Consider the following 57671-nt stretch of genomic DNA (forward strand, 5'->3'; position numbering starts at 1 on the left):
GCGGTCCCGAGCGAGGTCGAGGCGATCGGGACGGCGGGCCGCGCGGAGCCGGCGGCGGTCGACCCAGCAGCGGCCGACCCGGAGGCGGACGACCTGGCAGCGGTCGACCCAGCAGTGGTCGTCCCGGAAGCGGCCGACCGGGCTCGGATCGTCGCGGACGCGACGACCAGGGCCGGGGTCGTGACAGCCGCACGGGCGCAGACCGCCCGGGTGGCCGTGACGCCCAGCGTGATCGCGACGGTCGTCCCTCTCGCGGAGGGGCGGACCGCGACGCACGGGAGAGCGGCCCTCGTCTCGTGCCCAAGCAGGGGCGCAGGCCCGAGCCGGCGATCGACGACGACGTCACCGGTGGCGAGCTCGACCGCTCCGTGCGCGGTCAGCTCCGCACCCTGAGCAAGGAGAACGCCGAAGGGGTGGCCCAGCACCTCGTCATGGTGGCCCGCCGCCTCGAGGAGGAGGACTACGTCGGAGCCCTCGCGCACGCCGAGACGGTCGTGCGTCGTGCCGGCCGGGTGCCCGCGGCTCGTGAGGCCCTCGGCTTCGTCGCGTACCGCTCCGGCGACTACGCCCGTGCGCTCACCGAGTTCCGCACGGTGCGCCGGCTCAGCGGGTCCTCCCACCTCCTGCCCCTCATGGTCGACTGCGAGCGTGGTCTCGGACGGCCCGAGCGAGCCCTGGAGCTGCTCCGCTCGCCAGAGGCTCGTGCGCTCGGACCCGAGGACCAGGTCGAGATGCTCATCATCGGCTCCGGCATCCGTCGCGACATGGGTGCGCCCCAGGCTGCGGTGCTCGCCCTCCAGGGCAAGCTCGCCGGACCGCCCCGCCCGTGGTCGGCCCGTCTCTACTACGCCTACGCCGACGCCCTGCTCGACGCGGGCCGTCGTGACGAGGCCCGCGAGTGGTTCGGCAAGGCAGCGGTCGCCGACGCCGACGGCGAGACCGACGCCGCGGAGCGCCTCGACGAGCTCGACGGCATCCAGGTCATCGAGGACGGCGGCGAGGTCGACGAGGACAGCTCGCCGGCATGACCGACGCGCGTCCCCTCGTCGAGCGGTACGACGCGCTCATCTGCGACCTCGACGGGGTGGTCTACAAGGGGGCGGTCGCCGTGCCGCACGCGGTGGACGTCCTCGAGTCGCTGCGCCAGCCGGTCGTCTACGCGACGAACAACGCCTCGCGCACACCGGCTGACGTCGCGGCGCACCTGCGGGAGCTCGGGCTCAGCGCTCTGGACGACGCCGTCGTCACGAGCTCCACCGCCGCCGCGGGAGTGCTGGCCGCAGAGCTCGACCCGGGAGCCCTGGTGCTCGCGGTCGGGGGTCCTGGGGTCTCGGACGCGCTGACCGCTGCCGGGCTCGTCCCCGTGGCGCCGTCGGCTCGCGCAGGACGTCACGTCGCCGCGGTCGTGCAGGGTTACGGTCCCGACGTCACGGCCGCGGACCTCGCCGAGGCTGCCTACGCGATCCAGGACGGCGCGCGCTGGGTCGCGACGAACGTCGACCGGACGCTGCCCACCGATCGCGGTGTCGCCCCGGGCAACGGCTCGCTCGTCGGTGCCGTCCGTCTGGCCGTCGACGTCGAGCCCGAGGTGATGGGCAAGCCCGCCGCCCCGATGTACACGATCGCTGCCCGGTCCCTCGAGATCTCGCCCGACCGGGTGCTCGCCGTCGGCGACCGGCTCGAGACAGATCTCGGCGGGGCCGTGGCTGCTGGTACGGCTGGTCTGCTCGTCCTCACCGGTGTCCACGGGTGGGCCGACGCCGCGGCAGCCGGGCCGTCCACCCGGCCGGACCACGTCGTCGAGGACCTGCGCGGCCTGCTCGAGCCCTACCCCTACGGACGCGTGGAGGACGGCCGGCACCACCGGGGCTCGGCGATGGCTGCCGTCCACGGCGGCGAGCTGCACGTCGAGGGCGACGGGGTCGACGCGCTCCGCGCCGCGCTCGACGCGATCTGGGCCGCTCGGGACGCAGGAGCGAGCGAGCAGTGGTGCCGGGACTCCATGGCCGAGCTCGTCGGTACCGCGGGGTAGCGTGATCGCACGACGTGCCCGCCCGGGTGCCGCGACCGACGAAGGAGATGACCGGTGGATCCCGCTCGACAGCTCGTACACCTCTCGCTGACGGTGGCGGACGGGGTGCTCTCCCGCACCCTCGACGTCGTCCGACTCGTCGACGGCCTGCTCGTCTCGGGCGCCCAGGCCAACGCCGCCTCGTCCCGGGAGCAGTCCGTGCGACGCTGGCCCGAAGAGGAGCAAGGCGACCTCGCGGGGGCGTCGGCCGCGTTGCGGACCCGCCGCGAGCCATCCTCTGCCGGTGCCGACGCGTCGGCTCGACCGGTCCGCACCCCGGCGCGCCGCGCCGCCACGACGACGAGCTCGAGCACCCCCCGGCGGGCTCGGGCGGCCGCGACCACCCCGGCGAAGACGACGACGCCGAAGACGACGACGCCGAAGACGACGACGGCGCCGAAGAAGAGCACGGCCCAGAAGAGCGCTGCGACGACGACGACCAGCCCGGCCACGTCGTCGAAGAAGAGCACCGCGAAGAAGAGCGCTGCGACGACGACGACCAGCCCGGCCACGTCGTCGAAGAAGAGCACCGCGAAGAAGAGCGCTGCGAAGACGACGACCAGCCCGGCCACGCCGTCGACGAAGAGCACCGCGACGAAGAGCTCTGCCACGAAGAGCACTGCGAAGAAGGCTCCGGCGTCGGCGACCACCCCGGCGAAGTCCACCGCCTCGAAGTCCACCGCCTCGAAGTCCACCGCCTCGAAGTCCACCGCCTCGAAGTCCACCGCCTCGAAGTCCACCCCGGCCAAGCGCTCCGCCTCGAAGGCGTCGGCGACGACGTCCACGGCGAACCGTCCCGCGAAGAAGGCTCCGGCGACCAAGGCCGCCTCGACGAAGGCCACCTCCACGAAGGCCTCGACGTCGACGGCCCCCACTACGAAGACCGGGGCGGGCGCGCCCCCTTCGTCCGCCGCGGCGACGGCCTCCTCCGCACCCAGCACCCCCAGCACCTCCACCCCCAGCACCTCCACCCCCAGCACCTCCACCCCCAGCACCTCCACGACCACGACCTCGTCGGCCGCCCCGTCGACGGGTGCCGACAGCCAGGCATGAGCTCGCACCCGGTCCCGGGGCCGCCGACGCCACGGCCGCCCGGCGTGCCGAGCCCGGCCGACGTCGCCCCGCCCGGCGAGGGAGACGCCGCCGTCGACGCGGCGCTGGCCGAGCTCGACGCCGCCGTCGACGCGGCGCTGGCCGAGCTCGACGCCGCCGACCCGGCCGATCTCGACGCGGTGCTCTCGAGCGCCGAGTCGGTGCTCGCGACCCTGCAGCACCGGCTGCGCGACATCGGTGACTGAGCCGACAAGCCCAGCCGACGCGCGGCTCGACGTCGCGCTCGTCGCCCGGGGGCTGGCCCGATCCCGCGGTCAGGCGGCCGATCTCGTCGCGCGCGGCGCCGTGACCGTCGCCGGTCGGCCCGCCACGAAGGTCTCCCTGCGGGTCCGCGCCGACGAGGAGATCCTCGTCGAGGGCGACGACGCCCGCCTCGTGAGCCGAGCCGCGCACAAGCTGCAGGGCGCCTTCACCACCTTCGGGCCGCAGGGCTGGCAGGTGACCTCGGCCCGCTGCCTCGACCTCGGGGCGTGCACCGGGGGCTTCACCCAGGTGCTCCTCGAGCAGGGTGCCACCGAGGTCCTCGCGCTCGACGTCGGGCACGACCAGCTCGACCCCGAGATCGCCGCGGACCCCCGGGTCGTCGACCTCAGCGGGACCACCGTGCGCGGCCTCGTCCCCGCGGACATCGACGGACGGGTCGACCGGGTCGTCGCCGATCTCAGCTTCATCTCCCTACGCCTGGCGCTGCCCGCCGTCCGTGACTGCCTCGACGGCGCGGGCGAGGCGATGCTCCTCGTCAAGCCGCAGTTCGAGGTCGGACGCGCCCGGCTCGGCAAGCACGGGGTCGTCACCGACCCGCGAGCACGGGCCGACGCCCTGCACGGCGTCCTCACCGACGCCGCGGAGCTCGGCCTGGGCGTCCTCGGCATCGCGCAGAGCCCGATCGCCGGGGGAGTGGGCAACGTCGAGTACCTGCTGTGGCTGAGCGCGCGGGCCGACGTCGGCATGCCGTGGCAGGCTCAGCTCGAGCAGGTCGCCGCCCTCACCGGCACCCGTACCCGCACCGACACGAAGGGAGCCCGATGAGCACGCGCCGCATCCTCCTCGTCGCCCACCCCGGCCGGCCGGAGGCGCTCGAGATCGCCGGCCAGGTCATCGACCGCCTGCGCGAGGCGGGCATCGAGGTGGCCCTGCCCACGGGAGAGCTCCTCGACGGACCCCTCGGCCGTGACCACGACGTCGTGCCCGCCGACGCCGACCAGCCCGGCGGCTGCGCGGCCGGGGTCGAGCTCGTCGTCGTCCTCGGCGGTGACGGCACGATCCTGCGCGGCGCCGAGATCGCCCGGGGGAGCGAGGCACCCCTGCTCGGCGTCAACCTCGGCCATGTCGGCTTCCTCGCCGAGGCCGAGCGCGACGACCTCGAGGCGACCGTCGAGCACATCGTGCGGCGCGCCTACACCGTCGAGGAGCGGATGGCCCTCGAGGTCACCGGGACCCTCGACGGCGAGCTGCTGTGCAGCAGCTGGGCGCTCAACGAGGTGACGGTCGAGAAGGCCTCGCGCGAGCGGATGCTCACCCTCACGGTCGAGATCGACGGCCGTCCGCTGTCGACGTGGGGCTGCGACGGCGTCGTCATGGCGACCCCCACGGGCTCGACCGCCTACGCCTTCAGCGCCGGCGGTCCGGTCGTGTGGCCAGGTGTCGAGGCCGTCCTCGTCGTGCCGATCAGCGCCCACGCCCTCTTCGCCCGGCCGCTCGTCCTCGCCCCGCAGGCCCACCTCGCCGTCGACCTCGTCGCCGGCACCGAGGGTCACGGGGTGCTGTGGTGCGACGGTCGTCGGGCCGTCGACCTGCCCCCGGGCGCTCGGGTCGAGGTGACCCGCTCCAGCGTGCCGGTGCGCCTCGCCCGCCTCACGAGCTCGCCCTTCACCGACCGGCTCGTCGCGAAGTTCGACCTCAGCGTCGCCGGCTGGCGAGGACGGCAGAGCGCGCAGTGATCGAGGAGATCCGCATCCGTGACCTCGGGGTCATCGAGGAGGCGACGGTCTCGCTCCATCCGGGGCTCACCGTGCTCACCGGTGAGACCGGGGCCGGCAAGACGATGCTCGTCTCGAGCATCGAGCTGCTCCTCGGCTCGCGCGCCGACGCGGCCCTCGTGCGCACCGGGGCGCAGGAGGCCGCGATCGACGCGGTCCTCGAGGTCGCTGACCCCGAGCTGGCGCGCGCCGCGGACGACGCCGGCGCCTCGGTCGAGGACGGCGAGCTCACCGTGAGCCGTGTCCTGCGCTCGACCGGACGCAGCCGGGCCTACGCCGGCGGGCGGACCGTGCCCGTCGGCACGCTCGGCGAGATCACCCAGGGCCTCGTCGCCCTGCACGGCCAGGCCGACCAGTGGCGGCTGCGCCAGAGCGCCCAGCACCGCGAGGTGCTCGACGCCTACGGCGGCGACCCGGTGCGGGAGGCAGCGGCCGCCTTCGCGAAGGCGCGGCGGGCCTGGGTCGACGCGCGCCGTGAGCTCGACGAGCTGACGACGAGCGAGCAGGCCCGGGCGCAGGAGCTCGACGCCCTCACCTACCAGCTCGAGCAGGTCGACGCCGTCGACCCCCGCCCGGGCGAGGACCTCGAGCTCCGCGCCGAGAGCGAGCGCCTGGCCCACGCCGACGACCTGCGTCTGGGCTCTGCCCGGGCCCATGCCGCCCTCGCCGACGGCGAGCTGCCGGAGCGACCCGACACCCTCGCCCTGCTCGCCACCGCGGAGCAGTCGCTCGGCCCGCTCGTCGACGCCGACCCCGGGCTGGCCCCCTTGCGCGACCGTCTCGTCGAGCTGCGCGCGCTCGTCGCCGACGTCGCCGCTGACCTCAGCTCCTACTCGGCCTCCATCGAGGTCGACCCCGCCCGGCTCGACGCCGTGCACACCCGCCGGGCCGCCCTCACCGAGCTCACCCGGCGCTACGGGGGCGACGTCGACGCAGTGCTCGCCCGTCGTGACCGCTCCCGCGCCCGCGTCCTCGAGCTGCAGCAGGCCGACGACCGTCTCGGTGGCATGGCCGAGCAGGTCGAGTCCGCGGCCGCCGAGGTCGCCCTCCGCGCTGCCCACCTCACCGCGGCCCGCACGGCCGCGGCCGAGCGGCTCGGCGCCCGCGTGCAGGAGGAGCTGCGCCGCCTCGGCATGCCCCAGGCGGTCGTCGAGGTCTCGGTGACGCCGACGACGGGCGACGGGCCGGACAGCGTCCCGGCCGCCGATCTCGAGCCGGGGGATCGGGTCGTCGTCGGCGCCCACGGCGTCGACGTCGTCGAGATCCGCCTCTCGGCCAACCCCGGCAGCCCGGCCCGCCCGGTCACCCAGGCCGCGTCGGGCGGAGAGCTCTCGCGGATCATGCTCGCCCTCGAGGTCGCCGTCGCCGACGCGGGCGCCAGCGTGCCCACCTTCGTCTTCGACGAGGTCGACGCCGGCGTCGGCGGCAAGGCCGGGATCGACGTCGGCGCCCGCCTGCAGGCCCTGGCCCGCAACGCCCAGGTGCTGGTCGTCACCCACCTCGCCCAGGTCGCCGCCCACGCCGACCGCCATCTCGTCGTGCGCAAGTCGACCGACGGCGAGGTGACGTCGAGCGACGTCAGCGAGGTGAGCGGCGAGGACCGCCTCGCCGAGCTCGCGCGGATGATGGGCGGGGCCGGCACCTCCGCCGGTCTGCGCCACGCCGAGGAGCTGCTCGACGCCTGCCGCCGTCCCGCAGGGTGAGGCCGCACACCCTCGCCCCGCGCGCGCGAGCCTGGACGGGCACGGTCCCCCTTCGTGGGACGATGCCCGGGATGACGCTGCGCCCGAACCGATCTCGCTCCCGTGACGTGGACCCCTCCGGTCTGCACGGCACGGTGCGGGTCGACCGCCGCACGAAGAACCTCACGAAGCGGCTGCGCCCCGGCGACATCGCCGTCATCGACCACGAGGACATCGACCGCGTGAGCGGCGAGGCCCTTGTCGCGTGCCGACCGGCAGCCGTCGTCAACGCCTCGCCGTCGATCACCGGGCGCTACCCGAACCTCGGTCCCCAGGTCATCGTCGACGCCGGCATCCCGCTGCTCGACGACGTCGGCAGCGACGTGCTCGACCAGGTGAGCGAGGGCGACGAGGGGCAGGTCGTCGACGGGGTGCTGCGCTGCGGCGACGTCGAGATCCCCGGAACGCTCCTCACGAGCAGCGGGGTGGCCGACGCGATGGTCGCCGCGCGCGCCGGCCTCACCACCCAGCTCGAGGCCTTCGCCGAGAACACGATGGAGTACATGCTCAAGGAGCGCGACCTCCTCTTCGACGGCGTCGGCATCCCCGACGTGCGCACGGACTTCACCGACCGGCACGCGCTCGTCGTCGTCCGCGGCTACCACTACAAGGAAGACCTGCAGGCGCTGCGCCACTACATCCGCGAGTACAAGCCGGTGCTCATCGGCGTCGACGGCGGCGCCGACGCGCTCCTCGAGCTCGGGCTGCGCCCCGACATGATCGTCGGCGACATGGACTCGGTCTCCGACGCGACGCTCACGTGCGGCGCCGAGGTCGTCGTCCACGCCTACCGCGACGGCCGCGCGCCCGGCGTCGAGCGGGTCGAGCAGCTCGGCGTCGAGGACTTCGTCGTCTTCCCCGCGACCGGCACGAGCGAGGACATCGCGATGCTCCTCGCCGACGACTGCGGGGCCAGCCTCATCGTGGCCGTCGGCACCCACGCCACCCTCGTCGAGTTCCTCGACAAGGGGCGGGCGGGGATGTCGAGCACCTTCCTCACCCGGCTGCGGGTGGGCGGCAAGCTCATCGACGCGAAGGGGGTGAGCCGGCTCTACCGGAGCAGGATCTCCGCCTGGTCGATCGTCGGGCTCGCACTCGTCGGGCTGCTCGCGGTGCTCGTCGCGATGTCCGCCACGCCCACCGGGCGTGCTCTGCTCCAGATCATCGGTGCCTGGTGGGACGACCTCTGGGCCGCACTCTCGGGGATCGTCACATGATCGACTTCCGCTACCACATGGTCTCGCTCGCGGCCGTGCTCATCGCGCTGTCCATGGGCGTCGTGCTCGGCGCCGGGCCGCTCAACGACGACATCGGCAACACCTTGACCAACGAGGTCACGCGGCTGCGCCAGGACAAGGACGACCTGCGTCGTCAGCTGACCCAGGAGCAGCGCACGGGGGAGGCCCAGGAGTCCTTCGGCGAGGAGGTCCTGCCCCAGCTCGTCTCCGGTGTGCTCGACGGCACGTCCGTCGCCGTCGTGCGCCTGCCCGAGTCCGACGACACCGAGGTCGCCGAGCTGCGCGAGACCCTCGAGCTCTCCGGGGCCAGCGTCGAGCCGACGGTCTCCGTCGCCGCCTCCTGGGTCGCCGGCGGAGAGGATGCCCAGGCCTCGCGAGAGCGCGCCGCCTCCGAGGCGCTCTCCGCGCTCGGGCGCAGCGACGCCGACGGCGCGGGGCTGGACGAGGCGCTCGGCGCCGTGCTCGGCGGTCGCGGCGAGGACGGGATGCCCGCACCGACCGACAGCCAGCGCACCGACGCCTTCGAGCGGCTCTCCGACGCCGGTCTCGTGAGCGGCGACGCCCCGACCTCGGCCGCCGACGTCGTCCTCGTCGTCGCCGGTCCGGTGGCGGGCGACCCCCAGGACTCCCCGGCCGACGCCGATCCAGCAGCCACCGCCTCGGCGACCCGGTGGGTCGAGCTCGCCGCAGCGCTCGACGCCCGATCCGCGGGGGCGGTCCTCACGTCCGGTCCGGTGACCTACGGCTCCGGCGACGCCTCGCCGGTCACCGTCGCACGCGCCGACAGCGGTCTCAGCGAGGGGCTGAGCACCGTCGACACCCCGGAGAGCGCCGTGGGTCGCGCCGACGTCGTCCTCGGCCTCGACGAGCAGACCCGCGGCGACGCGGGCCACTACGGCCTCGCCGACGACGCCAGCGCCGCCATCCCGGAGGCCCCGTGACCGACCTGCGCTCCCTGGCCCTGCCCGCCGGGGCGGCGGTGCTGGGGGTGCACGGGGTGCTGCACGCGGTCGAGCGCGGTCCGGCCCGAGTGCGACGCGCGCTCGGCCGCACGAACTTCGCGGGTGACCCGGTCACCCTGGCGCAGGGCCCCGCGTGGGTCGGCGGGGTCGCCCTCGGCGCCCTCCTCGCCGCCGACCCGGTGGCCGCGGCCGCCGTCGCCGTGCCCGGTGCGGTGGGCCTGGTCGACGACCTCGTGGGCGACCGCTCGACGAAGGGGATCCGAGGTCACCTCGGCGCGCTGCGGCGCGGCCGGGTCACGAGCGGTGCGGTCAAGGTCGCCGTCCTCGGCGCGACCGCCCTCGTCGTCGCGGTGGTCGAGCACGACCACGACGCCCCGCTCACCTCGCGGCTGCCGGCTCTCGTCGTCGACGCCGGCGTCGTCGCGGGCACCGCGAACCTCCTCAACCTCTTCGACCTGCGCCCCGGCCGGGCGCTCAAGGTCGCGGCGCTGATCGGGGCGCCGCTGCTCGTCGCCGCTCCGGGCCGTGCCCGGCCCGCCCTCGTCGCCGGTCTCGCCGCGACGGCCGCAGCGCTGCCGGGCGACCTCGCGGGTCGCTCGATGCTCGGTGACTGCGGCGCGAACGCCGCCGGCGCCCTCGTCGGCCAGGGTCTCGTGCGCTCGCTGCCGCTCGCCGGACGCGCCGGTGTGCTCGCCGCGGTGACAGCGCTCACCCTGGCCTCGGAGCGGGTGAGCTTCAGCCGGGTCATCGACCGCACGCCCGCGCTGCGGGCGCTCGACGCGTGGGGGCGCCCCACCCCTGCACCGGTCACACCGGTCACGCCGTGACCGAGGTGAGGACGGCCCCGGGGCTGCGGCGCACCGCCTCGCAGGTCGCCCTCGTCACCGTCGCCGCTCGCGTGGCCGGCCTGCTGCGCTGGGTGGCCTTCGCCCTGGCCGTCGGGGCCTCCGGCGTCGGCACCGTCTACCAGAGCGTCAACGCCGTGCCGAACCTCGTCTACGAGGTCGTCGCCGGGGGCGTCCTCGCCGCGGTCGTCGTGCCGCTCGTCGCCTCCGCCCGACGCACCGGTCGGGCCGACGAGGTCGGCTCGAGCCTGCTGACGCTCGCCGTCGTGCTGCTCCTGCCCGTCACGCTCGTCCTCGCGCTCGGCGCGCCGTGGCTGAGCAGGGTCCTGCTCGACGGGGTCGAGGCGCCCGGGGCCGCCGAGCTCGGCACCCGGCTGCTCGTCCTCTTCAGCCCCCAGGTCGTGCTCTACGGCATCGGCGTCGTCGTCGCCGGTGTGCTCCAGGCGCACGAGCGCCTCCTCGCCGCCGCGCTCGCGCCGCTGCTGTCCAGCCTCGTCGTCATCGGGACCTATCTCGCCTACGCCTGGGGTGTCGAGAGCACCCCGGCGGACACCGCGGTCCTGCCCACTGCCGGATGGCTGGTCCTCGGCATCGGGACGACCCTCGGCGTGGTCGCCCTGTCGCTGCCGCTGCTCGTCGTCGCCGCCCGCGCCGGGATCAGGCTGCGGCCGCGCTGGGCGCTCACCCCGCAGGACCGCACGCGGGCCCGCCAGCTCGCCGGTGCCGGGCTCGTCGGGCTCGTCGCCCAGCAGCTCGCCCTCCTCGCCGTCCTGCGCGTCGCGAACCGCTCGGGCGGTGACGGCACCTTCGTCGTGCACCAGTACGCGCAGACCGTCTACCTCCTGCCCTACGCCGTGCTCGCCGTGCCGGTCGCCACCACGGCCTTCGCCCGTCTCGCCGGCGACCCGGAGGGCGAGGGGGCGGCGCGCACGCTCAACCGCGCGCTGCGCGTCGTCCTCGCGCTGTCCGGGGCCGCCGCGGCCGCGCTCGTCGCCGGCGCCCCCGGGGTCGGCACGGTCTTCGGCATGCTCGACCGCAGCGCCGGCCGGGGCGAGCCGGGTCGCGCGCCGCTCGAGGCGATGCCCCAGGCCCTCGCGACGACCGCGGTCGGTCTCGTCGGCTTCAGCCTCGTCGCGCTCGCCCTGCGGGCCCTCCTCGTGCGCGGCAGCGCCCGGCGCGCCGGCTGGTCGGTCGCCGCCGGGTGGGCCGTGCTCGCCGTCGTGCCCGCGCTGTGGCTCAGCCGTGCCGACGGACCGGCCGAGACCCTCACCGTCATCGGCGCGTCGTCTGCCGTCGGGATGACCCTGTCGGCCGCGCTGCTCCTCCACGGGGTACGGCGGGCGTGGGGCGAGGAGAGCACGAGCGGCCTGCTGCGGCTGACCGGTGCCGTCGCCGCCGGTGTCGTGCTCGGCGGCGTGTGCGCGCTGGCGCTCGTGCGAGCGGACCTGACCGGCGCCGCCCAGGTCGGGGCCGCGGCGGGCCTGGGCGTCGTCTGCGCCGCCGTGTGCGCGGCGCTGGCCCTCGCGGTCGACCCCACGCTGCGCGAGGCCGTGAGGAGGCGCCCGTGAGCCGGGTCGTCCTCGTGCTCGGCCGCAGCGCCGGGGGCATCGGGGCGCACGTGCGCTCGTTCGCCGCCGAGCTCCTCGCCCTGGGCGACGACGTGCGGGTCGTGGCTCCCGAGAGCACCCACGCGGTCTTCGACCTGCCCGGTGCCGTGCCGTGGTGGCCCGGCCGGACGGGCGCGGGCCCCACCGTCCAGAGCACGACGGCCGTGCGCCGGCTGCTCTCAGGTGCCGACGCCGTCCATGCCCACGGCCACCAGGCGGGCGTCGTCGCGGCCGCACTGCTCGCGGGGGTCGGCCGTGCCAGGCCACGGCTGGCCACGAGCCTGCACAACGAGCTGCGGGGCGACCCGCGCTCCGCCCGGCACCGGCTCGGCACCCTGGCGGTGCGGACCGCTCTCTTGCGCGCCGACCTCGTCACCGGGGCGTCCACCGACCTCGTCGACCTCGCCGAGCAGCTCGGCGCCCGGCGTGCCGCGATCGACGAGGTGCCCTCGCCCCTCGTGCCGGGCCTCCTCGCCACCGACCGAGGGGAGTGGCGGGCGGCCCGTCGTGACGCTCTCCTGCGTGCCCACGGCCTGCCGACCGACCGGCCCGTCGTGCTCACCGTCGCCCGCGTCGCGCCGCAGAAGCGGCTCGAGGACGTCCTCGCCGTCGCCGACCTCGTCGCGCGCCGGTCCGGGGGTCGGGGAGGGTCCCCCTTCGTCGTCGTCGGCGGGGGCGACGACGACCTGCGCCGTCGCCTCGTGTCCACGGCCGGACCCGACGTCCACCTCCTCGGGCCGAGCGACTCCGTCGTCGGCTGGCTGCTCGCGGCCGACCTCTTCCTCCTCACGAGCGAGTGGGAGGCTCGGGCCCTCGTCGTGCAGGAGGCGATGGCGGCCGGTCTGCCCGTCGTCGCCACCCGCACCGGGGGGCTGCCCGGTCTCGTCGAGGGGGTCGGTGCGCTCGCCCCCGTCGGCGACGTCGACGCGCTCGCCGCCCGCGTCCGAGACCTGCTGCGAGACACGCAGGCCCGGCGTGAGGCCGGGGAGCGGGGACGCGAGCGGGCGCGCACGTGGCCGAGCACGCACGAGCGGGCGGCCCGCTGGCACACCTGGTACGAGGGCGGCCCGGACGTGCCGTAAGGTGGAAGCCCGTGGCGGCACTCACCAAGCACATCTTCGTGACCGGAGGCGTAGCCTCCTCCCTCGGCAAGGGTCTGACGGCGTCAAGCCTGGGACATCTGCTCCGCGCTCGCGGTCTGAGCGTGACGATGCAGAAGCTCGACCCCTACCTCAACGTGGACCCGGGGACGATGAACCCCTTCCAGCACGGCGAGGTCTTCGTCACCGAGGACGGTGCGGAGTGCGACCTCGACATCGGCCACTACGAGCGCTTCCTCGGCGTCGACCTGCTCGGCAGCGCGAACGTCACGACGGGGCAGGTCTACAACCGCGTCATCGCCCGTGAGCGTCGCGGCGAGTACCTCGGCGACACCGTGCAGGTCATCCCGCACATCACCAACGAGATCAAGGACCGGATGCGAGCCGCGGCAGCGGGCAGCCCGGGGATCTCCGACGTCGACGCGCCCGACATCATCATCACCGAGATCGGCGGCACCGTCGGCGACATCGAGTCGCTGCCCTTCCTCGAGGCCGCGCGCCAGGTGCGCCACGAGATCGGGCGTGACAACTCCTTCTTCCTCCACGTCTCGCTCGTGCCCTACCTCGCGCCGAGCGGCGAGCTGAAGACCAAGCCCACCCAGCACTCCGTCGCCGCGCTGCGCCAGGTCGGCGTCCAGCCGGACGCCCTCGTGCTGCGCGCCGACCGCGAGATCCCCGCCGACATCAAGCGCAAGATCTCGCTCATGTGCGACGTCGACACCGATGCCGTCGCCGCGTGCATCGACGCGCCGAGCATCTACGACATCCCGAAGGTCCTGCACGCGGAGCAGCTCGACACCTACGTCATCCGCCGGCTCAGCCTGCCCTTCAAGGACGTCGACTGGGCGTCGTGGGACCTGCTCCTGCGCCGCGTCCACGAGCCCGAGCACGAGGTCGAGGTCGCCCTCGTCGGCAAGTACGTCGACCTGCCCGACGCCTACCTGTCGGTGACCGAGGCGCTGCGCGCCGGCGGCTTCCACCACGACGCGCGGGTCTCGATCCGCTGGGTCGCCTCCGACACCTGCCAGACGCCGGCGGGTGCCCAGCAGGCGCTCGGCGGGGTCGACGCCGTCCTCGTGCCCGGCGGCTTCGGCGTGCGCGGCATCGAGGGCAAGCTCGGCGCACTGCGCTGGGCCCGCGAGCAGCAGGTGCCCACGCTCGGCATCTGCCTGGGCCTGCAGTGCATGGTCATCGAGTACGCCCGCGACGTCGCCGGCATCGAGGGCGCGAGCTCGACGGAGTTCGACCCCGGCACCCCGGCTCCCGTCGTGTCGACGATGGAGGAGCAGAAGAGCTTCGTCGAGGGCGCGGGCGACCTCGGCGGCACGATGCGCCTGGGCTCCTACCCGGCGCAGCTGCTCGAGGGCTCGGTCGCGGCGACCGCCTACGGCGCCACGTCGGTCACCGAGCGCCACCGTCACCGCTACGAGGTCAACAACGAGTACGTCGACCAGCTGACGCAGGCCGGTCTCGTCGTCAGCGGCACGCACCCCGAGCTCGGTCTCGTCGAGTTCGTCGAGCTGCCGACCTCGGTGCACCCGTACTACGTCGCGACCCAGGCGCACCCCGAGTTCAAGTCCCGTCCCGACGCCGCGCACCCGCTCTTCGCCGGGCTCGTCGGCGCCGCCGTCCAGGCGCAGCGCGATGCGCGGCTCGTCGAGGTCGAGCGCCCCCGTCGCGACGAGGACGCCGCCCGCGAGGACGACGCCGAGGTCACCCCCGCGTGAGCACGGACGGCGCGGGCCCCGGCCTGCACGACGAGCTCGTCACGCCCGACGTCCGGCGCAGCGAGGTGCTGCACGACGGCGCCGTGTGGGACGTGCGGGCCGACACCTTCGTCTACGAGGGCCAGGAGCTGACCCGGGAGGTCGTCGACCACCCGGGGGCGGTCGCCGTGCTCGCCGTGGACGACGACGACCAGGTCGTCCTCATCCGTCAGTACCGCCACCCCGTCGCCGCGCTGGACTGGGAGATCCCGGCCGGGCTGCTCGACGTCGCCGACGAGGACCCCGTCGTCGGCGCGCGCCGAGAGCTCGCCGAAGAGGTCGACCTCGTCGCCGACGAGTGGGCGGTGCTCACCGACCTGTGGACCTCGCCGGGCGGCATGAGCGAGGCGATCCGCATCTACCTCGCGCGCGGTCTGCGACCCGTGCCCGAGGCCGAGCGCTTCGAGCGCGAGCACGAAGAGGCCCACCTCGTCGTGCGCCGCGTCGACCTCGACGAGGTCCACGCCGCGGTCCTCGCCGGGACGGTGCACAACTCGACGCTCATGATCGCCGTCCTCGCGGCCCATGCGCAACGGGCCCAGGGCTGGAGCGGGCTGCGCCCGGCTGACAGCCCGTGGCCGGAGCACCCGGGCCGCCGATGACCCCGGCCGCGGACCAGGCCCAGGCCTGCCCGTGCGGGGCGGGCACCCCCTTCGCCGAGCACTGCGGGCCCGTCCTCGACGGCACGCCCGCGGCCACCGCCGAGGCCCTCATGCGGTCGCGCTACACCGCCTACGTCCTGCTGCAGCAGGGTGACCAGCGCGCTGCCGACCACCTGTGGCGGACCTGGCACCCGCGCACCCGGCCCGAGGTCGTCGAGCCCGGACCGGGTCTGCGCTGGGTCGGCCTCGAGGTGACGCAGACCCGGGCCGGCGGCCCGCAGGACGACCACGGGGTCGTCGCCTTCGTCGCCCGGTGGACGACCGGCGAGGGGGAGCACCGCCAGGACGGCGAGCTCGTCGAGCGCTCGGACTTCGCCCGCCGCGGCGGGCGATGGGTGTACGTCGGGGCGCTCGCGGAGCAGGCCTGACGGGCCCGTCGTCACGGGTCGTCTCGACTTTGTCCAAACCCGCCACGCGGAGGGGATCACCCGTCCTAGGCTGACGGCGTGGAGAAGGTCTCGACCGCGGGATACCTCGTCCTGGGTCTGATCGACCGACTGGGCGAGGCGACCCCCTATGACGTCAAGCAGGCGGCGCAGCACACGAATGCGTTCTTCGCCCTGCCGCACACGCAGATCTACGTGCAGTGCACGCGGCTCGTGTCCGTGGGCTACCTCGACGAGCAGCAGGAGGAGCACGGCCGCCGCCGCCGGCTGCTCACCGTGACGCCCGAGGGGCAGGCGGCGCTGCGCGACTGGGCGGACAGCGGCGTCGACACCCAGGTCGAGGCGCGCGACATCGCGCTGCTCAAGCTGTACTTCGAGGCCGACCCGGAGCGTCTGGCCCGCCAGCAGCTCACCGCCCACGAGGAGCTGCTCGCCCGGTACGAGGAGATCGCCGGCCAGGCCGAGGGGCTCGACCCCGGGCCGCGTCGCACGCTGCGCTTCGGGCTGGCCTTCGAGCGGATGCAGGTCGACTTCTGGAGCGGGCTCATCGCCGACGCGTGAGCACGCGCCAGGACTCGAGCGCGTCTACTGGTACGACACGAAGCGGGGGCGCGGCCGGACGTCGAGCATCGTCTGCCGCGGGGTGAAGGTCGGGGTGTCCTCGTCGATGAAGTTCTTCCACCCCAGCTCGACCCCGTCGGGCAGCTCGGCCCGCACGGCGTCCCACGTCTGCTGCTTGAGCTCGGGGGTGCCGTGCCCGTCGGCGTGCACGACGGTGACGAGCTCCGGGCGGTCGGTGCGCAGCTGGTCGCGGTCGCGCAGCATCTGCAGCTGGAACTGGTGGAGCATGAAGACCTTCTGCGGCAGGTCGTGCTCGCGCACGAGCTCGGCGAGCCAGTCGGCGACCTCCTCGACCTCGTCGACCTCGACGTGCCCGATCTGCTCGAGCGGCCGCTGCCCGGGCTCGAGGCGCCACTCGGGGTCGAGGGCGAGACCGACGTGCGGCTCGAGCAGGAGCTCCTCGTAGCGCTTCGCCTGGCTGAGGAAGTCGGCCCGCCCGCTCTGGAGGTCGAGCAGGACGTAGACCCCGTCGTCGTGGGCCGCGTCGACCCAGGGCCGGTAGGTCGACGGGTCGCCCTCGGAGGAGTAGTCGCCGTCGGCGCCGGGGGAGGAGTCGGCGATCGTCGCGATGATCTCGAAGGCCGGTAGGAAGGTGTCGCCCGTCGTCTGCGCGTACTCCTCGACGAGGTCGCTGACCCGCTCGACCGAGGCGTCGACGTCCTGCTCGCCGAGCAGCCCGAGGCCGGGCACACCGGGGTGGCCGTACAGCGCGATCATCCGGCGGTCGCCGCCGAGCGGCAGCACCCCGCCGGTCGGCAGCTCGGTGGCACGGGTCGCCATCGCCGCGGCGACGACGAGCGCGTCGCCACCGAGGTCGTCTCCCTCGCCGAGGACGACGAGGGGGGTGTCGTCGAGGCGGCGAAGGGAGGTCATGACCTCGTCCTCGCGCGGATCGTCGGCCGTGAGGACCTCGCTGTCCCCGTGCTGGCCGAGCACGGCGCGCACGGTGGCGAGCGCAGCGGCGTGGGCGGGCTCGTCGGGCGTCGTCACCACGACGCGCAGCGGGGCGTCACGGGTCACCGGGGGCAGGTCGTCGACGCCCTCCCGGGATGTCACGGCCGGCCCGAAGGGGGTCCCGCCCGCCTCCTCGTCCGGCGCACCCATCCGCAGGACCGACTCGACGCCGAGCCGGTCGAGCTCGGCCCCGAGGTCGGGGCCGTCGACGAGGCAGGGGACCCCGGCGGCGACCGCTGCCGCGGCTGCGTCGGTGACGGCCTGCTCCGGTGCGTCCGGGTGGAGGACGACGGCGGCGGGGGAGGAGTCGACGAGCGCCGCGGACACCGCGATCGCGCTCGCGGCCGCGTCGCCGGCGGCGACGACGGGCCACGTCGGGTCGGGGACGGGCACCGCTCCCGCGGCGGCCTCGTGGTCGGGCGAGCCACCGGGCAGGTCGACCGAGGTGCAGCCGGCGAGGCCGACAGCGCCGACCGCGCCGGCACCGGCGACCCAGCCGAGCACGGCTCGTCGGGTCGGCCGGGCGGACGGGGATGCGGTGTCGGGCCAGGTCACGGGCCCACGCTAACGATGCGGCCGGGGCCTGGCGTCGGCGCCCCGCCGCAGCGGGACGGCCCCGTGCGGTGGGCGGTCAGGCGTGGCCGAAAACCCCTTCGCGCTGTCCGTAGACTGGCCGGTGCTGCCCGCGACCGCGGTCAGGACCCTCCGCCTCGACAAGGACGACATGCTTCGCACCCACCAGGCCGGCACGCTGCGCGCCGAGCACACCGGGACCACCGTCACCCTCACCGGATGGGTGGCCCGGCGCCGCGATCACGGCGGCGTCGCCTTCGTCGACCTGCGCGACGCGAGCGGTGTCGTCCAGGTCGTCGCCCGTGACGAGGTGCTCACCGGCGCGGCGCACGGCCTGCGCGGCGAGTACTGCATCAAGGTCGTCGGCGAGGTCACCCCGCGCGAGCCCAAGGACGTCAACCCCGGCCTGCCGACCGGTGAGGTCGACGTCGTCGCGAGCACCATCGAGGTCCTCTCGGCCAGCGAGCCCCTGCCCTTCCAGATCGACGAGCGCGTCACCGTCGGCGAGGAGGCGCGCCTCAAGCACCGCTACCTCGACCTGCGCCGCCCTGGTGCGACCTCCGCCGGCGCCGGTCTGCGCCTGCGCAGCAAGGTCAACGCCGCGGCCCGCTCGGTCCTCGCCGAGCGCGACTTCGTCGAGATCGAGACCCCGACGCTCACCCGCTCCACGCCCGAGGGCGCCCGCGACTTCCTCGTCCCCGCGCGCCTCGCGCCCGGCGAGTGGTACGCGCTGCCGCAGAGCCCGCAGCTCTTCAAGCAGCTGCTCATGGTCGCCGGCATGGAGCGGTACTACCAGATCGCGCGCTGCTACCGCGACGAGGACTTCCGCGCCGACCGCCAGCCGGAGTTCACCCAGCTCGACATCGAGATGAGCTTCGTCGAGCAGGACGACGTCCTCGAGCTCGGCGAGGCCGTGGCGAAGGCGGTCTGGGCGACCATCGGGGTCGAGCTGAGCACCCCCTTCGCCCGGATGACCTACGCCGACGCGATGGCGCGCTACGGCAGCGACAAGCCCGACCTGCGCTTCGGCCAGGAGCTCACGGACTGCACCGAGTACTTCGCCGGCACGCCCTTCCGGGTCTTCCAGGCCGAGTACGTCGGCGCCGTCGTCATGCCCGGCGGCGCGAGCCAGCCTCGTCGTCAGTTCGACGCGTGGCAGGAGTGGGCCAAGCAGCGCGGCGCGAAGGGGCTGGCCTACGTCACCGTCGGCGAGGACGGCGAGCTCGGTGGTCCCGTCGCCAAGAACATCTCCGAGGAGGAGAAGGCCGGTCTCGCGGCGCACGTCGGTGCGGCCCCGGGCGACGCGATCTTCTTCGGCGCCGGTGCCCCGAAGAGCAGCCGCGCCCTGCTCGGCGCCGCCCGCGTCGAGATCGGCAAGCGCTGCGGACTCATCGACGAGTCGGCGTGGGCCTTCGTGTGGGTGCTCGACGCGCCCCTCTTCGAGCCCGCGAGCGAGGCCGTGGCCGCCGGTGACGTCGCCGTCGGCGGGGGTGCCTGGACCGCGGTCCACCACGCCTTCACCAGCCCGAAGGCGGAGTACCTCGACACCTTCGACACCAACCCCGGTGAGGCGCTCGCCTACGCCTACGACATGGTGTGCAACGGCAACGAGATCGGCGGCGGGTCCATCCGTATCCACCGCCGCGACGTCCAGGAGCGCGTCTTCTCCGTCATGGGCCTGGACGCGGAGTCGGCCCAGGAGAAGTTCGGCTTCCTCCTCGAGGCCTTCAAGTTCGGCGCCCCTCCGCACGGCGGCATCGCCTTCGGGTGGGACCGGATCTGCATGCTCCTCCTCGGCGCCGACTCGATCCGCGACGTCATCGCCTTCCCGAAGTCCGGCGGCGGCTACGACCCGCTGACCGACGCGCCCGCCCCGATCACCCCGGAGCAGCGCGCGGAGGCCGGCATCGACGCCACCCCCGAGAGCGACGAGGCGCCGCTCGGTGCGCCCGAGGTGTCGCCGACGCAGTCGTGATCTCGGTCATGCTGTGGGACTGCGACGGGGTCCTGCAGCACACAGCACGTGACTGGGGCGCCGCGCTCGCCGAGCGCGGCGGCCCCGGTCTGGCCCGCCGCGTCTTCGCGGCCGAGGGTCCGGCGCTGCGCGGGGAGACCACCCTCGCCGCCGCGCTCGAGGCCGCCCTCGTCGAGCACGAGGCCGCGATCGGGTCTCGGCCCGTCGTGGTGCCCGAGCTGCTCGCCATGTGGGAGAGCGTGGAGCTCGACCGGGACGCCGTCGAGGTGCTCCGGCAGGTGCGCTCGCTCGGGGTGAGCTGCCATCTCGCGACGAACCAGCAGGACCACCGCGTGCGCCACATGCGTGAGGTCATGGGGTACGACGCGCTCGTCGACGGCTCCTTCTACTCCTCGCTGCTCGGGGTGGCCAAGCCCGACCCGGTCTTCTTCGAGCGCGTGCTCGAGGTGCTCGGCGTGCCCGCCCAGGACGTCGGCTTCGTCGACGACGTCGTGACGAACGTCGAGGCGGCGGCCGCGCTCGGCATCCGCGCCGTGCACCACGACCCCGCGACCGGGGCCGCCGGGCTGCGACGCGACCTCGAGCCCCTCGTGCCGGGGCTGGTCGCGGTGGGAGCATGAGCCGGTGGAGATCGACCTCGACTTCTGGCGCCAGGCGTGGGTCGAGGGCCGCACGGCCTTCGACCAGCCGCGCCCGAACGACCTGCTCGTCGAGCACCTGCCGGCCCTCGGCCTCGCGCCGGGCTCGCGGGTCCTCGTGCCTCTGTGCGGTCGCAGCGTCGACCTCGACCACCTGCTCGCGGCCGGCCGCGAGGTCGTCGGCACCGAGCTGAGCGAGATCGCCGTCGACTCCTTCTTCGCCTCGCGCGGCCTCGAGCCACGGGTCGAGCAGGTGGGGGAGCGGCAGGTCTACGCGGCGCCCGGGATCACGATCTACCAGGGCGACCACTTCGAGCTCACGCCGCACGACGTCGAGGGCGTCGCCGCCGTCTACGACCGGGCCAGCCTCGTCGCGCTGCCCGAGACGCTGCGCGACCGGTACGCCGAGCACCTGCGCTCGGTGCTCCCCGCCCCGGTGCCGATGCTCGTCATCACCTTCGAGTACGACGAGGGCTCCTTCGAGGGCCCGCCGCTCAGCGTGCCCGTCGAGGAGGTCGAGCGGCTCTTCGGCGCGACCCACGACGTCGACGTCCTCGAGCGGGTCGACCTCGCCGCCCGGGGCGGCTCGTCCCGCCTCGTCGAGGCGGGGGTGCGCGGTGTCGAGGAGGTCGCGACCGCCCTTCGTCCACGGGGAGCCTGACGCGCGCGGGCCCGGCCACCGGGAGCGGTGACCGGGCCTCGTGCGAGTCGCGTCAGCGCGAGAGGAAGTCCACGAGGACGCTGTTGAGCTCGTCGGCGTGCGAGACGTTGATGCCGTGCGGCCCGCCGCTGATGACGTGCAGCTCGCTGTGCGGGATCGCCGCGTGGGTGCGGGCGCCCGAGCCCTCGAAGGGGACGGTGCCGTCGCCGTCGCCATGGACGACGAGGGTCGGCACCGTGACCTTGGGCAGGTCCTCGCGGAAGTCGCTGATGCCGAAGGACTGCATCGCCTCGAGCGCGGCGATCTTGTCGGCCTGCTGGCACAGGGCGATCGCCTCCTGGCGCTGCTCCTCGGTGACCTTGAGCTCGCCGTCGACCGAGAAGAAGTCGGTGGTGAACTCGTCGAAGAAGGCGTCCTTGTCAGCCGTGAGCGACGCGGTCATCTTCGCCGCCTCGGCGGGCTCGAGCGGCCCGTCGGGGTTGCCCGGGGTCTTCATCATCATCGGGGGCACCGCCGCCGCGAAGACGACGCTGCGCAGCCGCTCCTCGCCGTGGTTGGCGACGTAGCGGGCGACCTCGCCGCCGCCCATGGAGAAGCCGACGAGGGTGACGTCGCGCAGGTCGAGCTCGGCGAGCAGCGCGTCGAGGTCGCCGGCGAGCGTGTCGTAGTCGTATCCGGTCTTGGGCTTGTCGGACTGCCCGAAGCCGCGGCGGTCGTAGGTGATGACGCGGTACCCGGCCGAGGTCAGCGCGGGGACCTGCTCCGACCAGGAGGCGCCGGAGAGGGGCCAGCCGTGGATGAGGACGACGGGCCGGCCGGTGCCGCCGGTGTCCTCGACGTGCACGGAGACGTCGGGGCGGATCGTGCGCTTGTCGACGGTGATGTCGGGCATGCAGGTGCTCCTAGGGCAGAGGGTGCGGGGCGGTGCTCTGACGACGCTAGTTCGGCGCCGGCCTCGCCCCTGGATGGGTGAGGCCCCCTGTCCAGGGTCGCGTCTGCCCAGGTCAGGGCCTCGCGCCCGAGGTCCAGGCCGCGGTCTGCCCGTAGCCCAGATCGGTGTAGAGATGGCGCGCCACCGCGTTGTCGCTGTAGAGCTCGAGGGTGCACACGGGCGCCTCCGAGAGCCCGAGGCGGGTGAGCGCCCCGGTGAGCTCGCGACCCAGGCCTTGCCCGCGCGCGTCGGCCCGCACGACGATGCCGGTGAGGAGCGGGTGGCCGGCTCCGGTGTGCGCGCGGCACCCCGCGGCGAGCAGCTCGCCGGCGGCGTCGCGCACCCCGAGCCATCGCTGCCCGGGCCAGGCGAAGGGTCGGCCGTCGGTGCGTGGGTTCTCGCGCAGGATGAAGTCGGTGATCTCCGCGGCGTCCTCCTCGGGCAGGTCGACGACCCGCGCCCTCGGCGCCGGGGGCACCTCGGTGGTGACCATCCACTCCCACTGCACGAAGTCGCGGAGGTCGCCCCCGAGCGCGGCGACGACCGCCGCGGCCCGCTCGGTCTGGATCGTCACACCGGTGCAGCCCGTGCGGTCGAGCCACCGGCTCGTCGCCGGGTCGGTCATGACCTCGACGGCGAGCTCGTCGCAGCTCGCCACGAGGTTCATCGCCGTGCCGTGGGCGTGGGTCGGCCGCACGAAGGCTGCCGCCCACCCGGCCGGCGCACGCACCCCCTTCGCCTCCACGCGCGGGTCGGTGTCCCAGCGCACGTAGGGCAGGTCGTCGGTGAGCGCGAGCAGCTCGGACTTCGAGCCGATGTCCTGCACCCGGCTCACTCGGTGATCCCGACGCGCTCGTGCAGGCCCTTCATCCACCGCGGCGCCCACCAGTTCCACTCGCCGAGGACCGACATCGTCGCGGGCACGAGAAGCATGCGCACGAGCGTGGCGTCGATGACGATGGCCAGCACGAGGGCGACGCCGGTCTGCTTGACGGCGAGCACCTGCGCGAGGACGAAGCCGGAGAAGACGACGACCATGAGCAGCGCCGCGCTCGTGATGATGCGCCCGGAGCGCTGCAGGCCCAGTCGCACCGCCTCGTCCGTCGGGTGACCCTGCTCGTGCAGCTCGACGACGCGCGAGAGCAGGAAGACCTCGTAGTCCATCGACAGCCCGAAGCCGAAGGCGAGGGCGAGGATCGGGATCGAGGCCTCCACCCCGCCGGTCGAGGTGAAGCCGAGGACCCCTTCGAGATGGCCGTCCTGGAAGACCCACACGAGCGCGCCGAGCGAGGCGCCGAGGGAGACGACGTTCATGACGAGCGCCTTGAGCGGCACGACGAGCGAGCCGGTCATGAGGAAGAGGAGCAAGAAGGTCGCGAGCACCACGGTGAGGACCGCGTAGGGCGCCCGCTCGGCGATGACGTCGGTGAAGTCGTGCAGCCCCGAGGCCTGGCCGCCGATGTGCCCGGCGAAGGGGGGTCGCTGCTCGTGCAGGGCGTCGACGAGGTCGCGGCTCGCGTCGCCCAGCCCACCGTCGCCGGTGCGCAGCTCGACGACGCGCACCTGGGTGCCGGAGCCCTGCTCGCCGACGGTCTCGACGACCGGGTCGGTGACGAGACCGGGCAGCTCGCTCGCCGCCCCCTTCGCCCACCGGGTGACCTCCGACTCGGGGGCTGTCGTCACGTAGGTGACGTCGGCGCCGGCGAGGTCGGGGTAGTCCTCGCGGAAGGTCTCGAAGAAGGTCCGCTCGGGCGCCCCCTTCGGCAGCATCTCCGGGCCCGAGGAGGTGAGGTGCAGGCGCAGGGCCGGCAGGGCGAGGGTGACGAGGAGGGCGAGGACGACGGCGATGACCGCCCACGGCGCCCGCTGCACCCCGCTCGCCAGACGGGAGAAGACGCCCGCGTCGGGGGCCTGCTCGGTGCCGCGGCGCAGCAGACGGCGCGCGGAGAGCGCGCACAGCGCCGGGATGAGGCTGACCCCGACGAGCAGCGCGAGGACGACGATGGAGACGCCGGCGGCGCCCGACGCGCGCATGAAGACGACGGGGAAGAAGAGCAGCCCGGTGAGAGAGATCGCCACGGTGACCGCGGAGAAGATCACGGTCCGTCCGGCACGGTCGAGGGTGAGCCCGGTGATGTGGGCGACGTCGGCGGGCGTGAGGGTGTCGGCGGGGGCGCCGTCGAGGACCCCGCGCGCCTCCTCGCGGAAGCGCGAGACGACGAGCAGCCCGTAGTCGATGCACAGACCGAGGCCGAGGACGGTGACGATGTTGACGACAGTCGCGTCGAGGTCGATGACGTGGGCGAAGCCGAAGAGGGTGGCGAGCGCGCCGCCGATCGAGGCGACCGCGCCGAGGATCGGCAGCCCGGCGGCGAGGAAGCCGCCGAAGACGACGACCATGATCGCGAAGGAGACAGGCAGGGCCAGGCCCTCGCCGGTCTTCATGTCCGAGCCGACCTGGCCGATGATCGCGTCCACGAGGGCCTGGACGCTGCCGCGCTGGCTCTCGGTGGCCTGCGACGCGCTGACGACCTCGTCGAGCTGGGTGCTCACCTTCGCGCGGGCCGCCTCGAGCTCGGCGTCGCCGAGCGCGTCGTCGTAGGTGACGACCGTGGCGAAGCCGTCGGGGTCGTCGGCCGGGCCGGTGACGAAGGGGGCGGCCGCCGGGTCGCGCGGACCCTCCTCGAAGACGAAGGGGTTGACGACGGAGGCGACGCCGTCGACGTCGGCGATGGCCTGGACCGCGTCGGCGTTGCCGCGGGCCACGTCGCGGTCGGCGAGATCGGCGACGCCCTCGACGAGGAGGGTGTCGGTCGTGAAGCCGCCGCCGCCCGCGCTGTCGAGGAGGGCACTGGCCCGGTCGGCCTCGCCCGGGGCGACGATGTCGCCGGAGTGCAGCCGGTCGAAGAGCCCCTCGCCCGTCACCGCGCCGAGCGCGGTGGCGAAGGAGAGGACGACGAGGACCAGCCAGGTCGTCACGACCGCCCAGGGGCGGCGGCCGGTGAGGACGCCCCACCGGTAGAGCGCCGAGCGGCGGGTGGGGGTGCGCGTCACCGGGACATCGTGCCAGGTGGGCGGGGGTCGCCCGGCGCGGGTGGCTCGGAGGGGTGGCTCAGCGCGGGAGCCGGTCGAGGAAGTCGGTCTGTGCCGCGACGAGGCACTCGCGGGCGGCGTCGAGGTCGAGCCACTGCGCCGTGTCGACCTCGGGGAAGGACTGACGTCGACCGGAGCGGGGCGGCCACTCCATCTCGAAGGTCTCGCTCGCGACGAAGGCGAGCTCAGCGCCCGCCTCGACCGCCCAGACGTGCACCCGCTTGCCGCCGGACTGCCGGACCTCGCCGAGGTCGGTGCGGGGACCGGGCGGTGCGTCGACGCCCACCTCCTCGCGGAACTCGCGCTCGGCGGCGGCCAGCGGATCCTCGTCGGCGTCGTGCTCGCCCTTGACGACGCTCCAGGCACGCTCTCGACGGGTCCACAGCGGTCCGCCCATCCGGGCGACGAAGACGAGCGTGCGCTCGCCGTCGTGACGGTAGGGGAGGAGTCCGGCGCTCGTGCGGGGCATGCGGCGACGCTACGCCCGAGGTCCGACGACGCCAGGGCGAAGGGGGCGGCCCGCCAGGGTGGTCGGTGCCGGCGGATAGCCTGCGGGACGTGCCAGACGACCTCTTCGCCGCCGCCGCGGACGACACCGGTGGCCGCAGCGACCTGCGCGCCCCGCTCGCCGTGCGCATGCGGCCGCGCTCCATCGACGAGGTCCGCGGCCAGGCCGAGGTGCTGCGTCCCGGGTCCCCCCTTCGCCGTCTCATCGAGGGCGCGTCCGGGTCGGCCGGCCCCATCTCCGCGATCCTCTGGGGGCCTCCGGGGACGGGCAAGACGACCCTCGCCCACCTCGTCGCGACCGCCGCCGACCGCGACTTCGTCGAGCTGTCCGCGGTGACCGCGGGCGTCAAGGACGTCCGCAAGGTCATGGAGGACGCGGCGGTGTCGCGCTCCCTCTACGGGCGGGCGACGGTCCTCTTCCTCGACGAGATCCACCGATTCACCAAGGCGCAGCAGGACGCACTGCTGCCCGGCGTCGAGAACCGCGACGTCATCCTCGTCGCGGCGACGACGGAGAACCCGTCCTTCTCCGTCATCGCGCCGTTGCTCTCGCGCTCGATCCTCGTCACCCTGGAGTCGCTCACCCGCGAGGAGGTCGCCGAGGTGCTCGACTCCGCGGTGGCCGACGAGCGCGGGCTCGAGGGCGAGTACGTCCTCCAGGACGACGCCCGCGACCACCTCGTCGCCGTCGCCGGGGGCGACGCACGCCGCGCCCTGACGAGCCTCGAGGCCGCGGCCGGGGTGGCCCTCGACGACGCCGGGGTGCGCCTCGACACCTCCACCGCTCTGCCGATCACGCTCGCCCACGTCGAGCAGGCCGTTGCGCGAGCGGCGGTGCGCTACGACCGCACCGGCGACCAGCACTACGACGTCGCCTCTGCCTTCATCAAGTCGATGCGCGGATCCGACGTCGACGCCGCGCTGCACTACCTCGCACGCCAGCTCGAGGCCGGCGAGGACCCCCGGTTCATCGCGCGGCGGGTCGTCATCTCCGCGAGCGAGGACGTCGGTCTCGGCGACCCGACGGCGCTGCAGACCGCCGTCGCCGCGATGCACGCCGTCGCCCAGATCGGCATGCCCGAGGCGCGCATCATCCTCGCCCAGGCGGTCGTGCACAACGCCCTCGCGCCGAAGTCCAACGCCGCCTACACCGGCATCAACGAGGCGATCGCCGACGTGCGCGCCGGCAAGGTCGGCGCGGTCCCGCCGCACCTGCGGGGGAGCGGGTACACCCAGGCGTCGGACCGGGCGAAGGGGGCGAGCGGCGGCCAGAAGGTGGCCGGCTACGTCTACTCGCACGACGAGACCGACGGCGTCGCCACGCAGCAGTACCTGCCCGACGAGCTGCACGCCGAGCTCGCCGACCGCTCGTACTACCGGCCGACCGACCGGGGCTTCGAGGCCCGGCTGCAGGAGCGGTGGAGCTGGCTGCGCGGACGGCTGCGGGGGCGGTAGGGCCCCCAGGCGCCCGGCTCAGCCGTCGAGACGTGAGGTGCTGATCTCGCGGTGGCCGTCCTCGTCGTCGACGACGAGGGTGCGGCCCCCGAGCATCTCCGCCTGCACCACGGCACCGGCGAGCAGGGCGTCACGCGTGCCCTGCGGCGCGTCGGGCTCGTCTCGAGCAGGAGCACGGGCACGACGCCGTCGCGCACCGTGCCGAGGACGACGTGCCCCGCCCACCCGGCGTGCTCGTCGTCGGGCGCGGCCTGCAGCCACGCACCCAGCTCACCCTCCTGCCGAAGCCGGCGGGCGGCCGCCGCGTCGAGACCGGCCTCGGCGAGGTGGGCTCCGTCGGTGAGGCCGTCACCTGGCTCTGCGGTCGCATCGCCCATCCATGCGATCGTCACCGGCCCCTCTACCCCGGACTCGACCATCTGGGCCCACCGCTGGAGGACCTCGGGCGGGACCGCGGGGGAGTACTGAGGGACGGGCGAGATGTCGAGGTCGGTCGTCGGCCGAGGGGCGAGGTCGACGTGCGGCTCGGGCGGCAGCAGCTCGACCCGGTCGCCGTCCGGACGTCGGCGGGCGCGGGCGACGTAGCCCGTGTCGAGCTCTTCCATGAGCCAGTAGCGCGTATCGAGGGCCCACGCCTCTGGCCACCCGGGCTCCTCGACGCTCGTCTCAGGGGTCCACACCCCGTAGACCCCGTCATCAGCGGCCAGCCGGATGACGAAGGGGTGGGGCGCGTCGTGCCAGCGGAAGACGATCGCCACCTGCTCGCCCTCGGCACGGACCTCGTCGACGACGCAGCCGTCCGTCGGCGGGCTGGTCACGAGGTCCTGCGCGGCCTCGGCGCACCGTCGCGCGAGGTCGGTGGTGTCGTCAGTGCCCGTCTCGTCGCTCATGGACCCGATCCTGCCCGGGCTGTCACCCCTTCGCCCTACGGTCGGCAGATGATCGACCACCTCGGGATCACCTGCGCGGACCTCCCGGCCGCGGCTGCCTTCTACGACGAGGTCCTCGCGGTCCTCGGTCACCGCCGGCTCATGGACCACGGCGTCGCCATCGGGTACGGGACGCACCAGCCCGCCTTCTGGGTCGCTCGGGCCGGGGGCGACGGGCCGGGCCGTGAGGCGCACGTCGCCTTCTCGGCGCCCGACGCCGCGACGGTGCGCGCCTTCCACGACGCGGCCCTGCGGCACGGCGCCGAGAGCCTTCATGCCCCGCGGATGTGGCCCGAGTACCACGATCACTACTACGGCGCCTTCGTGCGCGACCCCGACGGCAACAACGTCGAGGCGGTCTGCCACACCGCCACGGACGGGGACTGACGAGGTGGTGCGGCCCTAGAGTGCGCTGATGGTGACCATCGAGCAGGTCGTCGGCATCGCGCTGGCGAGCGTCGTCCTCATCGCCGTCCCGGGGCCGTCCGTGATGTTCGTCGTCGGTCGCGCGCTCAGCCATGGCCGTGGCAACGCCCTGGCGAGCGTCGTGGGCAACACGGCCGGCTGCTACCTGGCCGGCATCGCCGTCGCTGTCGGTCTGGGGCCCCTGCTGGAGCGCTCCGAGCTGCTCTTCCAGGCGATCAAGTGGGTGGGCATCGCCTACCTGCTCTACATCGGCGTGCAGGCGATCCGCCACGCCGGGCCGCTGACGGAGGACGACCGGCGCGCGATCCGCCCCCGTGACCGCAGCACCTGGGGCGCCGTGCGCACCGGCGTCGTCGTCGGGGTGACCAACCCCAAGACCTTCGTCCTCTTCACCGCGGTCGTGCCGCAGTTCGTCGACCCCGCCGCGGGAGGCACCGCGGTGCAGATGCTCGTCCTGGGCGTCGTCCCGATGCTCATCGGGCTCGTCACGGACACGACGTGGGCGCTCGCGGCGGGTCGTGCCCGCACGTGGCTGGCGCGGTCACCGCGGCGGATGACGACCGTGGGTCGAGCCGGCGGTGCCTGCATCATCGGGGTGGGTCTGTCCGTCGCCGGCTCCGGCGACCACCGCTGACCCGGCGTCGGGTGGCAGCGGCGGCTCGGGGGCGTCTCCGGCGACCGCCGCCGTCAGGGTCCGAGGCTGCGGGAGCGCGGGTGGTCCGTCTGCGGCAACCGTCGTGGGTCGGCACCGGTGGAGCGGGCGGTCCGTCTCCGGCGAGCGTCCCGAGCTGGCACCGACGGCGGGGTCGTCTCCCGAGGACCACCGTTCATCTGGTGCCGGCTGAGCGACGGACCGCTTGCGACGATCACCTCCACCCGTACCCGTACCCGTACCCGTACCCGTGTCCGGAGCAGGCTCCGGACACCATGTCGGAGCAGCATCGGATCGGCGGCGCAGCGTTGTCGGTGGTCACCCGTAGCGTCGTGACATGGACCTGGTGGAGAGGGTGCCGGTGGCGACGCGGCCACCGCTCGACGCGACCGTGGTGGCGTCGTGGTGCGAGGCGCTGCGCGTCCTCGGCGAGCCTGTCCCCGAGGACGAGGCGATCGAGCAGGTCGCCGCTCTCGAGCGCCTGAAGTCCGCGGCGGCGGCTGCCCAGGCGCGGGTCACCGCGACCCTGTGGCAGACACGGGTCGCTCGTGAGACCGACGCGGGGGTGCCGGCCGACCAGCGCGGCCGGGGTCTGGCCGACGAGATCGCCCTGGCCCGGCGCGAGCACCCGAGCCGGGGCTCGCGTCATCTCGGCCTCGCACGGGCCCTCGTCGAGGAGCTGCCGCGCACCCTCGACCACCTCGCCACCGGCACCACGAGCGAGTGGACGGCGACCGTCATGGCCCGCGAGACGGCCGTGCTCGAGCCCGACGACCGACGTCAGGTCGACGCCGAGCTCGCCGGTCGTCTGCCCGAGATGACCCCGCGGCAGGTCGAGCGGGCCACTCGTGCCAGGGCGCAGGCGCTCGACGCGGCGGCAGTGGTCCGCCGACGCGCTAGCGCGGTCGCCGAGCGGCGGGTCTCCCTTCGGCCGCAGCCGGACGCCATGGCCTCGCTCACCGGGCTCGTCCCAATGGAGCAGGGGGTCGCCGCCTGGGCGGTGCTGCGGCGCGACGCAGAGGCCCGCAAGGCAGCGGGCGACGCCCGTGGCATCGGCCAGCTCATGGCCGACCTCCTCGTCGAGCGGGTGACCGGGCAGGGCACGGCCGACGCCGTCCCCGTCGAGGTGCAGCTCGTCATGACCCCGGGCACCCTGCTCGGTCTCTCCGACGCCCCCGCCGATCTGCCGGGGCGCGGCCTGCTCCCGGCGGAGGTGGCCCGGGTCCTCGTGCTCGGCGACGACGTGCCCCCACGCACTCACGCAGGTACCCGCGCGGGGAGAGCAGGTACCCGCGCGGGGGGAGCAGGTACCCAGGCGGGGGGAGCAGGTACCCACGCGGGGGGAGACGCAGGCACCCGCGCGGTGAGAGATGCAGGTACCGACGCTAGCCCCCGCGCAGAGATCGACGCGGAGCCAGACGCAGACGCAGACGCAGCTGACCCTGGCGAGGTCTGGGGCGGGCGTCCTGCAGCCAGGGTCTGGTTGCGGCGGGTCTTCACGGACGACATGGGTCGGGTCTGCGACGTCGACAGCCGCCGACGGCTCTTCCCCGCAGCGGTGCAGCGCCTGCTCCGGGTGCGTGACGGCGTCTGCCGCTTCCCCTTCTGCGACGCACCGGTCCGCCACGCCGACCACGTCGTCGGTGTCGCGCTCGGCGGGTCGACCTCTGCCGCCAACGGCCAGGGTCTGTGCGCCCGCCACAACCTCGTCAAGGCGCTCCCGGACTGGGCCGCGGTGGTGTCCGCGTCGGGCACCGAGGCCGTCGTCGTGACGACGACCCCGACAGGACATCGCTACCGCAGCCCGGTGCCCCCGGTCACGGAGCTGGCGCAGTGGCGTGGCGACCGGCAGGACGACGACCTCCGGCGTGGCGAGGCTCGGTGGAGGGACGAGGCTCGGTGGAGGGACGAGGAGTCCCGGGCGCGTGAGGGGGATGAGCAGGGAGCGGAGCCCCACGTCTGGCAGGACGAGTGGGACGACGAGTGGACCGACACCTGGTGGCAGGACACCGGCTGACCCTGGTCGGGCCGGTGGTCCCCGAATGGGCAACCGCCCGGCCGAGCACGCCGAGTACCCTGTCGTGGATGACTGTGCACCCCGGTGCGGCGAGCGCCGCGCGAGCTATGACGGGGGTCGCCGGACCCGGATCGGTCCGCTGACCCCCCTTCGCCCCTGCTCGCACCCTCACCGAACCCCTCACCGCCTGCACCAGACAAGGACTGAAACCCGAGATGGAAACTGCCGAGATCCGGCGCCGTTGGCTCGCCTTCTTCGAGAGCAAGGGGCACACGGTCGTGCCGTCCGCCCCGCTCATCCACGAGGACCCGAACCTCCTCTTCGTCAACGCCGGCATGGTGCCCTTCAAGCCCTACTTCCTCGGGCAGGAGACGCCCGCCTGGCAGCGCGCCACGAGCGTGCAGAAGTGCGTGCGCACCGGTGACATCGAGGAGGTCGGCAAGACCTCGCGTCACGGCACGTTCTTCCAGATGAACGGCAACTTCTCCTTCGGCGACTACTTCAAGCGCGACGCCATCACCTTCGCGTGGGAGCTGCTCACCTCGAGCCTCGAGGACGGCGGCTACGGCCTGGACCCCGAGCGCCTGTGGGCGACCGTGTACCAGGACGACGACGAGGCGGCGGCGCTGTGGCTCGAGCACACGTCGATCCCCGCCGAGCGCGTCGTGCGCCGGGGCAAGAAGGACAACTACTGGCACATGGGCGTGCCCGGTCCGGGCGGGCCGTGCTCGGAGATCTTCTACGACCGCGGGCCGGAGTACGGCCAGGAGGGCGGTCCGGAGGTCGACGAGGACCGCTACATGGAGATCTGGAACCTCGTCTTCATGCAGTACGAGCTGTCCGCGGTCCGCGCGAAGGACGACTTCGACGTCGCGGGCCCGCTCCCGGCGCAGAACGTCGACACCGGGATGGGTCTGGAGCGCATCGCGAGCATCCTCCAGGGCGTCGACAACCTCTACGACATCGACGAGGTGCGGCCGGTCCTGGCCAAGGCGGCCGAGATGACCGGCAAGACCTACGGCGCGACCGGCGCGAAGACGGCCGGCGAGTCGCACCCCGACGACGTGCGCCTGCGCGTCGTCGCCGACCACGTCCGCTCCTCGCTCATGCTCATCGGTGACGGCGTCACCCCGGGCAACGAGGGCCGCGGATACGTCCTGCGCCGCATGCTGCGCCGCGCGGTCCGCTCGATGCGCCTGCTCGGCTACGACGAGCCGGCGCTGCCGCACCTGCTGCCCCTCTCGATGGAGCGGATGAGCGCGTCCTACCCCGAGCTGCGCACCGGCTTCGACCGGATCGCCCAGATCGCCTACGCCGAGGAGGAGGCCTTCCGGCGCACCCTCGCGCAGGGCACCCAGATCCTCGACACGGCGGTCGAGAGCACGAAGGGGGGCGGCGGCGACACCCTGTCCGGCGGCGAGGCCTTCCGGCTGCACGACACCTACGGCTTCCCCATCGACCTCACCCTCGAGATGGCGGCCGAGCAGGGGCTGTCCGTCGACCGCGAGGGCTTCGTCGCCCTCATGGACGAGCAGCGCCAGCGCGCGAAGGCCGACGCCCGCGCCAAGAAGGGCGGTCACGCGAACACCGAGGTGTGGAAGCAGCTGCGCGCCGCCGGCGAGACCGACTGGCGTGCCTACGAGGAGCTGAGCTCCGAGGCCCGTGTCGTCGGCCTGGTGCGCGACGGCGAGAGCGTCGAGGAGCTGCTGCCGGGCGAGTCCGGCCAGGTCGTCCTCGACCGCACCCCCTTCTACGCCGAGTCCGGCGGCCAGGTCGCCGACGCAGGAGTCATCGGCGGCGACGGCAGCCACCTCGTCGTCAAGGACGTCCAGCGCCCGGTCAAGGGCCTCGTCGCGCACACCGTCGAGGTCGTCACCGGTCCGCTGCGCGTCGGTGGCCAGGTGCTCGCCGAGGTCGACCCGCAGTGGCGCGTCGACGCCTGCCAGGCGCACTCGGGCACCCACGTCGTCCACGCGGCGCTGCGCCAGGTGCTCGGCCCCACGGCCCTGCAGTCCGGCTCGTACAACAAGCCCGGCTACCTGCGGCTCGACTTCGCGTGGGGCCAGGCGCTCTCGGCCGACGCCCGCGCCGAGATCGAGCACGTCGCCAACCTCGCGGTGCGCGACGACCTGCCCGTCTCTGCGGCCTACATGACCCTCCCCGAGGCCCGCGAGCAGGGCGCGCTCGCACTCTTCGGCGAGACCTACGGCGAGAAGGTCCGCGTCGTCGAGATCGGCGGCCCGTGGTCGCGCGAGCTGTGCGGTGGCACGCACGTGCGCCGGTCCGCCCAGATCGGGCCGATCACCCTCACCGGTGAGTCCTCCGTGGGCTCCGGGGTGCGCCGCGTCGAGGCCTTCGTCGGCATGAACGCGCTGTCCTACCTCGCGACCGAGCGCGCGCTCGTCGCCGAGCTCTCCGAGATCGTCAAGGCCCCCGGGCCGCAGCTGCCCGAGCGGGTCGCCGAGCTCGTCGCACGGCTGCGCGAGACCGAGCGCGAGCTCGAGCGCATGCGTCGTGACCAGGTGACCGCGGCCGCGGGCTCGCTCACCGACGACGCGAAGGACATCTCCGGCGTCACGGTCGTCGCGGCCCATGTCGCCGGGGGCGGCGCCGACGACGTGCGCCGCATGGTGCTCGACACGCGCGGCAAGCTCGGCGAGGAGCGTCCGGTCGTCGTCGCCCTCACCGGTGACGGCGGCGCGAAGCCCGTCGTCGTCGTCGCGACGAACGAGTCGGCCCGGGGTCGGGGGATCAAGGCCGGCGCGCTCGTGCGCGTCGCCGCCCAGACCCTCGGCGGCGGCGGTGGCGGCAAGGACGACATCGCCCAGGGCGGTGGCGCGGACCCGGCGAAGGTCGGGGACGCGCTCGCCGCCGTCGAGCGCGAGATCGGGGCGCTCTCCTGAGCGCCGCCTGGCGACCGGGGACCCGGGTCGGCGTCGACGTCGGCGCCGCTCGGGTCGGTGTCGCCGCGTGCGACCGGGACGGCGTGCTCGCCACCCCGGTCGCCACCCTGGCCCGCGACATGGAGAGCGGGTCCGACGTGCGCGAGCTCGTCGAGATCGTCCGCGAGCGCGAGGCGATCGAGGTCGTCGTCGGCCTGCCCCGCTCCCTCGACGGGAGCGAGGGACCGGCCGCCGAGCACGTCCGGGCCTGGTGCGCACAGCTGCACCAGGCCCTCTCCGGGCCGGGCGGCATCCCGGACACGCCGGTCCGCCTGGTGGACGAGCGCCTGACGACGGTGGATGCTCACCGTGGTTTGCACGCCAGCGGATTGCCGGGGCGCGCGCACCGCCGGGTCGTCGACCAGGCGGCTGCCGTCCTCATCCTCCAGGCCGCGATCGATCGCGAGCGCAGCCTGGGCGAGCCCCTCGGGGAGCTCTTCGCCGGACCCCCTGCTCGCAAGCCGCGACGTAAGGAACGACGAGCATGAACGCCCATCTCGAGGACGACATCTTCGACGACGACCGGCACCACCACTCCCACCGCAGCCGTCGCGACGCCTCCCGCGCCCGCCGGCCGAAGCGGCGCGGACGGACCGCCGTCGCGCTGCTCCTGGCGGTCGCCGTCATCGCCGGTGGCGGCTACCTCGCCTTCGGCTCGCTGCGCGGCATCGTCCCCTCCTTCGGCTCCGACGCCGTCGAGGACTTCGCGGGCCCCGGCGCCGGGCAGGTCGAGATCACCGTCGAGGAGGGTGCCACCGGCTCCGACATCGGCTCGGTGCTCGAGGAGGCCGGGGTCGTCAAGTCCTCCGGCGCCTTCGTCCAGGCCGCCGCGGCCGAGCCCGACAAGGCCGCGAAGATCCAGCCCGGCACCTACGAGCTGAAGAAGGAGATGAAGGCCTCCGACGCCTTCACCTGGCTCGCCGACAACGCCAACCGCGTCGCCCAGGGCGTGACGATCCCCGAGGGTCTGTGGGCGATCGAGATCTACGAGCGGCTGTCGAAGGCGACGAAGATCCCCGTCGCCCGCTACGAGGCCGCGGCGACGTCGGAGCAGCTGAAGCTCCCCACGGAGGCCGGCGGCTCGATCGAGGGCTGGCTCTTCCCCTCGACCTACGAGTTCCCCAAGGACTCCACCCCCGTCCAGCAGCTCGACACGATGATCGCCAAGACCCAGGAGGAGCTGCAGAAGGCCGATGTGCCGCGCGCCCGCTGGGAGCGCACGCTCACCGTCGCCTCGATCGTCGAGGGCGAGTCCGGTGCCGCGGACCGCGGCAAGGTCGCCCGCGTCGTCGAGAACCGTCTGGCCGACCCCACCGGGCCGACCGTCGGGATGCTCCAGATGGACAGCACGATCCACTACCTGCTGAAGAAGCGCGGCACGATCACGACGTCGGACAAGGAGCGCGAGTCCGACAGCCCGTACAACACGTACAAGAACAAGGGCCTGCCCCCCGGCCCGATCAACAACCCGGGCGCCGCGGCCATCGAGGCCGCCGCCGACCCGGAGCCGGGGAAGTGGATCTTCTTCGTCACCGTCGACCCCGACACGGGCGAGACGAAGTTCGCCACGACGACCGCGCAGCACGAGCGCAACGTCCAGGAGTTCTGCCGCAACACGGGCAGCTGCGAGTGACGCAGCCGGTGACGCGGCGCGCGGCGGTCCTCGGCTCGCCGGTCTCGCACTCGCTCTCACCGGCGCTGCACCACGCGGCCTACGCCGCGCTCGGCCTCGACGACTGGGCCTACGAGCGGCACGAGGTCGACGAAGGGGGGCTCGCCCCCTTCGTCGCGAGCCTCGACCCGTCGTGGGCCGGGCTGAGCCTGACGATGCCGCTCAAGGTCGCGGCCTTCGACGTCGCGACCGAGGTGAGCCCGCTCGCCCGGGCCACCGGCGCGATCAACACCCTCCTGCGCACGCAGTCCGGGTGGTCCGGTGACAACACCGACGTGCACGGCGTCGTCGCCGCGCTGCGCGAAGGGGGAGCCGCCGGCGCGCGCAGAGCCCGGGTGCTCGGCGCCGGGGCCACCGCTCGCTCGGCCCTCGCGGCGCTGCAGGAGCTCGGCGTGCAGCAGGTCATGGTCGCCGCCCGCGACGAGATGAAGGCCGCCCGTCTCGTCCGCAGCATGGACCTCGACGTGCTCGTCGAGATCCGCGGCCTCGACACCTGGGTCTACGACTGGCCACCGGCCGACGTCGTCGTGAGCACGCTTCCCGGGGGGCCGGCGAACGAGGCGGCCGCGTCGGTCGTCACGGGGGCCGGCGCGGACCACGTGCGCCGCGGCCGGGTCAGCGAGATCGCCGACGGCGTCCTCCTCGACGTCGTCTACGCCGACTGGCCGACCCCCCTTGCCCGCGCGGCGGCGCGGGGAGGAGCCACGGTCGTGCCCGGCACCCGCATGCTCCTGCACCAGGCCGCCCGCCAGGTCGAGCTCATGACCGGCCGGTCGGTCGACGACGACGTCCTCGCCGCGATGTCGGCCGCGCTGCCCCCGCTGCCCCCCACCTGACGGACACGTGCGCGGAGCACCCCGCACCGGGTGCGAGGATTGGGCTCATGCTGCGTTGGTTGACCGCTGGTGAGTCGCACGGGCAGGCGCTCGTCGCGACCCTCGAAGGACTGCCCGCTGGCGTCGAGGTGACCACCTCCGACGTCGCCGGTGCGCTCGCCCGTCGACGCCTGGGCTACGGCCGGGGCGCGCGGATGAAGTTCGAGCAGGACGAGGTGACCTTCCTCGGCGGCGTGCGCCACGGGTCGAGCATCGGCTCCCCGGTCGCCGTGATGATCGGCAACACCGAGTGGCCCAAGTGGCAGACGGTGATGAGCGCCGACCCGGTCGCGGCCGACGCCCTCGCCGCCTCCGACGACATCGGTGCCGAGAAGGAGATCGCCCGCAACAAGCCGCTGACGCGGCCCCGGCCCGGTCACGCCGATCTCGTGGGGATGCAGAAGTACGGCGTCGACGACGCCCGCACGATCCTCGAGCGCGCGTCCGCCCGCGAGACGGCCGCACGCGTCGCCCTCGGCGAGATCGCCGAGCGCTTCCTCGAGCAGGCCTACGGCATCCGTCTCGTCGCGCACACCGTCGCCATCGGCGAGGCATCCGTGCCCCAGGACGCCGACCTGCCGACCCCCGACGACACGGCCGCGCTCGACGCGAGCCCGGTCCGCTCGCTCTCGCGCCCCGGCACCGACGCGATGGTCGCCGAGATCGAGGCGGCCAAGAAGGACGGCGACACCCTCGGCGGCGTCGTCGAGGTCCTCGCCTACGGACTGCCGCCGGGCCTGGGCAGCCACGTCCACTGGGACCGCCGTCTCGACGCGCGCCTGGCCTCCGCCCTCATGGGCATCCAGGCGATCAAGGGCGTCGAGGTCGGCGACGGCTTCACGACCGCGCGTCGCCGTGGCTCGGCGGCGCACGACGAGATCGTGCGCGGCGAGGATGGCGTCATCCGTCGCCGCACCGGCCGCGCCGGTGGCACCGAAGGGGGCATGAGCACCGGCGAGGAGCTGCGCGTGCGGGCCGCGATGAAGCCGATCAGCACCGTGCCCCGCGCGCTGCAGACCGTCGACGTCACCTCCGGCGACTCCGCGACGGCGATCCACCAGCGCTCCGACGTGTGCGCCGTGCCGGCCGCCGGCGTCGTCGCCCAGGCGATGGTCGCCCTCGTCCTCGCCCAGGCCTGCCTGGAGAAGTTCGGCGGCGACTCGCTCGCCGAGACCTCGCGCAACCACCGCGCCTACCTCGACTCGATCCCCGAGCTCATGCGCTCGTGGGACGAGCAGGACGCGCTGTGAGCACCGTGAGCACGGCCCCGCTCGTCGTCCTCGTCGGCCCGCCCGGGGTCGGCAAGTCCACCGTCGCCGCGCTGCTCGCCGAGCGCGTCGGCGCCCCGCTGCGCGACAGCGACTCCGACGTCGAGGCGGCCGCCGGCCGCCCGATCGCCGACATCTTCGTCGAGGAGGGCGAGGAGTACTTCCGCGGTCTCGAGACCGCTGCGGCCGCCGCGGCCCTCGCCGAGCCCGGCGCCGTCGTCTGCCTCGGGGGAGGGGCGGTCATGACCCCGGCGGTCGACGAGGCCGTCTCCGCCGCCGCGTCGGCCGGCGCGCGGGTCGTCATGCTCGACGTCGGCATCGCCGACGCCGCGCGGCGCATCGGCCTCAACCAGTCGCGTCCGCTCCTCGCCATCAACCCCCGCGCCTCCTGGATCGCCATGATGGAGACGCGTCGACCCACGTACGAGCGGCTCGCGACCGATGTCGTCGACACCGCCGGCCGCGACGTCGACAGCGTCGTCGCCGAGGTCGAGGCCCTCGTGCGAGACGCGTCGTGAGCGTCACGACGATCCCCGTCGGCCAGGACTACGACGTCCTCGTCGGCCACGGCGTGAGCGACCAGGTCGCCGGCCTCGTGCCGAAGGGGGCGCGGCGCGCCCTCGTCGTCCACCCGGAGCCGCTCGCCGAGCTCGCCGGACCGGTGATCTCCTCCCTTCGCTCCCTCGGGCTCGAGGTGCTGCCCGCCGCCGTCCCGGACGCCGAGGCGGCCAAGGACATCTCGGTGGCGGCCCGGCTGTGGTCGCTCATGGGCGAGGCCGAGATGACCCGGACCGACGTCGTCGTCGGCGTGGGCGGTGGCAGCGTCACCGACCTCGCGGGCTTCGTCGCCGCCACGTGGCTGCGCGGCGTGCCGGTGATCCACGTGCCGACGACCGTCCTCGGCATGGTCGACGCCGCCGTCGGCGGCAAGACCGGGGTCAACACCCCCGAGGGCAAGAACCTCGTCGGTGCCTTCCACCTGCCCGTCGGGGTCCTGTGCGACCTCGACACCCTGCGGACCCTGCCGCCGGCCGACCTGCGCGCCGGTCTCGCGGAGGCGGTCAAGGGCGGCTTCATCGCCGACCCGCGCATCCTCGAGCTCGTCGAGGCCGACCCGGTCGACGTCGTCGACCCGAGCTCGGCGCGGCTGCGCGAGGTCGTCGAGCGCAAGATCGCGGTCAAGGCGCGGGTCGTCGCCGCGGACCTGCGGGAGTCGCACCTGCGCGAGATCCTCAACTACGGGCACACCCTCGGCCACGCGATCGAGCACCACGAGCACTACCGGATGCGCCACGGCGAGGCCGTGGCCGTCGGCATGGTCTTCGCCGCCGAGCTCGCGCACCGCAGCGGTCTGCTCGACGCCGTGGTGCTCGCGCGCCACCGCGAGGTGCTCACCTCGCTCGACCTGCCGACCGGGTACGACGGGGCGACCTTCGACGAGCTGCACGCGGCGATGCGTCGTGACAAGAAGACGCGGGGAGCGACCCTGCGCTTCGTCGTGCTCGACGCGCTCGCGAGCCCGACGCGTCTCGAGGGGCCCTCGGAGCAGCTGCTGCGCGAGGCCTACGCCGCGATCTCCGGCTGACCTCAGACCCGGTCGTCGCCGGCGTCGCGGACGACGAGCGCGACCTGCACGCGGTTCTCGACGTCGAGCTTGGTGAAGATCCGCCCGACGTGCGACTTCACGGTGGGCACGGAGAGGTAGAGCTGCTGCGAGATCTCGGTGTTCGACAGTCCCCGCGCGACCGCGCGGGCCACGTCGAGCTCGCGCTCGGTGAGCCGGCCCAGCTGCTCGCGGGCCCGGTCGCGCACCGGGCCCTGGCCCTCGCCGTCGGTCACCGCCGCGATGAGCTGGGCCGTGACCGTGGGCGAGAGGGTGGGCTCGCCCCGCGCGACGGAGTGGATCGCGGCGACGAGCGCGTCGGGGCGGGTGTCCTTGAGCAGGAAGCCGGCCGCCCCGACCTGCAGCGCCCGCAGGACGAGCTCGTCGGCGTCGAAGGTCGTGAGGACGAGCACCCGCGGCGGACGGGGTCGGGCGAGCAGGGCCTGCGTCGCCGCGATGCCGTCCATCCGCGGCATGCGGATGTCCATGAGCACGACGTCGGGCTCGTGCCGGGGCACGACCTCGAGCGCCTCGAGCCCGTCGGCGGCCTCGGCGACCACCTCGACGCCCTGGCTGCCGCCGACCATGAGGGTGAGACCGGCGCGCACGAGCGGGTCGTCGTCGACGACGACGACGCGGACCACCTCGCTGCTCATGCCGGCCACGGCAGCCGGACCTCGAGCGCGAAGCCGCCGCCGGGGCGGGCGCCCGCGCGGGCGCTGCCGCCGAGCAGCTCGGCCCGCTCGCGGATGCCGAGCAGGCCCAGCCCCGAAGGGGTGCCGGGCGGGGGAGGGCTCGCCGGGGCGATGTTGACGACGCTCACGAGGACATCCTCCCCGGGCGTGACGTCGACGCGCGCGACGGTCGGCGCGCCGGGGGCGTGCTTGCGCACGTTCGTCAGCCCCTCCTGGACGACGCGGTAGGCGGCCCGGGAGACCTCCTCGGGCACCTGGGCGACGAGGGTGTCGTCGTGCGCCCGTCCGCCGAGGGGGAGCACGAGGTCGACCGGGCCGTGCTCGCGCGCGTCGGCGACGAGCGCGTCGAGTACCGCGAGGGTCGGCTGCGGCGGCTCCTTCTCGGCGGCCCCGACGCCGGGGTCGCCGTCGCGGAGCACCCCGAGCACCGATCGCAGGTCGCGCATCGCGGCGCGCGAGCCGTCCTCGATGACGCGCGCGGCGTCCCTCACCTGGTCGGGGGTGAGGTCGGTGCGCGAGGCGAGGGCGCCGGCGTGCATCGTCACGACGGAGATGCGATGGGCGAGCACGTCGTGCATCTCGCGGGCGATCCGGTTGCGCTCGCCCGTGCGCGCCTGCTCCTCGCGGGCGTGCTGGGCGCGCTCGGCGGCCTCGGCCCGGGCGAGCAGCGAGCCGACGAGCTCGCGGCGTGCGCCGATGTAGAAGCCGATCGCGACGAAGAGCGCGGTGATGACGAGGCTGAGTGCCACGTACACGAGCAGCGGCATGCCGAGCTCGATGCTGCTGAAGAAGGCCTCGAAGACGAAGGTCGCCAGACCCGTGGGCGCGAGGACGACGACGACCTCGCGCCACCGACGCCGGGTCGCCAGCGACATGAGCGCGAGCATCGCCGGACCCGCGGCCACGGTGGAGAAGACGGAGACGAGCGAGAGCACGAGCGCGACGGCGACGGGCCAGCGCCGACGGAAGAGGACGAGCGGCGCGGTGAGCAGGCCGACGACGAGGTCGACCCAGAGCCGGGCGTCGTTCGCGGGGTCCCACGTCCAGGTCCCGTCGGGGAGGGTGCGGCCGAGCTCGCTGACCTGGATCGCGAAGAGGACGAGCGAGGTGAGCGCCACGACGGCCAGGCGCCACGTGTGGCCCCACCACGAGATGCGGGGCTGCGGGACGGGGGCGGGTCTGAGCACGTCCACCACAGTAGGCAGCCCGAAGCCGTGCCGGCAGCGACCCTGGGCTCGGGGAGGGGCGTGCGGGCCATACCCAGGTATGACACAGCGTCATCCGTCCGGCCGATGTGCTGCAGGTGGGTGCCGGGCGAGGCTGGAGCCATGATCCAGATCGAGCACCTCACGAAGCGCTACGGCTCCTTCACCGCCGTCGACGACGTCTCCTTCACCGTCGAGCCCGGCCGGGTCGTCGGCTTCCTCGGACCGAACGGCGCGGGCAAGTCCACGGCGATGCGCATGCTCGTCGGGCTCACGCCCCCGACCTCGGGCCGGGCGCTCGTCCACGGCCGGCCCTACCGGCTGCTCGAGCAGCCCGGGCGCCACGTCGGCGTCATGCTCGACGCCTCCGCGCAGCACCCCGGCCGCACCGGTCGTGAGGTCATCCGTCTCGCCGCGATCCAGATGGGCGCGCGCCGCGGGCGGGTCGACGAGGTGCTCGACCTCGTCGGGCTCACGCCGAAGGAGTCCTCGCGCCGGGTGCGCAACTACTCGCTCGGGATGCGTCAGCGTCTCGGGCTGGCCGCGGCCCTCGTCGGCGAGCCCGAGGTGCTCGTCCTCGACGAGCCGGCCAACGGCCTGGACCCGCAGGGCATCCACTGGATGCGCACGCTGCTGCGCGACTTCGCCGACGACGGCGGGACCGTGCTGCTCTCCTCGCACCTGCTGCACGAGGTGCAGGTCATCGCCGACGAGCTCGTGATGATCGGCCACGGCCGGGTCGTCGCCCAGGGCTCGGTCGAGGAGCTGCTCAGCGGGCGCGGGAGCCGGGTCCGCTCGGCCGACGACGACGCTCTCGCCGCGGCCCTGCGCGAGCAGGGTCTCGAGGTCACCGCAGCCGCAGGGGGGCTGCAGGTGGCCGGCGAGAGCGAGGTCGTCGGACGGGTGGCCCTGGCGGCCGGGGTGCCGCTCGTGTCTCTGGCCGCGGCGAGCGAAGGGGCGCTCGAGGAGATCTTCCTCGAGCTCACCTCGGCGCAGGCCCGCTCCGGGCACGACCAGGCGGCCCAGGACCGGGCGGAGGTGGCGGCGTGAGCGCCCTCGCCACGACCACCTACGTCGAGCTGCGCAAGATGGTGGACACCCGGGCGGGCCGCTGGCTGCTCGTCGTCATGGCCACGGTCGGCGGGGCGGCCGTCGCCGCCGTCGCGATCTGGGGCGATGCGCAGGAGCAGAGCCTGCAGACCTACCTCTCCTTCGCCGCCCTGCCGCTCGCCCTGCTCCTGCCCGTCCTCGGCATCATGTCCGCGACCCAGGAGTGGACGCAGCGCACGGGTCTGGTGACCTTCACCCTCGAGCCGCGGCGCGGCCGGGTCGTCCTCGCGAAGTCGCTCGCCGCGCTCGTCCTCGGCGTCGTCGTCCTCGCCGCCGCCGCGCTCGCCTGCGCGGTCGCGACGCTCTTCTCGACCAGCCCGCAGGCGTGGGACCTGCCGGGAGCGATGGCCGGCGGGGTGGTCCTCGCCATGGGGATCTACCTGCTGCAGGGGCTCGCCTTCGGCATGGTCTTCCTCAGCACGCCCCTGGCGATCGTCGCCTCCTTCGTCCTGCCGACCGTGTGGACGATCGTCTCGACGCTCAACGAGCGCTTCGAGACCGCGGCGAGCTGGCTCGACCTCAGCCGGGTCACCGAGCCGCTGCTCGCCGGGCAGATGGCCGGTGACGACTGGGGGCGTCTGGCCACCTCGAGCCTGCTGTGGCTGGGTCTGCCGATGGCGCTCGGCACGTGGCGGGTCCTCACCCGCGAGGTGAAGTAGGAGCCGGCCCGGCGCATCGAACCACCCGTGCGCCCGTCGTCCACAGGGGGACGGCGGGCGCACGGGTCTGCCGACGGGGTCTGCCGACGGGGTCTGCGCGGGGTGGCCCGTCGCGGCGCCAGGTCAGGAGGTCGGGGCGTCCTGGGGCCGGCGCTCCTCGGGCTCGACGAGGCCGCGCATGAGGTCGACGACCTCGTCGGTCAGGCCCGGCCCGAGCGAGCCCCACCCGTGCTCGTAGCCGTAGATCTCGCGCAGCGGCACACCCGTGCGCGCCTCGCTGACGAGCTCGATGTCGTCGGCGTCGACGAGCCCCGGGTGCCACACGCCGACGGCCTCGGAGACCTTGAGCAGGTCGCGGCGCAGGGTGTTGAGATAGCTCGCGAGACGCACGGCCTTGAGCTGCGGGTCGAGGCCGTGGGCCAGCCACGGCGACTGGGTCGCCACCCCGGTGGGGCAGTGGTCCGTGTGGCACTTCTGCGCCTGGATGCACCCGATCGACAGCATCGCCTCGCGCGCGACGTGGAGCACGTCGCACCCCATCGCCATCGCGACCATCGCGTTGTCGGGCAGGCCGAGCTTGCCGGCGCCGATGAAGGTCACGTCGTCGGCGAGCCCGGCCCGCGCGAAGGTCGCGTAGACGCGGGCGAAGCCGAGGCGGAAGGGCAGGGCGACGCTGTCGGTGAAGATCAGCGGGGCCGCGCCGGTCCCCCCTTCGCCCCCGTCGACGGTGACGAAGTCCACCCCGCGCTGCCGGTCGACCATCGCCTCGGCGAGCTGCTCCCAGAAGACGAGGTCGCCGACGGCGGACTTGATGCCGACGGGCAGCCCGGTGCGCTCGGCGATCTGCTCGACGACGTCGAGCATCGAGTCGACGTCGGTGAAGGCGGTGTGCCGCGACGGGCTCGCGCAGTCCTGCCCGAGGGGGATGCCGCGGATCTGCGAGATCTCCGGCGTGATCTTCGCCGCGGGCAGCATGCCGCCCAGCCCCGGCTTGGCGCCCTGGCTCAGCTTGATCTCGACGGCGCGCACGGGAGCCGAGGCGCACAGCTCGACGAGCCGCTCGATGTCGAAGCGGCCGTGCTCGTCACGGCACCCGAAGTACGCGGTGCCGACCTGGAACATGAGGTCGCCGCCCTGGCGGTGGTGGTCCGACAGACCCCCCTCGCCGGTGTTCTGGTAGGCGCCGGCGAGGGCGACCCCGTGGTTGAGGGCCTGGATCGCCGGACCGGACAGGGAGCCGAAGCTCATCCCCGAGACGTTGACGACCGACTCCGGGCGGAAGGCGTGCCGCCGGCCCCGCGGCCGGCCGATGACCTTGGCGGCCGGGACACGGACGAGGTCGTCGTGCTCCCCCTTCGCCCCGTGCGCGAGCGCGGAGGAGGGGGCGACGTCGGAGAAGGTCCGGTGCTTGATGATGACGTAGGACTCGCCGCGCTCGACGTCGTTGTCGGTCCCGAAGCCGGTGTAGTTGTTCTCGAGCTTGCTGCTCGCGTAGACCCACGAGCGCTGGTCGCGGCTGAAGGGCCGCTCCTCGTCGTTGCTCGTGACGATGTACTGGCGCAGCTCGGGGCCGACGCGCTCGAGGGCGTAGCGCAGGTTGCCCACGACGGGGTAGTTGCGCCGGATCGCATGGGTGCGCTGGGTGAGGTCGCGGGCGGCGACCGCGGCCACCGCGCCCAGACCGCCGAGACCGGCCCACAGGGGAGTGCGTGACATGCCCGCAGTCTGCCCCCGCGCAGGTGCGCGTGGGACGATGCGCCGGTCCATCTCCACGACGAGAGGCAGCCGACGGTGAGCCCGACCCCCGATCGTCCTGCGCGCACCCGCGTCCTGCTCGCGGCGCTGCTCGCCGTGGCCCTGCTCGCGGGCGCCGCCGGATGGTGGGTCGCGCGCGACGACGGCACTGCCGCCGACGTCGCGGCCGGGCTCTCGGGGGCACCGGCCGGCGCGGACTTCTACCGCGCCGACGCGCAGGAGATCCGCGACGGCGAGCACGGCAGCCTCATCTGGTCGCGGGAGGAGGCCGGGACCGGCCTCGAGGGGGCCCGCACCCACCTCGTCCTCTACCGCTCGGTGGGGGCGAAGGGCGAGCCCGTCGCGGTGTCCGGGACCGTCACCCTGCCGCCCGGCGAGCCGCCGGAGGGCGGCTGGCCGGTCATCTCGTGGGGGCACGGCACGACGGGGACGGCCGACACGTGCGCGCCCTCGCTCACCACGCTGCAGGGCCAGGCCCGCTTCTACACGAGCCTGACGCAGCGGGTGCTCGACACCTATCTCCAGCGCGGCTACGTCGTCGTCGCGAGCGACTACGAGGGGCTGGGCACGCCCGGTCCGCACCCCTACCTGCTCGGCGAGAGCGCGGGTCGGGCGATGACCGACATCGTCAGCGCCGCGCGCGAGCTCGACGACCAGGTCTCCGGCACGTGGCTGGCGGCCGGGCACTCGCAGGGCGGCCAGGCGGCGCTCTTCACCGCGCAGTCCGTCGACGGGTACGCCCCCGACCTCGACCTGCAGGGCATCGCCGCAATCGCGCCGCCCTCGCAGCTGCGCCGGGCCCTCACGACCTCGATCCGGGACGACCTCGACCGCTCGACCTTCCTCGGCCCGCTGCTCTCCTCCGCCGCCGCGGTCGCGGGGGTGCCGCGCGACCGGGTCTTCAGCGCCCGGGGTGTCGCCCTGCTGCCCCAGCTCGAGGACCGGTGCCTCGAGGGGCTGTCCGCGCAGGACTCCTTCGGCGGCGTGCGCACGGGCGACCTCGTCCGGCCGGGCGTCGATCTCACGCCGGTGGAGCGGGTCGTCGCCGACAACGACGCGAGCGCGCTCACCCCCGAGGTGCCCGTCCTCGTCGTCCAGGGCACGGCCGACACGACGGTGCCGGTGATCCTCACCGACGCCCTCGCCCGGCAGTGGCGAGCAGACGACGTCGACCTCACCTACCGGCGCGTCGCCGGCAAGGGGCACGTCGACGTGCTCGAGGACGCCCGCACCTCCGTCGACCGCTGGCTCGAGCAGACGGCCCCCGCCCTGCCCTGACCCCCGCACGCCCCGCCCGTCCCTCGCCCCACGCGGTCGGGGCCCGGGCCCGCAGCCGATAGGATGCACGACGTCCCGTGCGCGGGGGCTCCTCCCGCGCGACCCCGAGCACGAAGGCGCATCCCCACGTGGCTAGCACGAACGACCTGAAGAACGGCATGGTCCTCCGCATCGACAACCAGCTCTGGTCGGTGGTGGAGTTCCAGCACGTCAAGCCCGGCAAGGGCCCGGCCTTCGTCCGCACGAAGCTGAAGTCCGTCACGACCGGCAAGGTCGTCGACAAGACCTTCAACGCCGGCACGAAGGTCGAGACGGCCAACGTCGACAAGCGCACGATGCAGTACCTGTACAACGACGGCACCGACTACGTCTTCATGGACCCGGACACCTACGACCAGATCCCGGTCCCGCCCGAGACCGTCGGCGATGCCGCGAAGTACATGCTCGAGAACCAGGAGGCGGTCGTCGCCCGCCACGACGGCTCGGTGCTCTTCATCGAGCTGCCCGCCTCGGTCGTCCTCGAGATCACCTACACCGAGCCGGGCCTGCAGGGCGACCGCTCCACCGGTGGCACCAAGCCGGCGACCGTCGAGACCGGCGCCGAGATCGCGGTCCCGCTCTTCGTCGAGCAGGGCACGAAGATCAAGGTCGACACCCGCGACGGCAGCTACCTCGGCCGCGTGAGCTGAGTGGCGGCTCGCACCAAGGCCCGCAAGCGCGCGCTCGACCTCCTCTTCGAGGCCGAGTCGCGTGGCCTCAACGTCTCGACCCTGCTCTCGCAGCGGGTCGAGACGCCGGTGACCGAGCACCCGCTGCCCGACTACACCCGTGAGCTCGTCGAGGGCGTCGTCGCGCACTGGAAGGACATCGACGAGCTGCTGTCGACGTACAGCCAGGGCTGGAGCGTCGAGCGCATGCCCGACGTCGACCGCGCGATCCTGCGCATCGGCACCTTCGAGGTGCTGTGGTCCGCGGACGTCCCGGAGTCGGTGGCGATCGCCGAGGCCAAGGCGCTCGCGACCGAGCTGAGCACCGACGAGTCGCCGCGCTTCGTGCACGGCCTGCTCGCCCGGATCGCCGAGGTCAAGCCGACCCTCATCTGAGCCGGCGGGCCCCCTCCCGGGGTCCCGCCAGCCCCGCCGCAGGCCGCGCCCGACGATCCGGGCGCGGCCTGCGGCGCGTCCCGGCACCGCGCTGGCGCATGCTGGACCTACCGACCCGACGAGGAGCACGCATGGGAGCCCACCGGGCCACCGAGCACGATGGTGACGACGTCACCGAGACCACGCCCGACGACGAGACCCGCCGCAACCCCGGGGCACCGGATCTCGCCGCCGACACCGCGGTCGCGGCGACGGCGGGGGAGCGGACCCGCTCGATGGCCGCGCCCGGCACCGAGCGCCCGCCCCTGCCGGGCATGGAGGACACGACCAACCGCGGCGTCGACCGCGGGGTGATCATCGGCCAGGGGCTCGCAGCCCTCGCCCGCTGGTCCGTGCGCGGCATCGTCGTCGTCCTCGCGCTCGCCGGCTTCCTCTACCTGCTCGGCCGGGTGTGGGTGGGGGTCTTCCCGCTCGTCCTCGCGCTGCTCGTCACGACCGTCCTGTGGCCCCCGACCGCCTGGTTGCGCCGGCACGGGGTGCCGGCGGCGCTGTCGGCCATCATCGTGCTGCTCGGCTCGCTGGCGGTCTTCGCCGGCGTCATCGCGGCCATCGCGCCCTCGCTCGTCGACCAGTCCGGCGAGGTCGCGAGCGCCGCGAGTGGCGGGCTCACCGAGCTGCAGGACCGGCTCGGCGCCCCGCCCTTCAACGTCGACAGCACGACGGTCGACGAGCTGGTCTCGCAGGCCCAGGAGTGGCTGCGGGCGCGCTCGGGCGACATCGCGTCCGGCGTCTTCACCGGGGTGAGCGTCGTCGGCAACGCCCTCGTCACCCTGGCCCTCGTCCTCGTCCTCGTCTTCTTCTTCCTCAAGGACGGGCCGAACTTCCTCCCCTTCGTGCGCCGCGTCTCCGGCCGTACCGCCGGGCGCCACCTCACCGAGGTCTCGGTCCGGTCGTGGAACACCCTGAGCGGCTTCATCCGCACCCAGGCCATCGTGTCTGCGGTCGACGCCGTGCTCATCGGCACCGGGCTCGTCGTCATGCAGGTGCCGCTCGCCTTCGCGCTGGCCGTCCTCACCTTCTTCGGCGGCTTCGTGCCGATCATCGGTGCGGTGACCGCGGGCGCGCTCGCCGTCCTCGTCGCGCTCGTCTCGCAGGGCCTGACGACCGCGCTCGTCGTGCTCGCCATCGTCCTGGCCGTCCAGCAGCTCGAGGGCAACGTCCTGCAGCCGCTGCTCCAGGGGCGCTCGATGCAGCTGCACGCCGGCGTCATCCTCCTCGCCGTCGCCGCGGGCAGCACGCTTTTCGGCATCGTCGGGGCCTTCCTCGCCGTGCCCGTCATCGCGACCGTCGCGGTCGTCATGCGCTACATCAGCGAGCAGGTCGACCTGCGCACCGGCGACCTCCATGCCGACGAGGTGCCCGTGGCCACCAAGGACGGAGAGATCTCCGCGCGTCAGGGCGAGCTCGCCGCGGCGGGCTACGTCGACCAGCCCGACGCGACGACCCTCGCCGAGGAGCTCACGTCAGCGCGTGAGGCCCAGGACGAGGGTCGTCGGGGTCGGTCGGGCGTCGGCTCGCGGCTGGCCCGCACGGTGCGCTCGGCCCGCGCGGCCTGGCGCGAGGACGAGAGCCGCGCGGGGTCCGGCGCGAGCAGCTAGCGGCTGAGCAGGCCGGAGCTCAGCAGGCCGGGAGCTCAGTAGGCCGGGAGCACCGAGCCGTCGGACCAGGTGTCCTCGATGTACTTCTTCACCTCGGGGGAGTGCAGCAGGGTGTCGAGCTCCTTGAGGGCCGGGTTGTCCTCCTGGCCGGCCTGCACGGTGAGGAAGTTCGCGTAGACGTTGCCCTCGGCCTTCTCGACGAGCAGGGCGTCCTTCGTCGGGCTGAGGTCGGCCTCGATGGCGTAGTTGCCGTTGATGACCGAGGCGTCGAGGTCGTCGAGCGAGCGCACGAGCTGGGCCGGGTCGGTCTGCTTGAACTCGAGGTTCTTCGGGTTCTCGTCGACGTCGTAGAGCGTGGCCGAGGTCGCGTCGACCCCGTCCTTGAGCGTGATGAGGTCGGCGTCGGCGAGCAGCTGGAGCGCGCGGCCCTGGTTCGACGGGTCGTTGTTGATGCCGATCTGGGCGCCGTCGGGCAGGTCCTTCACGTCCTCGACCGAGGTGCTGTACAGCGCGAAGGGCTCGTAGTGGATGCCCTCGAAGTGCGCGAAGTCGTAGCCGCGGTCCTTGACCTGCGCCTCGTAGTACGGCAGGTGCTGGAAGTAGTTCGCGTCGAGCGTGCCCTCGGAGAGCTGGACGTTGGGCTGGACGTAGTCGTCGAAGACGGTGATGTCGAGGTCGAGCTTCGCGTCGGGGGCGAGCTCCTCGTCGACGTACTCGAGGATCTTCGCGTGCGGGGTCGAGCTCGCGCCGACGGTGAGCGTCGTGACGCCGTCGGAGCCGGCGGCCGGGCCCTCGGCGTCGTCGCTGCCCGCGCCGCAGGCGCTGAGCGCCAGGGCGGCGCCGGCGGTCAGGGCGAGCAGGCGGGTGGTGCGGGAGGCGGTCATCGTCGTGCCTTTCGAGGAGATGGGTGTGGCGAAGGGGTGGACGCGGCGCTGCGTCCCGGGAGCCCGGCCCGGGGGCCGGGGCAGGTCAGCGGTGGTCGACCCGGCGGGCGAGCGCGTCGCCGAGCATCTGGACGAGCTGGACGAGCACGAGGAGCAGGACGACGCAGGCGATCATCACGTCGGACTCGAAGCGGTTGTAGCCGTACGTCATGGCGACGGCGCCGAGACCACCGGCGCCGATCGCGCCGGCCATCGCGGTGTAGCCGATGAGCGCGATGACGGTCGTCGTCATGCCGGCGACGAGCCCGGGGCGGGCCTCGGCGAGGAGCACCTTGCGGGTGAGCTCCCAGCGGGTGGCGCCCATCATCGTCGCGGCCTCGACGGTCCCGCCGCTCACCTCGCGCAGAGAGGTCTCGACGAGCCGGGCGTAGAAGGGGATGGCCCCGATCGTCAGCGGCACGCACGCGGCCTGCCAGCCCACGGTCGTCCCGACGAGGAGCCGGGTGAGCGGGATGATCGAGATCATGAGGATGAGGAAGGGCAACGAGCGGCCGACGTTGACGACCGCGCCGACGGCCCGGTGGACCGCGGGGCTCGGGCTGATCCCGCCCGGCGAGGTCTGGTGGAGCAGCACGCCGACGGGGATGCCGACGAGCGCGGTGAGCAGCGCGGCGACACCGGTCATCGCGAGGGTCTCCCACGTCGCGGTGAGCAGCCCCTCGCGGATGACGGGGTTGTCGAGCCAGCGGCCGTCCTCGAGCGGGACGAGGGCGAGAGCGGGGGTCATGCCCGGGCCTCCTGCAGGGTGCGCTCGGCGAGGTCGCGGTCGCTGCCGACGGGCAGCAGCAGGCGAGCCCGGCCGAGGGTGACGTCGTCGATCGTCTCGATCGTCGCGGCGTGGACGCGCGCGGGCATGCTCGCGGCGCGCAGGGTGGTGAGGGCCTGCTCGAGCTCGTCGGGCCCGCCGTGCCCGAGGGTGACCTCGACGACGCGGTCGGCCTCGTCGGCCGCGGGCACTGGCAGGGGCAGCAGGTCGCGGTGGACCTGCGTGGCGGGGTCGGCGGCGAGCGCGGCGATGGGACCGCTCTCGGTGACCCGGCCGTCCTGGAGCACGGTGACGACGTCGCAGATCTCGCGCACGACGGAGGGCTCGTGGGTGATGACGACGACGGTGATGCCGAGCTCGTCGCGCAGGTCGGACAGCAGCGCGAGCACCGAGCGGGTGGTCGCGGAGTCGAGCGCCGAGGTCGGCTCGTCGCAGATGAGGATGTCGGGCCGGGTGGCGAGCGCGCGGGCGATGCCGACGCGCTGCTGCTGCCCGCCGGAGAGCTGCGCGGGGTAGCTGTCGCCGCGGCCCGCGAGCCCGACGAGCTCGAGCAGCTCGGCGACCCGCGTGGCCCGCTCGGCCGCCGGACGCCCGGCGATCTCGAGGGGGAGGGCGATGTTCTGCGCCGCGGTGCGCGAGGAGAGCAGGTTCGCGTGCTGGAAGACCATGCCGAAGCGCCGGCGGAAGGCGCGCAGCTCACCGCCCCGCAGCCCGGCGACGTCCGTGCCGTCGAGGTCGACGTGACCGGAGGTCGGGGTCTCCAGACCGGTGATCGTGCGGATGAGGGTGGACTTGCCGGCGCCGGAGCGGCCGATGATCCCGTGGATGGAGCCGCGGTCGACGGTGAGGTCGATGTCGTCGAGCGCCCGGACCTCCCCGGCCCGGGTGCTGAAGCTCTTGCTCAGGGACCGCAGCCGCAGCAGCGGCGTCGGGCTCGGGGTGGGTGTCTCGATCACGAGAGACATAATGCGGCGTTATGGGTTCCAGAACCAAATCGGGGGTTGACACGCCCGCTCGTCCGTGGGTGTAGGTCGGGAGGTGCCCGCCGCGCGGCGCCGCGGAGGTGGTGCTCAGGCGGGCAGACGGCCCCGGCGGTTCCTCGCCCGCAGTCGTACGGGTGGCAGCGGGGGTGCCGGGATGCGCGTGCGCTCGCCGTCGTACCCCGGGACGGTGCCGAACTGCTCCGAGCCCGCCTCGTAGGCCTCGCGGTAGGCGACGACCTCGTCGTGGGTGCGCCCGACGAAGTTCCACCACATGACGACCTCCTCCTCGAAGGGGGTGCCGCCGATGAGGACGAGCCGGGCACCGCTGTCGCCGGCGACGAGACGCACCGAGCGGGGGCCCGGGTCGAGGCAGGCCAGGTCGGCGGGCGAGAGCGCGACCCCGTCGACGCCCACCTCGCCCTCGTCGAGGAGCACGCCGTGCTCGAAGGCGGGGTCGACGGCGAGGTCGAGCGCGGCACCCGGGGCGAGGTCGAGCTGGGCCCCGAGCAGCGGGGTGCTCGTGCGCACGGGGGAGACGTCGACGTCGGGCAAGGTGCCGAGGAAGACGAGCGCCGTGCCGGCGCCGCCGGGCAGCGGGACCGCCTCCGGGGCGTGGTGCTCGAAGCCGCGCCCGCCGTGCCGGTCGGCGTCGGGCAGGGCGACCCAGAGCTGGACGCCGTGGAGGCGCTCCGACTCGTCGGTGCTCACCTCGGAGTGGGCGATGCCGGACCCGGCGGTCATGAGGTTGACCTCGCCGGGCAGGACCCGGGCGCTCACACCGGCGCTGTCGTCGTGCTGCACGACGCCCTCGAAGAGCCAGGACACGGTCTGCAGGCCGGTGTGCGGGTGCGGGGGCACGTCCATGACGCGCTCCCCGGGCCCGACGGGGACCGGGCCGTAGTGGTCGACGAAGCACCACGCCCCGATGAAGGAGCGGTCGCGGTGGGGGAGCGTACGGCGCACGGTGAGGGCGCGCTGGCCGCCCAGGGGGACCTCGCGGCCCGCGAGCACCTGGACGTGCCCCGTCTCGTCCTCGCCTGCCATGTCCTCAGGGTAGGCCCCGGGCCCGGGCGTCCCTCGATCCGGACCAGGTCGTGGGCAGGGCCCCGGACGTCCTAGAGTGGCTCGCGACCGACATCCTTTAACCGCTGTCCTGTGAGGCAGGCAAGGAGGTCTGAGGCACTGATGTGTCCTGACACCGCACGACCCGGTCCGGCGAGCGACCCCGGACCCCCCGACGGCCGCGAGGTCCTCTCCGAGGACGACGTCGCCCGGGCCCTCAAGCGCATCGCGCACGAGATCATCGAGCACAACCGCGGGGCCGAGGGTCTCGTCCTGCTCGGCATCCCCAGCCGCGGCGTCGAGCTGGCCCGCCGGCTCGCCGCGCTCGTCACCGAGGTCGAGGGCAGCCCCGTGGCCTGCGGCTCGCTGGACGTGACGATGTACCGCGACGACCTGCGCGCCCAGCCGACCCGCGCCCCGGCCCAGACCCAGATCCCCGCCGGCGGCATCGACGGGCGCACCGTCGTGCTCGTCGACGACGTCCTGTACTCGGGGCGCACCGTGCGTGCGGCGCTCGACGCGCTCGCCGACTACGGCCGGCCGCGCACCGTGCGTCTCGCCGCGCTCGTCGACCGCGGCCACCGCGAGCTGCCGATCCGGGCCGACCACGTCGGCAAGAACCTGCCGACCTCGCACACCGAGCGCGTCGCCGTCCGGCTGCGCGGGTACGACGGCGTCGCCGACTCCGTGACGATCCGAGGAGGAGCCCGATGACCCGTCACCTGCTGTCCGTCGCCGACCTCGACACCGCGGGCGTGCGAGAGCTGCTCGACACGGCCGCCGAGATGCACCTGGTGCAGCGCCGCGAGGTCAAGAAGATCCCTACCCTGCGCGGCCGGACCGTCATCAACCTCTTCTTCGAGGACAGCACCCGGACCCGCTCCTCCTTCGAGATCGCGGGCAAGTGGATGTCGGCCGACACGATCAACATCACCGGCAAGGGCTCCTCGACGAGCAAGGGCGAGTCGCTGCGCGACACGACGATGACCATCGCCTCGATGGGCGTCGACGCCATCGTCATGCGCCACCACGCCTCCGGGGCGGCCCACCAGGTCGCCCGCTGGCTCGACGAGCTCGGCACCGGGACGAGCGTCATCAACGCCGGCGACGGCACGCACGAGCACCCGACCCAGGCGCTGCTCGACGCGTACACGGTCGAGCAGCGGCTCGGCTCGCTCGAGGGGCGCCACGTCGCGATCGTCGGCGACGTCGCCCACAGCCGGGTCTTCCGCTCCAACCTCGTGAGCCTGCGCCTGCTCGGCGCCCGCGTCACCGTCGTCGCCCCGCCGACGCTCATGCCGAGCGGGGCCCGGGCGTGGGCCGAGCGCGACGGCTTCGCGCTGAGCCACGACCTCGACGCGGTGCTCGCCGGGACGCACGCCCCCGTGCCCGACGTGCTCATGATGCTGCGCGTGCAGCACGAGCGGATGAGCGGCGGGTACTTCCCGACACCGCGCGAGTACACCGTCGGCTACGGCCTGACCCGCGACCGCCTCGCGACCTTCACCGCGGCCAGCCCGGAGGGCGTCATCTGCCACCCGGGTCCGATGAACCGCGGTCTGGAGATCGCGGCCGACGCCGCCGACGCGGCGAGCTCGCTCGTCCTCGACCAGGTGAGCGCCGGCGTCGCGGTGCGGATGAGTGTCCTGTACCACCTGCTGGCCTCGGGGGAGGGCGATGTCCTGAGGCGCGAGGGACGAGCCTCGAAGGGGGCTGCGGCATGAGCCTGCTCGTCACGGGGGCCCGTCTGCTCGACGGCCCCGCCCAGGACCTCTTCGTCGAGGACGGCCGCATCGCCGCCCTCGGAGCCCGGGCCGGCGAGGCCGCTCGGGCCGCGGAGGACGTCGAGGTGCTCGACGCCGACGGCCTGCACGTCCTGCCGGGCCTGGTCGACCTGCACACCCACCTGCGCGAGCCGGGACGCGAGGACGCCGAGACGATCGCGACCGGGTCCGCCGCGGCCGCCGCGGGCGGCTTCACGGCGATCCTCGCCATGGCCAACACCTCGCCGGTCACCGACACCGCCGAGGCCGCCGAGCGCGTCCTCGACCTCGGCCGCACCGCCGGTCTCGTCGACGTCCAGCCGATCGGCGCGGTGACGAAGGGGCTCGACGGCCACGAGCTCGCCGAGCTCGGCCTGATGCACCGCTCCCGGGCCGGTGTCACCGTCTTCTCCGACGACGGGCGGTGCGTCGCCGACGCCCGCGTCATGCGTCGCGCGCTCGAGTACGTCCGCGCCTTCGACGGCGTCGTCTCGCAGCACAGCCAGGACCCGGAGCTCGCCGGGGCGTCGGCGTGCTGCCACGAGGGCGAGCTGTCCGGACGGCTGGGGCTGCCCGGCTGGCCGGCGGCGGCCGAGGCGAGCATCATCGCCCGCGACGCCCAGCTCGCGCTCCTCACCGGCAGCCGGGTGCACGTCGCCCACGTCTCGACCGCCGAAGGCCTCGAGGTCGTGCGCTGGGCCAAGGCCCGCGGCGCCCGGATGACCGCTGAGGTCACGCCGCACCACCTGCTGCTGACGACCGACCTGCTGAGCGGCTACGACCCCGTGTACAAGGTCAACCCGCCGCTGCGCCCCGACGAGGACGTCGCGGCGCTGCGCGAGGGCCTGGCCGACGGCACGATCGACGCCGTCGCCACCGACCACGCCCCGCACGCCCGGCACGACAAGGAGCACGCCTTCGTCGACGCCGCCTTCGGGATGACCGGGCTGGAGACCGCCTTCGCGGTCGTCCACGACGTCATGGTGCGCCAGGGGAGCATGGACCTCGCGGGCCTGGCCCGCGTCATGTCGAGCGCACCGGCCCGCATCGCCGGTCTCGCCGAGCACGGCGGCGAGCTCGTCGTCGGGGCGCCGGCGCACCTCGCGCTCGTCGACCCGGGCGCCACGGTCACCGTCGACCGTGCCGCGACGGCCTCGCTCTCGCGCAACACGCCCTTCCACGGGCGCACCCTCACCGGCTCCGTCGTCGCGACGGTGCTGCGCGGTGCGCTCACCCGCACCAGTCCCGACCGCACGACCACGAAGGTGACCGCATGACGACCCGTACCGACCGGCAGCCCGCCCTCCTCGTCCTCGAGGACGGCCGCACCTTCGCCGGCGACGCCTACGGCGCGGTGGGCGAGACCGTCGGCGAGGCCGTCTTCTCCACCGGCATGACCGGCTACCAGGAGACCCTCACCGACCCGAGCTACCACCGCCAGGTCGTCGTCATGACGGCCCCGCACGTCGGCAACACCGGCTGGAACGACGAGGACGACGAGTCCACCCGGATCTGGGTGAGCGGCTACGTCGTGCGCGACCCCGCGATCCGCCCGAGCAGCTGGCGCAGCCGCCGCAGCCTCGGCGACGAGCTCGCGACGCAGGGCGTCGTCGGCATCAGCGGCATCGACACCCGCGCCCTGACCCGGCACCTGCGCGAGCGCGGCGCGATGCGCGTCGGCATCTTCTCCGGCGAGTCCCTCGCCGGCACCGAGGAGCTGCTGCAGCGCGTCCAGGACGCGCCGCAGATGACCGGCGCGGCCCTGGCCGCCGAGGTCGCGACCGCCGAGCCCTACGTCGTCGAGGCGAAGGGGGAGAAGCGCTTCACCGTCGCGGCGATCGACCTCGGCATCAAGTCGATGACCCCCGAGCTCATGGCGCAGCGCGGCATGGAGGTCCACGTCCTGCCCGCGACGACCCCCTTCGAGCGGGTCCGTGAGATCGCGCCCGACGGGGTCTTCTTCTCCAACGGGCCCGGCGACCCCGCCGCGGCCACCCACGAGATCGAGCTGCTCCGCGAGGTGCTCGACGCGGGGATCCCGTACTTCGGGATCTGCTTCGGCAACCAGCTCTTCGGCCGGGCGCTGGGCTTCGGCACCTACAAGCTCAAGTACGGCCACCGCGGCATCAACCAGCCGGTCATGGACCGCTCGACCGGCAAGGTCGAGGTGACGGCGCACAACCACGGCTTCGCCGTCGACGCCCCCCTCGACGGGGCGACGGACACCCCCTTCGGCTCGGCCACCGTGAGCCACGTCTGCCTCAACGACGACGTCGTCGAGGGCCTGGAGCTGCGCTCCCCGGAGGGCGACCTGCGCGCCTTCTCCGTCCAGTACCACCCCGAGGCGGCCGCCGGCCCGCACGACGCGGCCTACCTCTTCGACCGCTTCGTCGACCTGCTGAGCTCGAGCAGCGACGCCACCCCCGCCACCGACCAGGAGACCCACGCCTGATGCCCAAGCGCGACGACATCCGCAGCGTCCTCGTCATCGGCTCCGGCCCGATCGTCATCGGTCAGGCCTGCGAGTTCGACTACTCCGGCACCCAGGCCTGCCGCGTCCTGCGCGAGGAGGGCATCCGCGTCATCCTCGTCAACTCCAACCCGGCGACGATCATGACTGACCCCGAGTTCGCCGACGCGACCTACGTCGAGCCGATCACGCCCGAGGTCGTCGAGGCGATCATCGAGCGCGAGCGCCCCGACGCGGTCCTGGCCACCCTCGGCGGCCAGACCGCCCTCAACACCGCGATCGCCCTGCACGACGCGGGCGTCCTCGAGCGCTACGGCTGCCCGCTCATCGGCGCCAACGTCGAGGCCATCGAGCTCGGCGAGGACCGCGAGCGCTTCAAGGGCGTCGTCGAGCGCGTCGGCGGCGAGTCCGCCCGTTCGCAGATCTGCCACACGATGGACGAGTGCCTCGCGGCCGTCGACGGCCTCGGCGGCTACCCCGTCGTCGTGCGCCCGTCCTTCACCATGGGCGGGCTCGGCTCCGGCTTCGCCTACGACGAGACCGACCTGCGCCGCATCGCCGGTGCCGGTCTTCAGTACAGCCCGGTCACCGAGGTCCTCCTCGAGGAGTCGATCCTCGGCTGGAAGGAGTACGAGCTCGAGGTCATGCGCGACCACGCCGACAACGTCGTCGTCGTGTGCTCGATCGAGAACCTCGACCCCATGGGCGTGCACACCGGTGACTCCATCACCGTCGCGCCCGCGCTCACCCTCACCGACCGCGAGTACCAGCGCCTGCGCGACATCGGCATCGCCGTCATCCGCGAGGTCGGCGTCGAGACCGGTGGCTGCAACATCCAGTTCGCCGTCAACCCCGCCGACGGCCGGATCATCGTCATCGAGATGAACCCCCGCGTCTCGCGCTCCTCGGCGCTGGCGAGCAAGGCGACCGGCTTCCCGATCGCCAAGATCGCGGCGA

At 73.9% G+C, this 57671-nt stretch carries 53 protein-coding genes (1 of these 53 cut by a window edge); 40 read left to right on the top strand and 13 right to left on the bottom strand.

Annotated features, from left to right (window positions below):
- Positions 1–296: 296 nt before the first annotated feature.
- The 15 genes from EEW87_RS02710 (at position 297) to EEW87_RS02780 (ending at position 16032) form a co-directional block, all read left to right on the top strand.
- Positions 297–1028: a tetratricopeptide repeat protein gene (locus tag EEW87_RS02710; protein WP_123091592.1), complete on the top strand. Its 732-nt coding sequence runs from the start codon at positions 297–299 to the stop codon at positions 1026–1028.
- Positions 1025–2032, top strand: a complete 1008-nt coding sequence (locus tag EEW87_RS02715; protein WP_123091593.1) for an HAD-IIA family hydrolase — start codon at positions 1025–1027, stop codon at positions 2030–2032. Before EEW87_RS02710 ends, EEW87_RS02715 begins: the two co-directional genes overlap by 4 nt.
- Before the next feature lie 1088 nt (positions 2033–3120).
- A complete protein-coding gene (locus EEW87_RS02720) occupies positions 3121–3369 on the top strand; it encodes a hypothetical protein (protein WP_123091595.1) in 249 nt (82 codons plus the stop codon).
- Complete coding sequence (locus EEW87_RS02725) at positions 3362–4213, top strand: TlyA family RNA methyltransferase (RefSeq protein WP_123091596.1); 852 nt, start codon at positions 3362–3364, stop codon at positions 4211–4213. The genes EEW87_RS02720 and EEW87_RS02725 overlap by 8 nt, the downstream gene beginning before the upstream one ends.
- The gene (locus EEW87_RS02730) at positions 4210–5124 is read left to right on the top strand and encodes an NAD kinase (protein WP_068276314.1); all 915 of its coding nucleotides are present in this window, start codon (positions 4210–4212) and stop codon (positions 5122–5124) included. The genes EEW87_RS02725 and EEW87_RS02730 overlap by 4 nt, the downstream gene beginning before the upstream one ends.
- A complete protein-coding gene (gene recN / locus EEW87_RS02735; RefSeq protein ID WP_123091597.1) occupies positions 5121–6866 on the top strand; it encodes a DNA repair protein RecN in 1746 nt (581 codons plus the stop codon). The genes EEW87_RS02730 and recN overlap by 4 nt, the downstream gene beginning before the upstream one ends.
- Before the next feature lie 71 nt (positions 6867–6937).
- Positions 6938–8122: a putative cytokinetic ring protein SteA gene (gene steA, locus EEW87_RS02740; RefSeq protein ID WP_123091598.1), complete on the top strand. Its 1185-nt coding sequence runs from the start codon at positions 6938–6940 to the stop codon at positions 8120–8122.
- On the top strand, positions 8119–9084 hold the full coding sequence (locus EEW87_RS02745) for a copper transporter (RefSeq protein ID WP_123091599.1): 966 nt from the start codon (positions 8119–8121) through the stop codon (positions 9082–9084). Before steA ends, EEW87_RS02745 begins: the two co-directional genes overlap by 4 nt.
- On the top strand, positions 9081–9932 hold the full coding sequence (locus EEW87_RS02750) for a hypothetical protein (protein ID WP_163562362.1): 852 nt from the start codon (positions 9081–9083) through the stop codon (positions 9930–9932). The genes EEW87_RS02745 and EEW87_RS02750 overlap by 4 nt, the downstream gene beginning before the upstream one ends.
- On the top strand, positions 9929–11518 hold the full coding sequence (locus EEW87_RS02755; protein ID WP_163562363.1) for a lipid II flippase MurJ: 1590 nt from the start codon (positions 9929–9931) through the stop codon (positions 11516–11518). The genes EEW87_RS02750 and EEW87_RS02755 overlap by 4 nt, the downstream gene beginning before the upstream one ends.
- Positions 11515–12639 carry a glycosyltransferase family 4 protein gene (locus EEW87_RS02760; RefSeq protein ID WP_123091601.1) on the top strand — a complete coding sequence of 375 codons (1125 nt, stop codon included), beginning with the start codon at positions 11515–11517 and terminating at the stop codon, positions 12637–12639. The genes EEW87_RS02755 and EEW87_RS02760 overlap by 4 nt, the downstream gene beginning before the upstream one ends.
- Before the next feature lie 11 nt (positions 12640–12650).
- Entirely contained in the window at positions 12651–14384 is a 1734-nt protein-coding gene (locus EEW87_RS02765) for a CTP synthase (protein ID WP_123091602.1), read from the top strand.
- Complete coding sequence (locus tag EEW87_RS02770; RefSeq protein ID WP_123091603.1) at positions 14381–15025, top strand: NUDIX domain-containing protein; 645 nt, start codon at positions 14381–14383, stop codon at positions 15023–15025. Before EEW87_RS02765 ends, EEW87_RS02770 begins: the two co-directional genes overlap by 4 nt.
- On the top strand, positions 15022–15453 hold the full coding sequence (locus EEW87_RS02775; RefSeq protein WP_123091951.1) for a YchJ family protein: 432 nt from the start codon (positions 15022–15024) through the stop codon (positions 15451–15453). The genes EEW87_RS02770 and EEW87_RS02775 overlap by 4 nt, the downstream gene beginning before the upstream one ends.
- A gap of 78 nt (positions 15454–15531) precedes the next feature.
- Positions 15532–16032 (top strand): PadR family transcriptional regulator, encoded by a 501-nt coding sequence (locus EEW87_RS02780; RefSeq protein ID WP_123091604.1) that lies wholly within the window; start codon positions 15532–15534, stop codon positions 16030–16032.
- 24 nt (positions 16033–16056) lie between these two features.
- On the opposite strand, the gene EEW87_RS02785 is transcribed toward EEW87_RS02780, so the two are convergent.
- Complete coding sequence (locus EEW87_RS02785) at positions 16057–17601, bottom strand: hypothetical protein (RefSeq protein WP_148041560.1); 1545 nt, start codon at positions 17599–17601, stop codon at positions 16057–16059.
- A 169-nt stretch (positions 17602–17770) separates the two neighbouring features.
- On the opposite strand from EEW87_RS02785, the gene aspS reads away from it, so the two are divergent.
- The 3 genes from aspS to EEW87_RS02800 are packed head-to-tail and all read left to right on the top strand — an operon-like array spanning position 17771 to position 20893.
- Positions 17771–19594, top strand: a complete 1824-nt coding sequence (gene aspS, locus EEW87_RS02790) for an aspartate--tRNA ligase (protein ID WP_123091952.1) — start codon at positions 17771–17773, stop codon at positions 19592–19594.
- Positions 19595–19602: 8 nt separating this feature from the next.
- Positions 19603–20214, top strand: a complete 612-nt coding sequence (locus tag EEW87_RS02795; protein ID WP_123091953.1) for an HAD family hydrolase — start codon at positions 19603–19605, stop codon at positions 20212–20214.
- 4 nt (positions 20215–20218) lie between these two features.
- A complete protein-coding gene (locus tag EEW87_RS02800; RefSeq protein ID WP_123091606.1) occupies positions 20219–20893 on the top strand; it encodes a class I SAM-dependent methyltransferase in 675 nt (224 codons plus the stop codon).
- A gap of 52 nt (positions 20894–20945) precedes the next feature.
- On the opposite strand, the gene EEW87_RS02805 is transcribed toward EEW87_RS02800, so the two are convergent.
- From EEW87_RS02805 to EEW87_RS02820, 4 genes are all read right to left on the bottom strand, one after another.
- Entirely contained in the window at positions 20946–21785 is an 840-nt protein-coding gene (locus EEW87_RS02805) for an alpha/beta fold hydrolase (protein WP_123091607.1), read from the bottom strand.
- Positions 21786–21897: 112 nt separating this feature from the next.
- Positions 21898–22659: a GNAT family N-acetyltransferase gene (locus EEW87_RS02810; protein WP_123091608.1), complete on the bottom strand. Its 762-nt coding sequence runs from the start codon at positions 22657–22659 to the stop codon at positions 21898–21900.
- Entirely contained in the window at positions 22656–24878 is a 2223-nt protein-coding gene (locus tag EEW87_RS02815; protein ID WP_123091609.1) for an MMPL family transporter, read from the bottom strand. The genes EEW87_RS02810 and EEW87_RS02815 overlap by 4 nt, the downstream gene beginning before the upstream one ends.
- Positions 24879–24936: 58 nt before the next feature.
- Positions 24937–25386: an NUDIX hydrolase gene (locus EEW87_RS02820; protein ID WP_123091610.1), complete on the bottom strand. Its 450-nt coding sequence runs from the start codon at positions 25384–25386 to the stop codon at positions 24937–24939.
- Positions 25387–25475: 89 nt separating this feature from the next.
- Here EEW87_RS02820 and EEW87_RS02825 point away from each other — a divergent pair, with 89 nt between their 5' ends.
- Positions 25476–26879 (top strand): replication-associated recombination protein A, encoded by a 1404-nt coding sequence (locus tag EEW87_RS02825; protein WP_068276273.1) that lies wholly within the window; start codon positions 25476–25478, stop codon positions 26877–26879.
- Here the strand turns inward: EEW87_RS02825 and EEW87_RS02830 are convergent.
- Positions 26798–27769, bottom strand: a complete 972-nt coding sequence (locus EEW87_RS02830; RefSeq protein ID WP_123091611.1) for a hypothetical protein — start codon at positions 27767–27769, stop codon at positions 26798–26800. The two genes, EEW87_RS02825 and EEW87_RS02830, sit on opposite strands and share 82 nt — an antisense overlap.
- A 48-nt stretch (positions 27770–27817) precedes the next feature.
- On the opposite strand from EEW87_RS02830, the gene EEW87_RS02835 reads away from it, so the two are divergent.
- The 10 genes from EEW87_RS02835 (at position 27818) to aroB (ending at position 39245) form a co-directional block, all read left to right on the top strand.
- Complete coding sequence (locus EEW87_RS02835) at positions 27818–28195, top strand: VOC family protein (RefSeq protein ID WP_123091612.1); 378 nt, start codon at positions 27818–27820, stop codon at positions 28193–28195.
- Between the two features lie 28 nt (positions 28196–28223).
- Complete coding sequence (locus tag EEW87_RS02840) at positions 28224–28868, top strand: LysE family translocator (RefSeq protein WP_123091613.1); 645 nt, start codon at positions 28224–28226, stop codon at positions 28866–28868.
- A 355-nt stretch (positions 28869–29223) separates the two neighbouring features.
- A complete protein-coding gene (locus EEW87_RS02845) occupies positions 29224–30903 on the top strand; it encodes an HNH endonuclease (RefSeq protein ID WP_123091614.1) in 1680 nt (559 codons plus the stop codon).
- A 215-nt stretch (positions 30904–31118) separates the two neighbouring features.
- Positions 31119–33806, top strand: a complete 2688-nt coding sequence (gene alaS / locus EEW87_RS02850) for an alanine--tRNA ligase (RefSeq protein WP_123091615.1) — start codon at positions 31119–31121, stop codon at positions 33804–33806.
- A complete protein-coding gene (gene ruvX, locus EEW87_RS02855; RefSeq protein ID WP_123091616.1) occupies positions 33803–34333 on the top strand; it encodes a Holliday junction resolvase RuvX in 531 nt (176 codons plus the stop codon). The genes alaS and ruvX overlap by 4 nt, the downstream gene beginning before the upstream one ends.
- Positions 34330–35478: an endolytic transglycosylase MltG gene (gene mltG / locus EEW87_RS02860; protein ID WP_123091617.1), complete on the top strand. Its 1149-nt coding sequence runs from the start codon at positions 34330–34332 to the stop codon at positions 35476–35478. The genes ruvX and mltG overlap by 4 nt, the downstream gene beginning before the upstream one ends.
- A gap of 8 nt (positions 35479–35486) precedes the next feature.
- Positions 35487–36353: a shikimate dehydrogenase gene (locus EEW87_RS02865; RefSeq protein WP_240341636.1), complete on the top strand. Its 867-nt coding sequence runs from the start codon at positions 35487–35489 to the stop codon at positions 36351–36353.
- A 47-nt stretch (positions 36354–36400) separates the two neighbouring features.
- Positions 36401–37642, top strand: a complete 1242-nt coding sequence (gene aroC, locus EEW87_RS02870; protein WP_068276251.1) for a chorismate synthase — start codon at positions 36401–36403, stop codon at positions 37640–37642.
- Positions 37639–38178, top strand: coding sequence for a shikimate kinase (locus tag EEW87_RS02875; protein WP_307785149.1), 540 nt, complete (start codon positions 37639–37641; stop codon positions 38176–38178). Before aroC ends, EEW87_RS02875 begins: the two co-directional genes overlap by 4 nt.
- Positions 38175–39245: a 3-dehydroquinate synthase gene (aroB, locus tag EEW87_RS02880; RefSeq protein ID WP_123091619.1), complete on the top strand. Its 1071-nt coding sequence runs from the start codon at positions 38175–38177 to the stop codon at positions 39243–39245. The genes EEW87_RS02875 and aroB overlap by 4 nt, the downstream gene beginning before the upstream one ends.
- 2 nt (positions 39246–39247) lie before the next feature.
- Here aroB and EEW87_RS02885 read toward each other — a convergent pair whose 3' ends face one another.
- Together EEW87_RS02885 and EEW87_RS02890 are read right to left on the bottom strand one after the other, a co-directional pair.
- Positions 39248–39919, bottom strand: a complete 672-nt coding sequence (locus EEW87_RS02885) for a response regulator transcription factor (RefSeq protein WP_123091956.1) — start codon at positions 39917–39919, stop codon at positions 39248–39250.
- A complete protein-coding gene (locus EEW87_RS02890) occupies positions 39916–41145 on the bottom strand; it encodes a sensor histidine kinase (protein ID WP_148041561.1) in 1230 nt (409 codons plus the stop codon). The genes EEW87_RS02885 and EEW87_RS02890 overlap by 4 nt, the downstream gene beginning before the upstream one ends.
- Before the next feature lie 141 nt (positions 41146–41286).
- On the opposite strand from EEW87_RS02890, the gene EEW87_RS02895 reads away from it, so the two are divergent.
- Together EEW87_RS02895 and EEW87_RS02900 are read left to right on the top strand one after the other, a co-directional pair.
- Positions 41287–42213, top strand: coding sequence for an ABC transporter ATP-binding protein (locus tag EEW87_RS02895; RefSeq protein ID WP_123091621.1), 927 nt, complete (start codon positions 41287–41289; stop codon positions 42211–42213).
- On the top strand, positions 42210–42932 hold the full coding sequence (locus EEW87_RS02900) for an ABC transporter permease (protein ID WP_123091622.1): 723 nt from the start codon (positions 42210–42212) through the stop codon (positions 42930–42932). The genes EEW87_RS02895 and EEW87_RS02900 overlap by 4 nt, the downstream gene beginning before the upstream one ends.
- 123 nt (positions 42933–43055) lie before the next feature.
- On the opposite strand, the gene EEW87_RS02905 is transcribed toward EEW87_RS02900, so the two are convergent.
- Positions 43056–44648, bottom strand: a complete 1593-nt coding sequence (locus EEW87_RS02905) for an FMN-binding glutamate synthase family protein (RefSeq protein ID WP_123091623.1) — start codon at positions 44646–44648, stop codon at positions 43056–43058.
- Positions 44649–44723: 75 nt separating this feature from the next.
- Between EEW87_RS02905 and EEW87_RS02910 the strand changes: the two genes are divergently transcribed.
- From EEW87_RS02910 to EEW87_RS02925, 4 genes are all read left to right on the top strand, one after another.
- Positions 44724–45965 (top strand): lipase family protein, encoded by a 1242-nt coding sequence (locus tag EEW87_RS02910; protein ID WP_163562364.1) that lies wholly within the window; start codon positions 44724–44726, stop codon positions 45963–45965.
- Between the two features lie 128 nt (positions 45966–46093).
- Entirely contained in the window at positions 46094–46654 is a 561-nt protein-coding gene (gene efp, locus EEW87_RS02915; protein ID WP_068276228.1) for an elongation factor P, read from the top strand.
- Positions 46655–47068 carry a transcription antitermination factor NusB gene (nusB, locus tag EEW87_RS02920; protein ID WP_123091625.1) on the top strand — a complete coding sequence of 138 codons (414 nt, stop codon included), beginning with the start codon at positions 46655–46657 and terminating at the stop codon, positions 47066–47068.
- A 131-nt stretch (positions 47069–47199) separates the two neighbouring features.
- On the top strand, positions 47200–48726 hold the full coding sequence (locus tag EEW87_RS02925) for an AI-2E family transporter (protein WP_225985041.1): 1527 nt from the start codon (positions 47200–47202) through the stop codon (positions 48724–48726).
- 35 nt (positions 48727–48761) lie between these two features.
- Here EEW87_RS02925 and EEW87_RS02930 read toward each other — a convergent pair whose 3' ends face one another.
- The 4 genes from EEW87_RS02930 to EEW87_RS02945 form a co-directional block, all read right to left on the bottom strand.
- Complete coding sequence (locus EEW87_RS02930; protein ID WP_068276219.1) at positions 48762–49610, bottom strand: MetQ/NlpA family ABC transporter substrate-binding protein; 849 nt, start codon at positions 49608–49610, stop codon at positions 48762–48764.
- An 85-nt stretch (positions 49611–49695) separates the two neighbouring features.
- Positions 49696–50397: a methionine ABC transporter permease gene (locus tag EEW87_RS02935; RefSeq protein WP_068276216.1), complete on the bottom strand. Its 702-nt coding sequence runs from the start codon at positions 50395–50397 to the stop codon at positions 49696–49698.
- On the bottom strand, positions 50394–51392 hold the full coding sequence (locus tag EEW87_RS02940; RefSeq protein ID WP_240341637.1) for a methionine ABC transporter ATP-binding protein: 999 nt from the start codon (positions 51390–51392) through the stop codon (positions 50394–50396). Before EEW87_RS02940 ends, EEW87_RS02935 begins: the two co-directional genes overlap by 4 nt.
- Before the next feature lie 114 nt (positions 51393–51506).
- Positions 51507–52463 carry a pirin family protein gene (locus EEW87_RS02945; protein WP_123091627.1) on the bottom strand — a complete coding sequence of 319 codons (957 nt, stop codon included), beginning with the start codon at positions 52461–52463 and terminating at the stop codon, positions 51507–51509.
- A gap of 141 nt (positions 52464–52604) precedes the next feature.
- On the opposite strand from EEW87_RS02945, the gene pyrR reads away from it, so the two are divergent.
- The 5 genes in view from pyrR to carB are tightly spaced (each overlapping or abutting the next) and all read left to right on the top strand, a layout consistent with a single transcriptional unit that may run on beyond the window.
- Complete coding sequence (gene pyrR, locus EEW87_RS02950; protein WP_068276210.1) at positions 52605–53195, top strand: bifunctional pyr operon transcriptional regulator/uracil phosphoribosyltransferase PyrR; 591 nt, start codon at positions 52605–52607, stop codon at positions 53193–53195.
- A complete protein-coding gene (locus EEW87_RS02955) occupies positions 53192–54205 on the top strand; it encodes an aspartate carbamoyltransferase catalytic subunit (RefSeq protein ID WP_123091628.1) in 1014 nt (337 codons plus the stop codon). Before pyrR ends, EEW87_RS02955 begins: the two co-directional genes overlap by 4 nt.
- Positions 54202–55521: a dihydroorotase gene (locus tag EEW87_RS02960; RefSeq protein WP_123091629.1), complete on the top strand. Its 1320-nt coding sequence runs from the start codon at positions 54202–54204 to the stop codon at positions 55519–55521. The genes EEW87_RS02955 and EEW87_RS02960 overlap by 4 nt, the downstream gene beginning before the upstream one ends.
- The gene (carA, locus tag EEW87_RS02965; RefSeq protein WP_123091630.1) at positions 55518–56696 is read left to right on the top strand and encodes a glutamine-hydrolyzing carbamoyl-phosphate synthase small subunit; all 1179 of its coding nucleotides are present in this window, start codon (positions 55518–55520) and stop codon (positions 56694–56696) included. The genes EEW87_RS02960 and carA overlap by 4 nt, the downstream gene beginning before the upstream one ends.
- Positions 56696–57671, top strand: the start of a protein-coding gene (carB, locus tag EEW87_RS02970; RefSeq protein ID WP_123091631.1) for a carbamoyl-phosphate synthase large subunit. The gene runs 2330 nt beyond the window's last position; only the first 976 of its 3306 coding nucleotides appear in the window; the start codon lies at positions 56696–56698; its stop codon lies off the right edge, out of view. Before carA ends, carB begins: the two co-directional genes overlap by 1 nt.

The organism is Janibacter melonis, from assembly GCF_003721155.3.
GTDB classification, from domain to species: domain Bacteria; phylum Actinomycetota; class Actinomycetes; order Actinomycetales; family Dermatophilaceae; genus Marihabitans; species Marihabitans melonis.

Coding starts and splice junctions, on each gene's coding strand:
- EEW87_RS02935 (WP_068276216.1), bottom strand. CDS start 50,397: ATGACCCCCGCTCTCGCCCTCGTCCCGCTCGAGGACGGCCGCTGGCTC.
- EEW87_RS02820 (WP_123091610.1), bottom strand. CDS start 25,386: ATGCCCCGCACGAGCGCCGGACTCCTCCCCTACCGTCACGACGGCGAG.
- EEW87_RS02835 (WP_123091612.1), top strand. CDS start 27,818: ATGATCGACCACCTCGGGATCACCTGCGCGGACCTCCCGGCCGCGGCT.
- EEW87_RS02960 (WP_123091629.1), top strand. CDS start 54,202: ATGAGCCTGCTCGTCACGGGGGCCCGTCTGCTCGACGGCCCCGCCCAG.
- EEW87_RS02945 (WP_123091627.1), bottom strand. CDS start 52,463: ATGGCAGGCGAGGACGAGACGGGGCACGTCCAGGTGCTCGCGGGCCGC.
- EEW87_RS02745 (WP_123091599.1), top strand. CDS start 8,119: ATGATCGACTTCCGCTACCACATGGTCTCGCTCGCGGCCGTGCTCATC.
- aroC (WP_068276251.1), top strand. CDS start 36,401: ATGCTGCGTTGGTTGACCGCTGGTGAGTCGCACGGGCAGGCGCTCGTC.
- EEW87_RS02840 (WP_123091613.1), top strand. CDS start 28,224: ATGGTGACCATCGAGCAGGTCGTCGGCATCGCGCTGGCGAGCGTCGTC.
- EEW87_RS02775 (WP_123091951.1), top strand. CDS start 15,022: ATGACCCCGGCCGCGGACCAGGCCCAGGCCTGCCCGTGCGGGGCGGGC.
- alaS (WP_123091615.1), top strand. CDS start 31,119: ATGGAAACTGCCGAGATCCGGCGCCGTTGGCTCGCCTTCTTCGAGAGC.
- EEW87_RS02830 (WP_123091611.1), bottom strand. CDS start 27,769: ATGAGCGACGAGACGGGCACTGACGACACCACCGACCTCGCGCGACGG.
- EEW87_RS02895 (WP_123091621.1), top strand. CDS start 41,287: ATGATCCAGATCGAGCACCTCACGAAGCGCTACGGCTCCTTCACCGCC.
- EEW87_RS02720 (WP_123091595.1), top strand. CDS start 3,121: ATGAGCTCGCACCCGGTCCCGGGGCCGCCGACGCCACGGCCGCCCGGC.
- pyrR (WP_068276210.1), top strand. CDS start 52,605: ATGTGTCCTGACACCGCACGACCCGGTCCGGCGAGCGACCCCGGACCC.
- EEW87_RS02715 (WP_123091593.1), top strand. CDS start 1,025: ATGACCGACGCGCGTCCCCTCGTCGAGCGGTACGACGCGCTCATCTGC.
- EEW87_RS02845 (WP_123091614.1), top strand. CDS start 29,224: ATGGACCTGGTGGAGAGGGTGCCGGTGGCGACGCGGCCACCGCTCGAC.
- mltG (WP_123091617.1), top strand. CDS start 34,330: ATGAACGCCCATCTCGAGGACGACATCTTCGACGACGACCGGCACCAC.
- carA (WP_123091630.1), top strand. CDS start 55,518: ATGACGACCCGTACCGACCGGCAGCCCGCCCTCCTCGTCCTCGAGGAC.
- aspS (WP_123091952.1), top strand. CDS start 17,771: ATGCTTCGCACCCACCAGGCCGGCACGCTGCGCGCCGAGCACACCGGG.
- EEW87_RS02930 (WP_068276219.1), bottom strand. CDS start 49,610: ATGACCGCCTCCCGCACCACCCGCCTGCTCGCCCTGACCGCCGGCGCC.
- EEW87_RS02805 (WP_123091607.1), bottom strand. CDS start 21,785: ATGCCCGACATCACCGTCGACAAGCGCACGATCCGCCCCGACGTCTCC.
- EEW87_RS02955 (WP_123091628.1), top strand. CDS start 53,192: ATGACCCGTCACCTGCTGTCCGTCGCCGACCTCGACACCGCGGGCGTG.
- EEW87_RS02925 (WP_225985041.1), top strand. CDS start 47,200: ATGGGAGCCCACCGGGCCACCGAGCACGATGGTGACGACGTCACCGAG.
- EEW87_RS02795 (WP_123091953.1), top strand. CDS start 19,603: ATGCTGTGGGACTGCGACGGGGTCCTGCAGCACACAGCACGTGACTGG.
- EEW87_RS02905 (WP_123091623.1), bottom strand. CDS start 44,648: ATGTCACGCACTCCCCTGTGGGCCGGTCTCGGCGGTCTGGGCGCGGTG.
- EEW87_RS02730 (WP_068276314.1), top strand. CDS start 4,210: ATGAGCACGCGCCGCATCCTCCTCGTCGCCCACCCCGGCCGGCCGGAG.
- steA (WP_123091598.1), top strand. CDS start 6,938: ATGACGCTGCGCCCGAACCGATCTCGCTCCCGTGACGTGGACCCCTCC.
- EEW87_RS02885 (WP_123091956.1), bottom strand. CDS start 39,919: ATGAGCAGCGAGGTGGTCCGCGTCGTCGTCGTCGACGACGACCCGCTC.